At 73.5% G+C, this 55428-nt stretch carries 55 protein-coding genes (2 of these 55 running past the window's edge); 31 read left to right on the top strand and 24 right to left on the bottom strand.

Features of this window, described 5'->3' with window-relative positions:
• Both AB0O07_RS05695 and AB0O07_RS05690 read left to right on the top strand, forming a co-directional pair.
• Window positions 1-17, top strand: the final stretch of a protein-coding gene (locus AB0O07_RS05695; protein WP_365627283.1) for an aromatic ring-hydroxylating dioxygenase subunit alpha. 1126 nt of this gene lie to the left of the window's left edge; only the last 17 of its 1143 coding nucleotides appear in the window; its start codon lies off the left edge, out of view; its stop codon occupies window positions 15-17.
• Window positions 14-313, top strand: a complete 300-nt coding sequence (locus AB0O07_RS05690) for a ferredoxin (protein ID WP_365627280.1) — start codon at window positions 14-16, stop codon at window positions 311-313. The genes AB0O07_RS05695 and AB0O07_RS05690 overlap by 4 nt, the downstream gene beginning before the upstream one ends.
• A gap of 52 nt (window positions 314-365) precedes the next feature.
• Here AB0O07_RS05690 and AB0O07_RS05685 read toward each other — a convergent pair whose 3' ends face one another.
• Window positions 366-1502, bottom strand: a complete 1137-nt coding sequence (locus AB0O07_RS05685) for an acyl-CoA dehydrogenase family protein (protein ID WP_365627277.1) — start codon at window positions 1500-1502, stop codon at window positions 366-368.
• A gap of 134 nt (window positions 1503-1636) precedes the next feature.
• On the opposite strand from AB0O07_RS05685, the gene AB0O07_RS05680 reads away from it, so the two are divergent.
• From AB0O07_RS05680 to AB0O07_RS05630, 11 genes are all read left to right on the top strand, one after another.
• Window positions 1637-2842 (top strand): CoA transferase, encoded by a 1206-nt coding sequence (locus AB0O07_RS05680; RefSeq protein ID WP_365627274.1) that lies wholly within the window; start codon window positions 1637-1639, stop codon window positions 2840-2842.
• Complete coding sequence (locus AB0O07_RS05675) at window positions 2839-4671, top strand: AMP-binding protein (protein ID WP_365627271.1); 1833 nt, start codon at window positions 2839-2841, stop codon at window positions 4669-4671. The genes AB0O07_RS05680 and AB0O07_RS05675 overlap by 4 nt, the downstream gene beginning before the upstream one ends.
• Entirely contained in the window at window positions 4668-6065 is a 1398-nt protein-coding gene (locus tag AB0O07_RS05670) for an FAD-dependent oxidoreductase (protein ID WP_365627268.1), read from the top strand. The genes AB0O07_RS05675 and AB0O07_RS05670 overlap by 4 nt, the downstream gene beginning before the upstream one ends.
• The gene (locus AB0O07_RS05665; RefSeq protein WP_365627265.1) at window positions 6062-6481 is read left to right on the top strand and encodes a nuclear transport factor 2 family protein; all 420 of its coding nucleotides are present in this window, start codon (window positions 6062-6064) and stop codon (window positions 6479-6481) included. Before AB0O07_RS05670 ends, AB0O07_RS05665 begins: the two co-directional genes overlap by 4 nt.
• 51 nt (window positions 6482-6532) lie before the next feature.
• Window positions 6533-7288, top strand: coding sequence for an enoyl-CoA hydratase/isomerase family protein (locus tag AB0O07_RS05660; RefSeq protein ID WP_365627262.1), 756 nt, complete (start codon window positions 6533-6535; stop codon window positions 7286-7288).
• Window positions 7285-7788 (top strand): MaoC/PaaZ C-terminal domain-containing protein, encoded by a 504-nt coding sequence (locus AB0O07_RS05655; protein WP_365627259.1) that lies wholly within the window; start codon window positions 7285-7287, stop codon window positions 7786-7788. Before AB0O07_RS05660 ends, AB0O07_RS05655 begins: the two co-directional genes overlap by 4 nt.
• A gap of 80 nt (window positions 7789-7868) precedes the next feature.
• Window positions 7869-9113, top strand: a complete 1245-nt coding sequence (locus tag AB0O07_RS05650; RefSeq protein ID WP_365627256.1) for a thiolase family protein — start codon at window positions 7869-7871, stop codon at window positions 9111-9113.
• Window positions 9110-9535 carry an OB-fold domain-containing protein gene (locus AB0O07_RS05645; protein ID WP_365627253.1) on the top strand — a complete coding sequence of 142 codons (426 nt, stop codon included), beginning with the start codon at window positions 9110-9112 and terminating at the stop codon, window positions 9533-9535. The genes AB0O07_RS05650 and AB0O07_RS05645 overlap by 4 nt, the downstream gene beginning before the upstream one ends.
• Window positions 9536-9567: 32 nt before the next feature.
• Window positions 9568-10755, top strand: a complete 1188-nt coding sequence (locus AB0O07_RS05640; protein ID WP_365627250.1) for a thiolase family protein — start codon at window positions 9568-9570, stop codon at window positions 10753-10755.
• Between the two features lie 4 nt (window positions 10756-10759).
• A complete protein-coding gene (locus AB0O07_RS05635) occupies window positions 10760-11632 on the top strand; it encodes an enoyl-CoA hydratase-related protein (protein WP_365627248.1) in 873 nt (290 codons plus the stop codon).
• Window positions 11633-11717: 85 nt separating this feature from the next.
• Window positions 11718-12344, top strand: a complete 627-nt coding sequence (locus AB0O07_RS05630; protein ID WP_365627245.1) for a TetR/AcrR family transcriptional regulator — start codon at window positions 11718-11720, stop codon at window positions 12342-12344.
• Window positions 12345-12376: 32 nt separating this feature from the next.
• Here the strand turns inward: AB0O07_RS05630 and AB0O07_RS05625 are convergent, their stop codons facing one another.
• From AB0O07_RS05625 to AB0O07_RS05610, 4 genes are all read right to left on the bottom strand, one after another.
• Window positions 12377-12739 carry a hypothetical protein gene (locus AB0O07_RS05625; RefSeq protein WP_365627242.1) on the bottom strand — a complete coding sequence of 121 codons (363 nt, stop codon included), beginning with the start codon at window positions 12737-12739 and terminating at the stop codon, window positions 12377-12379.
• 50 nt (window positions 12740-12789) lie between these two features.
• Window positions 12790-13788, bottom strand: a complete 999-nt coding sequence (locus tag AB0O07_RS05620; RefSeq protein WP_365627239.1) for an aldo/keto reductase family protein — start codon at window positions 13786-13788, stop codon at window positions 12790-12792.
• Window positions 13789-13933: 145 nt separating this feature from the next.
• Window positions 13934-15205 (bottom strand): glucarate dehydratase family protein, encoded by a 1272-nt coding sequence (locus AB0O07_RS05615; protein WP_365627237.1) that lies wholly within the window; start codon window positions 15203-15205, stop codon window positions 13934-13936.
• A 2-nt stretch (window positions 15206-15207) separates the two neighbouring features.
• A complete protein-coding gene (locus AB0O07_RS05610) occupies window positions 15208-16122 on the bottom strand; it encodes a 5-dehydro-4-deoxyglucarate dehydratase (RefSeq protein ID WP_365627234.1) in 915 nt (304 codons plus the stop codon).
• 412 nt (window positions 16123-16534) lie between these two features.
• On the opposite strand from AB0O07_RS05610, the gene AB0O07_RS05605 reads away from it, so the two are divergent.
• A complete protein-coding gene (locus AB0O07_RS05605; protein WP_365627231.1) occupies window positions 16535-17899 on the top strand; it encodes an MFS transporter in 1365 nt (454 codons plus the stop codon).
• A gap of 93 nt (window positions 17900-17992) precedes the next feature.
• Here AB0O07_RS05605 and AB0O07_RS05600 read toward each other — a convergent pair whose 3' ends face one another.
• Window positions 17993-18928 (bottom strand): zinc-binding dehydrogenase, encoded by a 936-nt coding sequence (locus AB0O07_RS05600; protein WP_365627228.1) that lies wholly within the window; start codon window positions 18926-18928, stop codon window positions 17993-17995.
• Between the two features lie 88 nt (window positions 18929-19016).
• A complete protein-coding gene (locus AB0O07_RS05595; RefSeq protein ID WP_365627225.1) occupies window positions 19017-19793 on the bottom strand; it encodes an SDR family NAD(P)-dependent oxidoreductase in 777 nt (258 codons plus the stop codon).
• Window positions 19794-19988: 195 nt separating this feature from the next.
• On the opposite strand from AB0O07_RS05595, the gene AB0O07_RS05590 reads away from it, so the two are divergent.
• Window positions 19989-20624, top strand: coding sequence for a TetR family transcriptional regulator (locus AB0O07_RS05590; protein WP_365627222.1), 636 nt, complete (start codon window positions 19989-19991; stop codon window positions 20622-20624).
• A gap of 30 nt (window positions 20625-20654) precedes the next feature.
• Here the strand turns inward: AB0O07_RS05590 and AB0O07_RS05585 are convergent, their stop codons facing one another.
• On the bottom strand, window positions 20655-21368 hold the full coding sequence (locus AB0O07_RS05585; protein ID WP_365627219.1) for a GntR family transcriptional regulator: 714 nt from the start codon (window positions 21366-21368) through the stop codon (window positions 20655-20657).
• A 273-nt stretch (window positions 21369-21641) separates the two neighbouring features.
• Here AB0O07_RS05585 and AB0O07_RS05580 point away from each other — a divergent pair, with 273 nt between their 5' ends.
• The 3 genes from AB0O07_RS05580 (at window position 21642) to AB0O07_RS05570 (ending at window position 24696) form a co-directional block, all read left to right on the top strand.
• The gene (locus AB0O07_RS05580; RefSeq protein WP_365627217.1) at window positions 21642-23090 is read left to right on the top strand and encodes an MFS transporter; all 1449 of its coding nucleotides are present in this window, start codon (window positions 21642-21644) and stop codon (window positions 23088-23090) included.
• Window positions 23087-24112: an L-idonate 5-dehydrogenase gene (locus AB0O07_RS05575; RefSeq protein WP_365627215.1), complete on the top strand. Its 1026-nt coding sequence runs from the start codon at window positions 23087-23089 to the stop codon at window positions 24110-24112. The genes AB0O07_RS05580 and AB0O07_RS05575 overlap by 4 nt, the downstream gene beginning before the upstream one ends.
• 233 nt (window positions 24113-24345) lie before the next feature.
• On the top strand, window positions 24346-24696 hold the full coding sequence (locus tag AB0O07_RS05570; RefSeq protein ID WP_365628038.1) for a DUF779 domain-containing protein: 351 nt from the start codon (window positions 24346-24348) through the stop codon (window positions 24694-24696).
• A 22-nt stretch (window positions 24697-24718) separates the two neighbouring features.
• On the opposite strand, the gene AB0O07_RS05565 is transcribed toward AB0O07_RS05570, so the two are convergent.
• The 8 genes from AB0O07_RS05565 to AB0O07_RS05530 form a co-directional block, all read right to left on the bottom strand.
• Complete coding sequence (locus AB0O07_RS05565; protein WP_365627213.1) at window positions 24719-24913, bottom strand: hypothetical protein; 195 nt, start codon at window positions 24911-24913, stop codon at window positions 24719-24721.
• 150 nt (window positions 24914-25063) lie between these two features.
• Complete coding sequence (locus AB0O07_RS05560; RefSeq protein WP_365627212.1) at window positions 25064-25930, bottom strand: phosphatidylinositol-specific phospholipase C/glycerophosphodiester phosphodiesterase family protein; 867 nt, start codon at window positions 25928-25930, stop codon at window positions 25064-25066.
• A 159-nt stretch (window positions 25931-26089) separates the two neighbouring features.
• Complete coding sequence (locus AB0O07_RS05555; protein ID WP_365627209.1) at window positions 26090-27259, bottom strand: acyl-CoA dehydrogenase family protein; 1170 nt, start codon at window positions 27257-27259, stop codon at window positions 26090-26092.
• Window positions 27256-28464, bottom strand: coding sequence for an acyl-CoA dehydrogenase family protein (locus AB0O07_RS05550; RefSeq protein ID WP_365627206.1), 1209 nt, complete (start codon window positions 28462-28464; stop codon window positions 27256-27258). The genes AB0O07_RS05555 and AB0O07_RS05550 overlap by 4 nt, the downstream gene beginning before the upstream one ends.
• Window positions 28461-29429, bottom strand: a complete 969-nt coding sequence (locus AB0O07_RS05545; RefSeq protein WP_365627203.1) for an NADPH:quinone oxidoreductase family protein — start codon at window positions 29427-29429, stop codon at window positions 28461-28463. Before AB0O07_RS05545 ends, AB0O07_RS05550 begins: the two co-directional genes overlap by 4 nt.
• Before the next feature lie 78 nt (window positions 29430-29507).
• Entirely contained in the window at window positions 29508-30098 is a 591-nt protein-coding gene (locus AB0O07_RS05540) for an XRE family transcriptional regulator (RefSeq protein ID WP_365627200.1), read from the bottom strand.
• 154 nt (window positions 30099-30252) lie between these two features.
• The gene (locus tag AB0O07_RS05535) at window positions 30253-30534 is read right to left on the bottom strand and encodes a DUF5133 domain-containing protein (protein ID WP_365627197.1); all 282 of its coding nucleotides are present in this window, start codon (window positions 30532-30534) and stop codon (window positions 30253-30255) included.
• 151 nt (window positions 30535-30685) lie between these two features.
• Window positions 30686-31984: an alpha/beta fold hydrolase gene (locus tag AB0O07_RS05530; RefSeq protein WP_365627194.1), complete on the bottom strand. Its 1299-nt coding sequence runs from the start codon at window positions 31982-31984 to the stop codon at window positions 30686-30688.
• Between the two features lie 242 nt (window positions 31985-32226).
• On the opposite strand from AB0O07_RS05530, the gene AB0O07_RS05525 reads away from it, so the two are divergent.
• Window positions 32227-33378 carry an ATP-binding cassette domain-containing protein gene (locus tag AB0O07_RS05525; RefSeq protein ID WP_365627191.1) on the top strand — a complete coding sequence of 384 codons (1152 nt, stop codon included), beginning with the start codon at window positions 32227-32229 and terminating at the stop codon, window positions 33376-33378.
• Between the two features lie 179 nt (window positions 33379-33557).
• Window positions 33558-34529: an acetylxylan esterase gene (locus AB0O07_RS05520; RefSeq protein ID WP_365627189.1), complete on the top strand. Its 972-nt coding sequence runs from the start codon at window positions 33558-33560 to the stop codon at window positions 34527-34529.
• 39 nt (window positions 34530-34568) lie between these two features.
• Here AB0O07_RS05520 and AB0O07_RS05515 read toward each other — a convergent pair whose 3' ends face one another.
• Genes AB0O07_RS05515 through AB0O07_RS05505 form a run of 3 tightly spaced genes read right to left on the bottom strand, consistent with a single transcriptional unit; the run spans window position 34569 to window position 36894 of the window.
• Entirely contained in the window at window positions 34569-35540 is a 972-nt protein-coding gene (locus AB0O07_RS05515; RefSeq protein ID WP_365627187.1) for an ABC transporter substrate-binding protein, read from the bottom strand.
• Entirely contained in the window at window positions 35537-36217 is a 681-nt protein-coding gene (locus tag AB0O07_RS05510) for an ABC transporter permease subunit (protein ID WP_365627184.1), read from the bottom strand. The genes AB0O07_RS05515 and AB0O07_RS05510 overlap by 4 nt, the downstream gene beginning before the upstream one ends.
• Window positions 36214-36894 carry an ABC transporter permease gene (locus AB0O07_RS05505; RefSeq protein ID WP_365627181.1) on the bottom strand — a complete coding sequence of 227 codons (681 nt, stop codon included), beginning with the start codon at window positions 36892-36894 and terminating at the stop codon, window positions 36214-36216. Before AB0O07_RS05505 ends, AB0O07_RS05510 begins: the two co-directional genes overlap by 4 nt.
• Before the next feature lie 279 nt (window positions 36895-37173).
• Between AB0O07_RS05505 and AB0O07_RS05500 the strand changes: the two genes are divergently transcribed.
• Both AB0O07_RS05500 and AB0O07_RS05495 read left to right on the top strand, forming a co-directional pair.
• Window positions 37174-38382: a cytochrome P450 gene (locus AB0O07_RS05500; protein WP_365627178.1), complete on the top strand. Its 1209-nt coding sequence runs from the start codon at window positions 37174-37176 to the stop codon at window positions 38380-38382.
• A 9-nt stretch (window positions 38383-38391) separates the two neighbouring features.
• Window positions 38392-39504 carry a type III polyketide synthase gene (locus AB0O07_RS05495; protein ID WP_365627175.1) on the top strand — a complete coding sequence of 371 codons (1113 nt, stop codon included), beginning with the start codon at window positions 38392-38394 and terminating at the stop codon, window positions 39502-39504.
• Window positions 39505-39694: 190 nt separating this feature from the next.
• Here the strand turns inward: AB0O07_RS05495 and AB0O07_RS05490 are convergent, their stop codons facing one another.
• The 3 genes from AB0O07_RS05490 to AB0O07_RS05480 all read right to left on the bottom strand — a co-directional run bounded on the left by AB0O07_RS05490 (window position 39695) and on the right by AB0O07_RS05480 (window position 42452).
• Window positions 39695-40096: a DUF6221 family protein gene (locus tag AB0O07_RS05490; protein WP_365627173.1), complete on the bottom strand. Its 402-nt coding sequence runs from the start codon at window positions 40094-40096 to the stop codon at window positions 39695-39697.
• Window positions 40097-40245: 149 nt separating this feature from the next.
• Window positions 40246-40830, bottom strand: coding sequence for an isochorismatase family protein (locus tag AB0O07_RS05485; RefSeq protein ID WP_365627170.1), 585 nt, complete (start codon window positions 40828-40830; stop codon window positions 40246-40248).
• A 197-nt stretch (window positions 40831-41027) separates the two neighbouring features.
• Entirely contained in the window at window positions 41028-42452 is a 1425-nt protein-coding gene (locus tag AB0O07_RS05480) for an MFS transporter (protein ID WP_365627167.1), read from the bottom strand.
• Window positions 42453-42967: 515 nt separating this feature from the next.
• Here AB0O07_RS05480 and AB0O07_RS05475 point away from each other — a divergent pair.
• Window positions 42968-43963 carry an LAETG motif-containing sortase-dependent surface protein gene (locus tag AB0O07_RS05475; RefSeq protein ID WP_365627164.1) on the top strand — a complete coding sequence of 332 codons (996 nt, stop codon included), beginning with the start codon at window positions 42968-42970 and terminating at the stop codon, window positions 43961-43963.
• Between the two features lie 147 nt (window positions 43964-44110).
• On the opposite strand, the gene AB0O07_RS05470 is transcribed toward AB0O07_RS05475, so the two are convergent.
• Window positions 44111-45196 carry a LacI family DNA-binding transcriptional regulator gene (locus tag AB0O07_RS05470; protein WP_365627161.1) on the bottom strand — a complete coding sequence of 362 codons (1086 nt, stop codon included), beginning with the start codon at window positions 45194-45196 and terminating at the stop codon, window positions 44111-44113.
• 262 nt (window positions 45197-45458) lie between these two features.
• Between AB0O07_RS05470 and AB0O07_RS05465 the strand changes: the two genes are divergently transcribed.
• The 3 genes from AB0O07_RS05465 to AB0O07_RS05455 all read left to right on the top strand — a co-directional run bounded on the left by AB0O07_RS05465 (window position 45459) and on the right by AB0O07_RS05455 (window position 49213).
• Complete coding sequence (locus tag AB0O07_RS05465) at window positions 45459-46244, top strand: TIM barrel protein (RefSeq protein WP_365627159.1); 786 nt, start codon at window positions 45459-45461, stop codon at window positions 46242-46244.
• Between the two features lie 123 nt (window positions 46245-46367).
• Window positions 46368-47441 carry a Gfo/Idh/MocA family oxidoreductase gene (locus AB0O07_RS05460; RefSeq protein ID WP_365627156.1) on the top strand — a complete coding sequence of 358 codons (1074 nt, stop codon included), beginning with the start codon at window positions 46368-46370 and terminating at the stop codon, window positions 47439-47441.
• A 188-nt stretch (window positions 47442-47629) separates the two neighbouring features.
• Complete coding sequence (locus AB0O07_RS05455) at window positions 47630-49213, top strand: SDR family oxidoreductase (RefSeq protein ID WP_365628035.1); 1584 nt, start codon at window positions 47630-47632, stop codon at window positions 49211-49213.
• Between the two features lie 180 nt (window positions 49214-49393).
• Here AB0O07_RS05455 and AB0O07_RS05450 read toward each other — a convergent pair whose 3' ends face one another.
• Window positions 49394-49951, bottom strand: coding sequence for a TetR family transcriptional regulator (locus AB0O07_RS05450; RefSeq protein ID WP_365627154.1), 558 nt, complete (start codon window positions 49949-49951; stop codon window positions 49394-49396).
• Between the two features lie 113 nt (window positions 49952-50064).
• On the opposite strand from AB0O07_RS05450, the gene AB0O07_RS05445 reads away from it, so the two are divergent.
• The 5 genes from AB0O07_RS05445 to AB0O07_RS05425 form a co-directional block, all read left to right on the top strand.
• On the top strand, window positions 50065-50820 hold the full coding sequence (locus AB0O07_RS05445; protein ID WP_365627151.1) for a dienelactone hydrolase family protein: 756 nt from the start codon (window positions 50065-50067) through the stop codon (window positions 50818-50820).
• Between the two features lie 168 nt (window positions 50821-50988).
• Window positions 50989-52422 carry a deoxyribodipyrimidine photo-lyase gene (locus AB0O07_RS05440; protein ID WP_365627148.1) on the top strand — a complete coding sequence of 478 codons (1434 nt, stop codon included), beginning with the start codon at window positions 50989-50991 and terminating at the stop codon, window positions 52420-52422.
• Between the two features lie 269 nt (window positions 52423-52691).
• Window positions 52692-53165, top strand: a complete 474-nt coding sequence (locus AB0O07_RS05435) for a DUF5709 domain-containing protein (RefSeq protein ID WP_365628032.1) — start codon at window positions 52692-52694, stop codon at window positions 53163-53165.
• A gap of 148 nt (window positions 53166-53313) precedes the next feature.
• Window positions 53314-54282, top strand: coding sequence for a polysaccharide lyase family 1 protein (locus tag AB0O07_RS05430; protein ID WP_365627146.1), 969 nt, complete (start codon window positions 53314-53316; stop codon window positions 54280-54282).
• Window positions 54283-54438: 156 nt separating this feature from the next.
• Window positions 54439-55428 carry the beginning of a substrate-binding domain-containing protein gene (locus tag AB0O07_RS05425; protein WP_365627143.1) on the top strand. Its footprint extends 2730 nt past the window's final position, so the window shows 990 of its 3720 coding nt (coding positions 1-990); the start codon lies at window positions 54439-54441; its stop codon lies beyond the right edge, outside the window.

The following is a 55428-nucleotide window of genomic DNA, read 5'->3' as shown; positions in this document are numbered from 1 at the left end:
AGGGGGAGCCCGCGTGATCAGGATCAGCGTCGACCGCGAGCGGTGCCAGGGGTACGGCAACTGTGTGCTGGCGCTGGCCGGCGCATTCGACCTGGACGCCGAGGGGCTGGTGGTGCTCACCCGCCGTACGGTGGACGAGGGCGACCTGGGCGCGGTGCGGCGGGCCGCGTACGACTGCCCCACCGAGGCCATCGCGTTCACCACCGACACCGCGCCCGCCGACACCGCGCCCACCGACGCCGCACCCGACGCCACCGGGCCCGACGTCCCGGACGGCGCGCCTCACCCCTCCGGGCGGGGGCCGGCCACGTAGTCGCGCCGGACGACCCGCCCGGCCGGCACCTGCCGCCCCGGCTCCGGCGGGGTCACAGGCCCATCTCCTTGGCGATGATGGAGCGCTGGATCTCGCTGGTGCCGCCGCCGACCATGGCGTGTTTGGCCTCGCGGAAGTAGCGCTCCATGTCGTACTCGGGGAGCTGCGCGTAGCCGCCGAGCGCCTGCATGCCGTTGAACGAGGTCCTGAAGGCCACGTCGGCGGCGAACACCTTGGCCATGGAGACCTCCTTGACCGCCCGTTCGCGGCGCGCCATCTTCGCCGCCGCGCTGTAGACGAGCAGCCGGGCCGCCTCGACCTCGCACGCGTTCTCGGCCATCCGGTGCTTGAGCACCTGGAACGAGGAGAGAGGCCGGCCGAACTGGGTCCGGCCCGTCGTATAGGCGACGGTGTCGTCGAGGGCGGTGCGCGCGTTGCCCACGTAACTGGCGGCGAGGCCGAGGCGTTCGTACTCCAGGTGCTCCCCGATGAACCGCCAGCCGTCACCGGCCTCGCCGAGCAGGTTCCCACGCGGCACCCGCACGTCGGTGAGGAAGATCTCGGTGGTGCCCAGGCTCCTGCGGACGGCGGTGTTGAGCTTGCGGACATCCACTCCGGGATGGTCGTTGGGGACGAGGACCAGGCTCAGCCCGCCGTGCCGGTCGGGGCCGCTGCGGGCCAGTACGGTGATCACGGTGCCGGGGAGGTGGGCGCCGGAGCAGAACACCTTGTTGCCGTTGAGGACGTAGTCGTCGCCGTCGGCCACCATGCTGGTGCGCAGTCCCGCCGCGTCCGAGCCCGCGCCGGGTTCGGTGATGGAGACGCTGAACTTGACGTCCCCGCGCAGGAATCCGGGGAGATAGCGCTCGCGCTGTGCGGCGGTGCCGTGGTGGGCGATGTTGGTCGCGGTGAACATGGAGGTCATCACGGCGGCGGCGAAGTCGAGGCTGTGCTTGGCGATCGCCTCGCAGAAGATCGCGTACATCACCGGGTCCGCCTCAAGGCCGCCGTGCTCCTCGGGGACGAGCAGCCCCAGCCACCCCCGGTCCGCGATCTTCCGGTAGGCCTCCTCGGGGAACTCGCGCGACTCGTCGTGCTGACGGATGTACGCGCGGCCGACCTCGCGCTCCATGAAGGTGTGGAGCGTCTCGCTCCACAGCCGCTGCTCGTCGGTGAACCGGAAATCCATGTCAGACCTCTCGCCGTCGGATCATCAGCCTGTCGCGGCAGGGTTGTTGACCACGGTAGTGCTCGCTGCTAGTACTAACAAGTGTTTGTTTCCTGCCCATGCCGATGCGGCCGAGTGCGGAGGAAGCGAGTTCATTGAGTCTCGAACGCACCTATCACGGCGTGCGCGTGGTGGACCTGAGCGAGAACATCGCGGGACCGCTCGCCTGTCTGATCCTCGCCGACCTCGGCGCCGACGTGGTGAAGGTCGAACCCCCGGGGACCGGTGAGGCCACCCGCCGGCTGCCGCCGCGCTGGGGCGACGACAGCACCGTCTTCCTGGCCCTCAACCGCAACAAGCGCAGCGCCGCCGTCGATCTGCGCACCCCGGCGGGGCGGGCCGCCGTGGCCCGGATCGCCCGGGGCGCCGATGTCGTCGTCCAGTCCTTCCGGCCGGGTGTCGCGGAGCGGCTGGGGGTCGGCTTCGAGCGGATCGCGGAGGTCTCCCCGCAGGTCGTCTACTGCTCGGTCAGCGCCTTCGGCGAGGGCGCGCTCGGGCGCCGGCTCTCCGGCTACGACGCCCTGATCCAGGCGTTCACCGGCATCATGGAGATGACCGGCGACCCCGAGGGGCGTCCGGCGCGGGCCGCGCCCTCGGCGGTGGACCTCTCCACCGGCCTGTGGGCGGCCGTCGGCATCATGGCGGCGCTGGCGGGACGCCCGTACGCACCCGGCGCGCAGCGGGTGGAGGCCGCCCTGGTCGACAGCGGCTTCTTCCTGCTGGCCCACCAGATCATGGGGTACCTGGGCACCGGGAGCCACCCGCACCGCCTCGGCTCGGCGGCGCCCAGCACGGCCCCGTACGAGGAGTTCAGGACCGCCGACGGCGCCGTCATGGTCGCGGCGGCCACGGACCGGCTCTTCGGCCGGCTCTGTACGGTCCTGGAGCTGCCCGGGCTGGCCGGGGACCCCCGGTTCCGGCGGGTGGCCGACCGGGTGGCGCACCGGGCCGAGCTGGCCGCGCTGATCGAACAGCGGCTGCGCGGCGCCCCGTCCGCGTGGTGGCTGGAGCGGATCGCGGCGGCGGGCGTGCCGGTGGCCCCGGTGCAGAGCCTCGCGGCGGCGCTGGCCCATCCGGTGACGGCGGAGCGGGGCATCGTACGGGACGCGGCCGAGGGGCGGATCCCGGGGCTGCGCCAGCTCCGGCTGCCCTTCGACACCGGCGCCGCCTGCGCGGTGCGCCAGCCGCCCGCGCTGGGCGAGCACACCGAGGAGATCCTCACCGAGGCCGGGCTCTCCCCACGGGAGATCGACCGGCTTCGTCCGTCAACGGCGAGGGAAGGGACGGCACGACCGCGATGAAGACTCTCCCCCCTTTCATGGCACGGCGGGCCGCCCTGGAGGCGCGCCACCCGGTCTGGACACCGCGCACCACCGCCCAGCAACTCGACGTGGCGGTGGCGGAGTTCGCCGACCGGCCGCTGATCCTGGACGACGAGAACACCTTCACGTACGCGGAGGTACGGCGGCGCTCGCTCCGGCTGGCGGCCGGGCTGATGGCGCTGGGGGTGCGGGCGGGCGAGCATGTCGCCGTCGACCTGGCGAACTTTCCGGACATCATCGCCCTCAAGTACGCGGTCGCCCGGATCGGCGCGGTCTCCGTCTCCGTCAACTTCCAGCTCAGACACGAGGAACTGCGGTATGTACTGCGCCGGTCCGACGCCGTCGCCCTCATCACCATGGACACCTTCCGGGGGCTCGACTACCTCGACGCCCTCGACCGGATCGCGCCCGGCTGGGAGGGACACGCGGGCGGTTCCGCGCTCCCCCGGTTACGCGGGATCTTCGTACGGGGCACGGAGGGGCCGCCGGAGCGGGGGCGCCCGCTCGACGACCTCGTGCGGCTCGGCGCGGGGATCGGCGACGCGGAGGTGCTGGCCCGCACCGCCGCCGTCGACCCGCGCTCCCCCTCCGACCTGCTCTACACCTCCGGCACCACGGGCCGCGCCAAAGGGGCGCTGCTCCACCACGACGCGGTGGTGCGGACGGCGTACGCGAGCGCCTACACCCGCGCGTTCCAGGACGGGCGGCGCATCCTGTTCGCGCTGCCGATCCACCATGTCTTCGGGTACGTGGAGGCCGTGCTCCCCGTCCTCTTCGTCGGCGGGGCCGTCTGCCCGCAGACGGCCTTCGACGCGGCGCGGACGCTGCGGGCGGTCGGCGCGCACCGGATCGACGAGCTCATCTGCGTACCGGCGATGACCGCGCTGGTGCTCGCCGAGGCGCGCCGGGAGCGGTACGACCTGTCGTCGCTGACCACGATGTTCTCCTCGGGCGCGGCCCATCCCCCCGCCCTGTGGGCGCAGATGAGGAATGTGCTCCAGGTGGCGGAGATCTTCACCGCGTACGGGCAGACGGAGACCACCGCCTCCACGCTCTGCACCCGGCCCGGCGACCCGGTCGAGCGGCTCAGGACGACGAACGGCTGTCCGAAGCCGGCCGGGGCCGCCGGGGACCCCGCGCTGGGCGGGGTGCTGGCGGTGTACCGGGCCGTCGATCCGGTCACCCGCCGGGAGGTGGCCGCCGGGGAGACCGGCGAGCTGGAGGTACGGGGACCGGCGGTGACCTCCGGGTACTACGCCCAGCCGGAGGAGACCGCCGCCGTCCTGGGCGCGGACGGCTGGCTGCGCACCGGGGACCTGGGGCGCTTCGACGAGCAGGGCTATCTGACGCTCACCGGGCGGCGCAAGGAGTCGTACCGGTGCGGCTCGGAGCTGGTGGTGCCGGGGGAGGTCGAGGAGGTGCTGCGGGGGCATCCGGGGGTGCGGGCGGCGTATGTGGTGGGGGTGCCGCACGAGCGGATGGGCGAGGTGGGGTGTGCCTGGGTGGTACCGGAGGAGGGCGGGGCGCCGCCGGATCCGGAGGCGCTGACCGGCTACTGCGCGGAGCGGCTGGCCCGGTTCAAGGTCCCCGCCGAGGTGCGGTTCATCGAGGAGGCGGAGGTGCCGGTCACGGCGACGGGGCGGGTACGGAAGTTCCGGCTCGCGGAGTGGGCGGCGCTCTCCCCGGCTCCCCCCGGCGCGCCGCCCCGGTCGTCGGCCGGTGCGTCGGCCGGTGCGACGGCGGGTGCGTCGGCCGCCACGGGCGCCACGGGTGCCACGGCCGACGACGGTGCGGCGGCCCCGGCATGAGCGGCGGGGGGCGCGGTGTGGTGATCGCCGGGGCGGGTCCGGCCGGGGTGCGCACCGCGCAGACGCTGCGCGATCTGGGGTACGGGGGCCGGCTGCGGCTCTTCTCCGAGGAGGACGAACTCCCCTACGACCGGCCGCCGTTGTCCAAGGAGTATCTGACGGGGAGGCGCGGGGACGGGGCGATCCGGCTCCAGGAGGCGGCGGAGTACGCGGAGCGGGGGATCGAGCTGGTGCTCGGGCGGCGGGTCGTCGCGGCGGATCTCGCCGCGCGGACCGTGGGGCTCTCGGACGGTTCGGAGGCCGGGTTCGACCGGCTGGTGGTGGCCACGGGCGCCCGGCCCCGGGTGCTGCCGGTCCTGCCGCCCGCACCCGCCGTGCACCACCTGCGGACGGCCGCCGACGCCCGGAGGCTGGCGGCGGCGCTCCGCCCCGGGCGCCGGGTGGTGCTGGTCGGGGGCGGGTTCATCGGGCTCGAAGTGGCGTGCGCGGCACGGGCAGCGGGGTGCGCGGTCACCGTCGTGGAGGCCGCCGCGCTGCCGCTGGCCTCGGCCGTCGGTCCAGAGCCGGCCCGGGCACTGCTGGCCTGGCACACCGCGCGCGGCGTCGCGTTCCGCCTCGGTGTGACGGTGGCGGCGGCCCCGCTCGCGGACGCCGAGGCCCCGGAGGGCGCGCGGGCGCTGCGGCTCGACGACGGGTCGCGGCTCACCGCCGATGTGGTGGTCGTGGGGGTCGGCGTGGTCCGCGAGACCGGCTGGCTCCGCGCGGCCGGGCTCACCGTCCACCACGGCCTGGTCTGCGACGACGAGGGGCGCACCGGCCACCCGGCGGTATTCGGCGCGGGCGACGTGGTCTGCCGCCACGATCCTGGGTACGCCCCGGGCCCCGATGGCGGCCCGGGAACCGGCGGCAGCCCGGGACCCGGAGGCGGCCCGGGAACCGGAGGCGGCCCGGGAGTCGGCGGGGGCCGTGGACACCATGGCGGCCCGGGAGTCGGCGGGGGCCGTGGACACCATGGCGGCCCGGGACCCGATGGCGTGGGCGTGGAGTGCCTGCCCGGTGGGCACTGGACGGGTGCTGTCGATGGGGGTGCCCGGGTGGCCGGGGTGATCGTCGGGGGTGTTCGGGAGCCGGTGGCGGATGACGGGTTCTTCTGGTCGGACCAGGGCGGTCTGCGGCTCCAGTTCGCCGGGCGCCACCGGCCGGGCGCCCAGCTCACGGTGGTCTCGGGCTCGCTCGATACGGACGCCTTCGTCGTGGAGTACACCGAGCTCGGCCGGCTGACCGGGGTCTTCGCCGCGAACAGCCCGCGCGCCTTCCTCCGGAGCCGCCGCGCGCTCCGTACCGCAGCCGCCGGCCCGGAACCGGCCCGCACGGCGGGAGGGAGCCGAACATGACCGGCCCGGAGCGCAGTTGGGGCGAGGACGACCGTCAGGAGGTCACCGCTCTGTACGCGCGCTACACCTACGCGTACGACGAGGGCCGCCCCGAGGAGCTGGCGGCGCTCTTCACCGAGGACGGCGCCTTCGAAGCGGCCGGGGCCGACCCGGTCCGGGGCACGGACGCGCTGGCCCGGATGGTCCGGGCCGCGGCGCTCCGCCCGTACGGCACCCGGCATCTCGTCTCCGGCGTGCTGGTGAGCGGCGCCGGGGACGCGGCGAGCGGCACCGCCTATGTCGTCGCCCTGCGGATCGGGCCCGGGGCCGTGACGCCCCTGGCGCTCGGCCGGTACGACGACACGTTCGCCCGCACCGCCCGGGGGTGGCGGATCCGACGGCGCCGGTTCGCCCCGTTCCTCCCCCCGGCACCGTAACCCGGCTCACCCAACTGCCCGTTCAGAAGCCTCTGTCCAGGAGGGCGACCCATGACCATCGGCCCGGTGCTCGACGACTACGCACAGCGTTACGAACACATCCGCCTCGACCGCGACGACGACGGGGTGCTGCTGGTCACCGTGCACACCGGCGGCGACAGCCTCGTCTGGACCGCGCGGGCGCACGACGAACTCGCCTACTGCTTCGCCGACATCGCCTGCGACCCGGCCAACAAGGCCGTCGTCCTGACCGGCGCGGGCGACGCGTTCTGCGCCGACATCGACTTCACCAGCTTCTCGCTGGGGACGCCCGCCGAGTGGTCCCACATCATGTTCGAGGGCAAGCGGCTGCTCACCAATCTGATGTCCATCGAGGTGCCGGTGATCGCGGCGGTCAACGGCCCCGCACTGATCCACCCGGAGATCGCGGTGCTCAGCGATCTCGTCCTCGCCGCCGAGACCACCGTCTTCCAGGACGGTCCGCACTTCCCCGCCGGCATCGTGCCGGGCGACGGCGCCCATGTGGTGTGGACCCATGTGCTCGGCCCGGCGCGGGGCCGCTACTTCCTCCTCACCGGGCAGCGGCTCGACGCCCGCCAGGCCCTGGAGTTCGGTGTCGTCAACGAGGTCCTGCCGCCCGGGAAGGTGCTGCCCCGGGCCAGGGAACTGGCCGCCGGGATCGCCGCCAAACCGGCGCTCGCCCGCAGGTTCTCCCGGGTGGTGCTCACCCACGAGATCCGGCGCCTCCTCCACGAGCAGCTCGGACTCGGCCTGGCCCATGAGGCGCTGGCCGCCCTCGACCGGTGAACGGCCGGGACGGAAGCGGCGAGCGTGCCGGGAGCGGTGTGTTCGACCGGCGGCGCCGGCACTTCGAGGACTTCGCCGTCGGGGACACGGTGCTCTCCCCCGGGCGGACGGTCGACATCGGGGACATCTCCGCGTTCGCCGGGCTCACCGGGGACCACTATCCGCTCCATGTGAACGAGGAGTACGGCCGGTCCACCCGGTTCGGCGGCCGGATCGCCCACGCTCCGCTGACCTTCGCGCTCGCCGTCGGGGAGATCGCCCTGACCGGCTTCCTCGGCGACGCGGTCATCGCGTTCCTGGAATGCCAGGGGCTGCGCGCACTGGCCCCGGTGCGCCCTGGCGACACCGTCCGGGTACGGGCCGAGGTGGCCGCCGCCGAACCGGGCGGGAGGCCCACGCACGGGACGGTGCGCCTCGACTACACCGTCCTCAACCAGAAGGACGAGGAGGTCATGACGTTCCGCATGGTGCTGCTCGCCCGCCGCCGCCCGGAGCGATGACCGTTCCGTACCCGCCGTTCCATACCCGCCGTTCCGTACCCCCGATCCGTACCCCCGACCTCCGAGGAGGAGAACACCCGGTGCCCATCCCCGTATCCGTGCCCGGGCCGGCCGCCCCGGCCCCGGCCCCCGCGCCCCAACCATCCCTGGACGAGGCCGCGTTCGTCGGTGTCGGTGAGCTGCCGTCCGGGCGCTACCCCGAACGGTCGTTCATGGGCGGCCTCGTCGAGGTCGCCGTCGCCGCCGTGCGCGACGCCGCCCTCGACCTCTCCGACGTCGACACCCTGCTGCTCATCCCCTGTCTGCACTCCCCCGCCGACCAGGCCGATCTGGTCTTCTCGCGGGTGGTCGAGGAGCTGGGGCTCAACGGGCGGGTCAAGAGCAGTGCGATGCTCCACTCCGGCGGCTCGACCAGCGACAACGCCATACGGACCGCCGCCTCGCTGATCGCCGCCGGGCACGCCCGCACCGTCCTGGTCCTCCAGGCCGAGAAGTGGGGCTCGGCGCCGGTCGGCGAGATGATCGACATGCTGACCGCCAACGGCATCCCGCGCGAGTGGGAGAAGGCGAGCGGGCTCTCCTTCAACGCGGTGGGCGCGCTCATCGCCCGCCGGTACATGGCGGTCAGCGGTTCCACGGCGCGGGACATGGCGTCGGTGTGTGTCGCGCTCCGGGCGTGGGCGCGGCTCAATCCGCACGCCATGTACCGGGACCGGGATCTCACCGTCGAGCAGGTGCTCGGCTCCCGGATGGTCGCCGACCCGCTGCACGCCTTCGAGTGCCCGATGATGGCCGACGGCGCGGTCGGCCTGGTCCTCACCGGCGCCGCGCGGGCCCGCGCCGGCGGGCGGCCGTGGGTACGGGTCGCCGGATCCGGCGGGTGCGTCTCGCACTACAGCATCGGCCAGGAGGAGGACCTCGCGGTGCTCGGCTGGCCGGTCGCCGCCGGGCAGGCGTACGAGCAGGCCGGGTGGGGCCCCGAGGACGCCGATCTCGCCGAGGTCTACGACTCGTACGCGGCGGTGCTCACCGTGGCCCTGGAGGGTCTGGGGCTCGCCCCGGCCGGCGAGGCGGGCCGGCTCTTCGCCGCCGGGGCGTTCTCGCCCGGGGGCCGGCTGCCGGTCAACACCAACGGCGGGCTGCTGTCGGCCGGGCACACCGGGGTGGGCGGCGGAACGGCGCTGCTCGCCGAGGCCGTACGGCAGTTGCTCGGCCGGGCCGGGTCCGGCCGGCAGGTGACCGGGGCGCGGCGGGCGGTCTGCGGGGGTTCCGGCGGCACGTACATGGACAGTCAGGTCCTTCTCCTGGAGCGGGTGACCCGATGAGCGGAGCGACGGCGGACCCGGGCATGGCCGCACTCACCGGCCCCTACTACGCGGCCCTGGCACGCGGCGAGTTGCCGCTCCAGCACTGCGCGGCCTGCGACCGGGCGGTGCTCTATCCCCGCCACCGCTGCCCGTACTGCCGGGCGGACTCCCTCGGCTGGACGGCCGCCTCCGGCCGGGGGGTGCTGCACAGCTTCACCGTCCAACGCCTCGGTGAGCCCAGCGGGTTCGGGCGGGAGGTGCCGTACGCGCTCGGGGTGGTGAAGCTGGTGGAGGGGGTGCAACTGCTGGGCCGGCTCTGGCCGGAGGCGGACGGCGGCTGGGACGGGTACGTCTGCGACGGCGAGGTGGTCTTCCGCCCGGCGGACGCCGAGGAGAGTACGCGGCGCCCGGTGGCCTGGTTCGCACGGGCCGGGCGATGACGGGAAGCGGGACGGGAAGGGTGCGTGGTGTGATGGACGAGGTGCGGATCGCCGGGGTCGGGATGACCCGGTTCGGCAGGGAGTTGCGGCGTGGCGAGCGGGCCATGGCGGCGGCCGTCACCGGCCGGGCGCTCGCCGACGCGGGGGTGCCGGCCTCCGCCGTCCAGCGGGTCTTCGCGGCCAACGCGGCGGCCGGGCTGGTGTCGGGGCAGGAGATGATACGGGGCCAGGTGGCGCTGCGGGGCACTCCGCTGGCGGGCGTACCGCTGGTCAATGTGGAGAACGCCTGCGCTTCGGGGAGTTCGGCGGTGCTCCTGGCGTACGAGGCGATCCTGGCCGGGCGGTGCGAGGTGGCGGTGGCCGTGGGCGTCGAGAAGATGTCGCACGAGGACAAGGCACGCACCTTCGACGCGCTGCGCGGCGCCACCGATGTGGCGGCGGACGCGCGAGGCACCGACACCGGGCCCGCGAAGAACTCGGTCTTCGTGGAGGTGTACGCCCGGGAGGCCAGGCGGTACCTGGACACGTACGGCGGCACATTCGGCGCCACGGTGGAGGACTTCGCGGCGGTGGCGGTGAAGAACCGGTTCCACGCCTCGCTCAACCCGCTGGCGCAGTACCGGAAGCCGCAGACGGTGGCGGAGGTGCTGGCGGGGCGGACGGTGGTGGATCCGCTGACCCTGCCGATGTGTTCGCCCACCACGGACGGCGCGGCGGCCGTGGTGCTCTGCTCGGCCGCGTACGCCCGGCGGCACTCCACGGGCCGGTGCGGGATCCGGGCGGCGCGGCTCGCGGCGGGCGGTGGTCAGGAGGCCCGGCCGGTCGCGGCGGCGGCGGGCGCGGCCTTCGAGGACGCCGGGCTCGGCCCCGGCGATCTGGATCTGGTGGAGGTGCACGACGCGGCGGCGCCCGCCGAGGTGGCGCAGTACGCGGAGATCGGCCTCTGCCCGCCCGGCGAGGGCCATCTGCTGGTCAGGGAGGGGGTCACGGCGCTGGGCGGCAGGACCCCGGTCAACACCGACGGGGGGCTGATGAGCCGGGGGCATCCGATCGGTGCCACGGGGTGCGCGCAACTCGTTGAGCTGTACGACCAGTTGCTCGGCCGGGCCGGGGAGCGCCAGGTGGCGCGGGCCCGGGTCGGCCTGGCGGTCAACGCGGGCGGCTGGCTGGCGGGTTCCTACGCGGCCGCCGTGGCCACGATCCTGGTGAAGGCCGGGTGAGCGGATGTCCTCCCTGGTCACCCCCACCGGTCTGGTCGAGCGCGAGACGCTCTTCCACGCGCGGGTCGGGGACGGTGTCGTGCTGCTCACCCTCAACCGGCCCGACCGGGGCAACGGGGTGGTCCCTGAGCTGGCGCGCGATCTGCTCGCGGCCCTCACCGAGCTGGAGGCCGACCGTTCGGTGCGGTGTCTGGTGCTCACCGGCGCCGGGCGGCACTTCTCGGCGGGCGCGGACCTCAAGGCGATGCGCCGCTACCTGGACGAGGAACTCGCCGTCGAGGGGGAGCCGTACAACGCCCGGGTGCTCTTCCCGGTCACCCAGCGGATCGCCGCATCCCGGCTGCCGGTGGTGGCGGCGGTCAACGGCGGGGCGACGGCCGGCGGGCTCGATCTGGCGCTCGCCTGCGATCTGCGGATCTGCTCGACGGCGGCCCGGCTCGGCGAGACGTACATCAATCTGGGGCTGCCGCCGGGCAACGGCGGCTCCTGGTTCCTGCCCCGGCTGGTGGGCTCCGGCCTGGCGGCCGAGCTGGCGCTCACCGGTGATCTCGTGGACGCGGAGCGGGCGTTGGCGATCGGGCTGGTCAACCGGGTCGTGGCACCGGACGAGTTGATCCCGGCGGCGGTGGAACTGGCGGGCCGTATCGCGGCGAAGGCGTGGCGGGCGGTGGAGGCGACGAAGCAGGCGCTGCGCTCGGGGTGGCAGGTGGATCTGGCGACCGCGATGAACTCCGGGTACTGGGCGGTGGCCGCGCTGCATCACACCGGCGACCTCTCCGAGGGCGTCGACGCCTTCCTGGAGCGGCGGCCCCCGGTCTTCAACCGTACGGCGGCCCGGGACGGCGGCGCGGCGCAGGACGCTCCCCCGCCCCCGTGAGGCGGTCCCCGAGGCGGTCTCCGAGGCGACTGATCACCTTCCCTGTACAATCACTTGTTAGGAGACTCACGGGGAGGTCGATCTCTTGGCAGCGCCGTCCGCATCGCGTCGTAAGGCAGGACCCCGGCAGCAGCCGGTCTCGGTGGAGCGTATCGAGGCCGCCGCCATCGAACTGTTCGGCGAGAAGACCTATCCCGTCGTCGGCATGCGGGACATCAGCGACGCGGTGGGGATCCTTCCCGGCAGCCTGTATGTGCACATCCGCAAGAAGGAGGACATACTGCTGCGGATCGTCGAGCGCGGCATCGAGAACTATCTGGAGGCCATCGAGGCCGCGGTCAAGCCGGGCACGAGCGGCCCGGACCGGATGCGGCGGGCGATCGTCGCGCACATGTGCGTCCTCGCCGGCACCTTGCAGCAGACGCGGGTGACGTTCCACCAGTGGACGTATCTCAGCCCGCCGCAGCAGGAGCGGGTGGTGGAGCTGCGCGGCCGGTACGAGGAGATCTTCACCCGCATCCTGCGCACGGGCATCCGCAAGAAGGAGTTCCGCCGGGTGAAGCACCCCCGGATCGCGGTGCTGGCCATCATCGGCATGCTCAACTCCGCGACGGAGTGGTACTCCCCGGACGGCGAACTCTCCCCCGAGGCGGTCGGCCATCTGCTGGCGGACAGCGCGCTGGGCGGGCTCGTCAGACAGCCGGCCGCCTGACGAGCAGCAGGCCGCCTGACGAGCGCCCGCCCTCAGCAGAACGTGGAGCGGATGGAGTAGATGATGGCGTCGGCCTGGGCGCCGTCCACCGCGAAGCGCGTGATCGTGCCGCCCCGTACCGTCTCCTCGGGCTCCTCGCTCCGGATATCGAGACAGACGTACCGGGCGTTCTTGATGGCCTCGGTGTCGTCCATCTCCAGCAGGGGCGCGATGCGCCGGAGGTCTTCGAGGAAGAGGTCCCCCTGACCGGCCTCCGGCGACGGCACGGCCTCCGGCTGCGGGGCCTCCACGAGCCGGGACCTCCGCTCCCCGGTGTCCTCCCCGTCCTCCCCGCACCCTGCCAGCAGGGCGATGCCCAGCACCGCCGCTATGAGCGCGGCCGCTCTTCGCCCCATGTCGGCTCCCCCTCTGTTCATGTCAACCCCCCTCGGCTCCCCTCCGCCGGTCAGTCGTTGGCCGGGTTGCCGGCGGTGAGGGCGGGGTCGCCGACCGCCACCGGGGCCAGGATCTCGTCCATGGCGGTGAGCAGGGCGGCGTCGAGTCGTACGCCCGCCGCCTTGACGTTCTCGGTGACCTGGTCGGGGCGGGAGGCGCCGATGATCGCGGCCGAGACGTTCTGGTTCCGGAGGACCCAGGCGACGGCGAGCTGGGCCAGGGAGAGGCCGGCCTCGTCGGCGAGCGGCCGCAACCGCTGGACGCGTTCGAGTACGTCGTCGCGGAGCCAGCGGGCCACGAAACCGGCGCCGCCCTTGGTGTCGGTGGCGCGGGAGCCCTCCGGGAGCGGGGAGCCCGGCGCGTACTTGCCGGTGAGCACGCCCTGGGCGATCGGGGACCAGACGATCTGGCCGATGCCCAGTTCCTCGGAGGCGGGGACGACCTCGCCCTCGATGACCCGCCACAGCGCCGAGTACTGCGGCTGGTTGGAGATGAACGGCACATGGAGTTCGCGGGCGAGCGCGTGGCCGGCCCGGAGCTGGTCGGCCGTCCACTCCGAGACGCCGATGTAGCGGGCCTTCCCGGAGCGGACCACGTCGGCGAAGGCCTCCATGGTCTCCTCCAGCGGTACGGAGTGGTCGTACCGGTGGGCCTGGTAGAGGTCGACGTACTCGGTGCCCAGTCTGCGCAGGGAGTTGTCGATGGCCTCCAGGATGTGCTTGCGGCCGAGGCCCCGGTCGTTGCGGCCGGGGCCGACCGGGAAGAAGACCTTGGTGAAGAGTTCGATGCCCTCGCGGCGCTCCCCCTTCAACGCCCGGCCCAGAACGGATTCCGCCCGGCCCTCCGCGTAGACGTCGGCGGTGTCGAAGGTGGTGATGCCGGCGTCGAGGGCGGCGCGGATGCAGGCGGCGGCCTGCTCCTCCGCGACCTGCGAGCCGTGGGTGAGCCAGTTGCCGTAGGCGATCTCGCTGATGGTCAGGCCGCTGCGGCCCAGTCGACGGAATTCCACAGTGGGGCTTCCCTCACTCCGGTCGGGACCGCCTCGTCGCCGGGACGGCCCCCGCGCCGACGGTCGCTTCACTGTTGTCCGTGGACACGATAAGGGGCCGGTCGGCGGTACGGTGGTCAGGCGCCGCCGTACCGCCGTACCGCTGTCACCAGCGCGGAATGGTGGAGCGGTAGGTCGGGTGGATGGTGCGCATGTAGCCGGTGTCGTCCCGGTTGCGCAGACCGCACTTCAGATACTGCTCGTGCAGGGTGCCGAGGGCGTCGCGGTCGAGGGTGACCCCGAGGCCGGGCGTGGTGGGCACCGCCACCGAGCCGTTCTCGAAGGCCAGTACACCGGGTTCGATGACATCCTCGGTCTTCCACGGCCAGTGGGTGTCACACGCGTAGGTGAGGTTCGGGGTGGCCGCGGCGAGGTGGGTCATGGCCGCGAGGCTGATGCCCAGATGCGAGTTGGAGTGCATGGACAGGCCCATGCCGAAGGTGTCGCAGATGCCGGAGAGCAGCTTGGAGCGGCGGAGTCCGCCCCAGTAGTGGTGGTCGGAGAGGATGACCTGGACGGCGTCGACCGCCACCGAGGGGTGGAGTTCGTCGAAGGCCACCACACACATGTTGGTGGCGAGCGGCATCGACACCTGGCGGGCGACGGCGGCCATGGACTCGATGCCCGGGGTGGGGTCCTCCAGGTACTCCAGCACCCCGTCGAGTTCCCGGCCGACTTTCACCGAGGTCTCCACCGTCCAGGCGGCGTTCGGGTCGAGCCGCAGCGGGTGGCCGGGGAAGGCGGCGCGCAGCGCCCGGATCGCCTCGATCTCCTCCTCGGGGGGCAGGACGCCGCCCTTGAGCTTGATCGCGCTGAAGCCGTACGTGTCGATCATGCGCCGGGCCTGGGCCACCACCCCGTCGGGGTCGAGCGCCGCGCCCCACTCGTCGGGCTCGGCGTCGGGGTGGGCGGCCCACTTGTAGAAGAGGTACGCGCTGTAGGGGACCTCGCTCCGTACGGCGCCGCCGAGGAGGTCGCTGACGGGCCGGCCGCACGCCTGGCCCTGGATGTCGAGGAGGGCGACCTCGAACGGGGAGTAGACCCGGTCGACGGTGCTGCTGGTGGTGACCATCCCGGTCAGTCCCGTGCCGCCGACGGAGCCCACCTGGTCGATGATCCCGGCGACCCGGCGGTGGAGTTCCTCGGTGGCGTAGACGTCGAGTCCGACGATCCGGTCGGCCACCGCTTGCAGCCGCTCCAGGTGGCGGGCGTCGGCGTAGGTCTCGCCGAGTCCGGTGAGGCCGCCGTCGGTGTGCACCTCGACGACCGCGCGCAGTGCGTACGGTTCGTGGACGCCGACCGAGTTGAGCAGTGGCGGGTCGCGGAAGGCGACGGGGGTGAGGGTGACGGCGGAGATCCGCAGCTTCTCGGCGGTCATGGTCAGGCGCTCCTCACCAGGTCGAGTCCGCGCTCCAGGAGTGCGGAGAGTGCGTCGAGGTCCTCGGGGGTGGGGTCGCTGAGGGGTGCGCGGACCGGCCCCGCGTCCAGGCCCCGGAGCCGTACCCCGGCCTTGACCAGGGCGACCGCGTACCCGGGTACCTTGTCGCGGAGGGCGACCAGCGGGTGGAAGAAGCCGGTGAGGAGGGCGTCGACGGTCTTCTCGTCGCCCTCGGTGACCGCGCGGTGGAAGGCGAGGGAGATCTCGGGGGCGAAGCAGAAGACGGCGGAGGAGTAGAGGGGGACGCCGATGGCCCGGTAGGCGGGGACGGTGGCCTCCGCGGTGGGCAGCCCGTTGAAGAACTGGAAGGGCTTGCCGCTCCCGGCGAGGGCGGTACGGATGGCGGCGACGGTACGGGCCAGGGTCTCCAGGTCGCCGACGCCGTCCTTGAAGCCGACGACGTTCTCGATCAGGGCCGCCTCGGCGGCTGCGGCCGGGCCGAAGCGGGCGTTGGCCCGGTTGTAGACGATCAGGGGGAGCCCGGCGGCCTCGGCGACCAGTCGTACGTACCGGACCAGGCCGGCCTGGTCCGCGTTGACCAGGTACGGGGGGAGCAGGAGCAGCCCGTCGGCGCCGCTCTCGCGGGCCTCGTGGGCGAGGGCGACGGCGGTGGGGAGGGCGCCGCCGACGCCCGCGTAGACGGGGACGGCCCCGTCGGCGGCGGCGACCGCGGTCCGGATGACCTCGGTGTGTTCGGCGGGCGAGAGGGCGTGGAACTCGCCGGTGCCGCAGGCGGCGAAGACCGCGCCCGCGCCGGCGGTCACCCCGGCCCGTACATGCGCTGCGAGGGCCTCTGGGTCGAGAGTGCCATCGGGCGCGAAGGGCGTGACCGGAAAGAACAGCACTCCGTCAAGCATAAGTCTCCCGTTCCTACAGACTGTTCATGTATCTGACTCATATCCACGTTCATGTACGTGCTCCACGCAACCTAGGTCGCCGCGCGGGAACCGTCAAGGGAGCACGGGACCGGCGCGCCCGCCCTGACGTGGCACGACGCTCCCCCGCCGAGCCGACCGGGCCCCCGGGGCGCCCCGCGGAGTTTCCCCGCCGAAGTCATTGACCCGATGGGCACCCGTACGTAACGTGTCCACACGCATGACAGAGGTTCACATACATATACGGCTGAGCCGACTGTCACCCCGCTCGGGATCCGGTGCGACCCCCGTACACACGAGCGGGATCCGGCCGTGCGGTCACCAGCCGCGGCCACCGACCCCGCCCCCGGGCACCTCTGTCATGCCGTCACGCCAATCGAAGTGGGAGACAACGATGGTCCCGCAGCCCCTTGCGAAGAGTCCGGACGGCGAAGCCGACGCGGAGAGCCGTGCGGTCGGCAAATTCCTCCGCCGCGTGCTTCCCCTTCTGGTGCTGATGCTGCTGATCAACCAGATGGACCGGACGAACGTGGGCTTCGTCCAGGATGAGCTGAGGGCCGATGTCGGGGTGAGCGCCACCGCGTACGGGCTCGGCGCCGGCCTGTTCTTCATCGGGTACGCGCTCTTCGAGGTCCCCAGCAACATGCTGATGGAGCGCTTCGGCGCCCGGGTCTGGCTGACCCGCATCATGATCACCTGGGGGGCGGTGATCCTGGCGATGTGTCTCATCCACAACGTGACCACCTTCTATGTGCTGCGGTTCCTGCTCGGCGTGACGGAGGCCGGGTTCTTCCCCGGTGTGCTCCTCTACTTCACGCAGTGGCTGCCGGACTCCAGCCGGGGCCGGGCCAGCGCCATCTTCCTGGGCGGCTCGGCCACCGCGTACATCGTGACAGGGCCGATCACCGGCGCGCTGCTGGAACTCCACGGCCTGGCCGGTTTCGCGGGGTGGCGCTGGATGTTCGCGCTCGAAGGCATCTTCTCGATCGTGGTGGGCATCATCGCCGGGTTCTTCCTCGTCTCCCGGATCCAGGACGCGAAGTGGCTGACGGACGAGGAGAAGCAAGCGCTCAGCTCGGCGGTCGCCCGTGACCAGGAGTCGCGGAGCAGGGCGCCCAAGGTCTCGCGGCTGAAGCTGCTGGTCCACCCGCAGGTCGCGCTCCTGACGGCGGTCTTCTTCGCGATGGCGCTGACCGGGTACGCGATCACGTTCTGGCTGCCGAGCCTGGTGGCGGAGATCGGCGGGCTCTCGCCCTTCCAGATCGGGCTGCTGTCGGCGATCCCGTGGATCTGCGCGGTCATCGCGATGTACACGATGAGCCACTTCACCGACCGGGCCCCCGACCGCCGCCCGTATCTCGCGATCGCCCTGCTCGTCTCGGCGGCGGGCTCCTTCCTCGCCACCCAGGGCACCCCGTGGTTCGGTCTCGCCGCGATCACCCTGGCGGCGGTCGGCGGCAAGTGCGCGGCCACGCTCTTCTGGCCGATGGCGCAGTCCGGGCTCGATCTGAAGATCGCGGCGGCCGGGCTCGCGGTGGTCAACTCGCTGGGCAACCTGGGCGGTTTCGTCTCCCCCACGCTCTTCGGCTACCTCAAGGACACCACGGGCAGCACCAACGGGGGCCTCTACTCGCTCGCGGTGGCCTCTGTCCTGGCGGCCCTGGGCGTCGCCTTCGTACGCCGACAGAACCGCCCGGAGGCCGGGGAGGACGGGGCGGTGACGGCGGAGCCCCCGGTGGTGACCGGCGAGGCCCGCTGAGTACGGCGCGAGCCGCGGAACACACCGTTCCGCGGCTCGCCGCACCGGCCGGGCGGGCGGGACCGCGCCGGCAGCCCCTGGCGGGGACAGGCCCTAGAACAGGGCGACGGCGCGCCCCGCGACGGTGCCGTCGGCGAGCCGGCCGAGGTACTCGGGGATCTCGTCGAACGAGATCGGGACGGTGTTCGAGCGGAGCGCGCCGGTGGCGATGAGCCCGAGGACGGCCTCCGCCTCGGACTTCTCCCCGTTGGACGCCCCGACGAGGGTGATCTCCTTCATCGTGATCTTCTGCATGGAGAGGGTGGCCGTCTCGCGGGCGAGGCCGATCTGCACCACCCGGCCGCCGTGCCGGACGGCGTCGACGGCGGAGGCGGTGGTCGTACCGAACCCGGCGAAGTCGACGATGACATCGAGTCCGGCGGACTCGAAGTCGCGGATGTCGGCGGAGACCCCGCCGACGCCCATCTCCCTGGCCAGCGCCTGGACGCTCTCGTTGACCTCCGCGACATACACGGTGGCCCCGGCGGCGCGGGCGATCTGCGCGCCGAGCGAGCCGAGTCCGCCGAAGCCGATGACACCGACGTTCATCCCGGCCCCGACCTGGCCGACCGTGCGGACGGCGCGGTAGGCGGTACGGGCCGCGTCCATGGCCGGGGCGGCCTGTTCGAACGCGACACCGTCCGGCACCCGGACGGCGAGCCGGGCCTCGACGGCGGTGTACTCCGCGAACCCGCCGTCGACGGCGGTACCGGGCCCGTCGGTGGTGGCCGGGATGCCGACCCGGTCGCCGACGGCGAAGCCGGTGACGCCCGCGCCGACGGCGGTGACCACCCCGGCGGTCTCATGGCCGAGCACGATGGGGACATGGCCGAGCAGCGAGGTGATCGTGCCGTCGGCGAAGCTGACGTCGCTGTGGCAGATCCCCGCCGCCTTGACGGCGAGCACGATCTCCCCGGCGGCCGGCACCGGCTCGGGCAGCTCGGCACGGCGCAGGGGCTGGTTCACACCGGTGAACTGCCAGGCCTTCATGGGTGTTCCTCTTTCTCTGGTGGTACGGGTTGCTCCGGTGGTACGGAAGGACCGGCCGCCGGTACGGCGGTGAGCCCGGCCGGGGGTGTCAGCGGACGCTGGTGAGACCGCCGTCGACGGGCAGGAGCTGCCCGGTGATGAAGTGCGAGGCGTCGCTCGCGAGGAAGACCAGGACGGGCGCGAGGTCGGTGTCGGCGTTGCCGAACTTTCCGCCGAGCGGGATCGACTTGGCGATCTCGGCGTCGTAGGCGGCCAGTTCCGCCGGGGTGAGCGAGCTCCGGTACGTGTCGAACATCGGTGTGTTGACGTACGGGAGCACCGCGTTCACCCGTATCCCGTCGGGTCCCCACTCGCGGGCGACGGTACGGGTCCAGGTGTGGACGGCGGCCTTGGACGCGCCGTAGGTGGCGTTGGTGAGTTCCCCGGTGAACCCGGACATGGAGCCGAAGTTGACGATCGCGCCGGTGCGTGCGGGCCGCATGGCGCGGTAGGCCGCCTGGTTGGTGTGGATGGTCCCCAGGACGTTGACGCGGAAGACCGTCTCCCACACGTCGTCGGTGATCTCCGCCGCGAGCGCGCTGCGCTGGAGGCCGGCGACGTTGACCAGCACGTCGAGGCCGCCGAGGGCGCCGACCGCCTCGTCGAAGGCGGTGTCGACCGCATCCTTGTCGGCGATGTCGACCCGGCGGAAGGCCGCCGTGCCGGGGCCCTGCGCGGTGGCCTCGGCCGCGACCCGTTCGCCCGCGTCCTGGGTGAGGTCGAAGGACCACACCCGCGCGCCCTCGCGGGTGAAGGCGCGGACGGTGGACTCGCCGATGCCCTGGGCGCCGCCGGTGACGATGACGCGTTTGCTGTCGAGTTGCATGGTCGCGGCTCTCTCTGTTCGTTGCGCGGGGCGCGGGAGCCCGTGCGTCCGGGCCGGCGGCCGGCGACGTGGCGAGGCGGGATCTCCGTTGAGTACGGTCCCCTCAGCCCTCCGCAGCGGGTGGGCCCCTTTTGATTAAGGTACTGGGTATCACAATGTACTCGCCCCTGTCCCGGGGCGGGGGACAGGACTTTCATGCATCCGACTCCACCGCCCGCGCGGCGGTCGCCCGGCCGCCCCTCGGTGTCGTCCCGGGCGGATATCGAGCGGGTCGCGATCCGGCTCTTCCTCGATCTCGGATACACGGCGACCACGATCCCGATGATCGCCGAGGCGAGCGGGGTGAGCCGGACGAGTGTGTTCCGCTACTGGGGGTCGAAGTCCGAGATCGTCTGGGGCACCTTCGACCTGCACACCCGGCGGCTCGGCACACTGCTCGACGCCCCGGAGGCCCTGGAGAGCCCGGAGCCGACGATGCGGGTGCTCCGGGAGCGGGTCGTCCGGAATCTCGCGCTCTCCATGGAGGACTCCGGCCAGTGGATGGAGCGGTTCACGCTCCTCGACTCCTCCCCCGAGCTACGGGCCGAGGAGGCCGCGCACTGGCTGAGCTGGGCGGGGGTGGTGAGCACCTTCGTGGCCCGCCGGCACGGAGTACCGCCGGACGGGGTGACGGCCCAGAGCGCCGGCGGCGCCGTCCAGGCCGCGTTCCTCGCCGTACTGCGGAGCTGGCTCACGGAACCCGCCCCGTCGGCCGCCCTCCTCCCGGACCTCGACCGGGCGCTCACCCCGCTCTGCGACGTCCTCCAGCGGTGGCTCGACACCCCCGGGTGACACCCCGGGTGACACCGCCGGGCGCCGCGGCTACTCCCAGACGGCGATGTTGCGCCGTACCGGAGCCGTGCCCGGGTCGGTGGCGAACAGCTCCGGGGAGCGGGCGCGGATCCGTTCGATGTCGTCGAAGACCGCCCGCAGGTGGGCGCGCATGGCGGTACGGGCGGCGGTGACATCGCCCGTCAGGACCGCCTCGAAGATCTCGACATGCTGGGCGGCGAAGCCGGCCGGGGAGGCGGTGTCGTAGAGGCCGAGCCGGCGGGCGCGGTCGAGGTGCCCCTTGGCCGAGACCACCGTCGCCCACGCGCTGCCATGGCCGCTCAGCAGCAGAAGGGCCTGGTGGAACGCCTCGTCCAGCTCGAAGAACTCCTCCAGGGCGAGCCCGGGCCGGCGCTGCTCGGCCAGATTGGCGCGGAGTTCGTCGACGAGGCCCGGGTCCAGCTCGGCCGGGAGGTCCTCCAGGGAGGCCAGCTCCACGGCCTCGCGGAGGAACTGGGCGTCGGCCACCCTGGCCGGGTCGACCCGCGAGACGAACGAGCCCACCTGCGGGAAGACCTGGACCAGCCCCTCGTGCGAGAGAAGGATCAGGCTCTCCCTGACCGGGGTGCGGCTGACCCCGAGGGACGCCGCCAGCTCGTTCTCGGAGAGGGCCGCGCCCGGGGGGAGTTCAAGGGTCAGCACCTTGTGTCGCAGCGTCTCGTAGACAGCGCGGCGGCTGGTCCGCTGACGGTTCGATCGGGCCATGGGCTCATCGTATCGGGCGGCCGACACGGCCCGTGCTCGGACGATGGCGCTGTGCCGCGCCCGCCGCGCCCCCTGCCGCGCCGCGCCGTCACCGGGTCCGCTCCGCGCCGTACCGGCGCCTTCTTCCGCCACGTCCCGAGTATTGCATCACTGGCCGACCAGTGCTTGTATACCAGCCATGTCGATCAGTTGTCCGGGATGTGAACCGGCCGGCCGGTCGCCTCTGTTCCGCCCACTCTCCCCGGCGGCGTTTCCCCGAACAACGGAGTTCCCATGACGGACACCACGCGCACGGAGCCCACCGGGCCCGTGACCAGAACCACGCGTGATCTCACCAAGGCGGCCGTCTCCGGCTGGCTGGGCACGGCGATGGAGTTCATGGACTTCCAGCTCTACTCGCTGGCGGCGGCCATCGTCTTCAACAAGATCTTCTTCCCGGACGTCAGCCCGGCGATCGGCCTGATCGCCGCCATGGCGACCTACGGGGTCGGATACGTCGCCCGGCTCGCCGGGGCCGTCTACTTCGGGCGGATGGGCGACCGCATCGGCCGCAAGCGGGTGCTCTTCCTGACCATTCTGCTGATGGGCGCCTCGACCACCCTGATCGGCGCGCTGCCGACGTACGCGACGATCGGCATCCTCGCGCCGATCCTGCTGGTCGCCCTCCGGCTCGTCCAGGGCTTCGGCGCGGGCGCCGAGATCGCCGGGGCCACCGTCATGCTCGCCGAGTACGCCCCCGCCAAGCGGCGCGGCCTGGTCTCCTCGCTGGTGTCGCTCGGCACCAACTCCGGCACCCTCGCCGCCTCGGGGCTCTGGGCGATCCTGCTCGCCGTGCTCAGCGAGGAGCAGTTGCTGTCGTGGGGCTGGCGGCTGCCGTTCCTGCTGAGCTTCCTGCTGATGATCTTCGCGGTCTGGCTGCGCGGCAGCCTCAAGGAGAGCCCGGTCTTCGAGGAGCGCCCGGACGTGGTGGACGGCGTCGCGATGACCCGCGACGAGGTCGAGTCCGTCGTGGCCGGGGCCGACGGCACGGACGGCGCGTCCCGCGAGGCCGGGGCCGGGGCGGACACCGGAGCCGGGAGGCCGGCGAGCGTCGGTGTCCTGGAGTCGGGGATCCGGCAGCGCAAGGGCCGGGCGTTCTTCCTCGCCCTCGGCCTCCGGTTCGGCCAGGCCGGCAACTCCGGGCTGATCCAGACCTTCCTGGTCGGCTACATCGCCACCACCCTCCACGCGGAGCGCTCGGTGCCGACCGACGCCATCGTGTACGGCTCGCTGCTCGGCTTCGTCACCGTGCCGCTGGTCGGATTGCTCGGCGACCGCTTCGGACGCCGCCCGATGTATCTCGCCCTCACCGTGCTGACCATGGTCCTCGCCTTCCCGGTGATGCTGCTCGTGACCTCGGGCAGCACGGCCGCGCTGATGCTCGGCATGGTGGTCGGGCTCAATGTCGGGGTGCTCGGCCTGTTCTCGCTGGAGAGCGTGACGATGGCCGAACTCTTCGGCTCCCGGACCCGGTTCACCCAGCTCGCCCTCGCCAAGGAGATCGGCGGCATCCTCGCCACCGCGATCGGCCCGGTCGTCGCCGCCACCCTCACCGCCGTCACCGGCAGTTGGTGGCCGATCGCCGCGATGCTCGTCGTCTACTCGCTGATCACCCTGGTCTCCGCGTATCTCGCCCCCGAGACCCGCGGGCGCGACCTGGTCCGGATGGAGGACGCCGTATGAGGGCCGTCGTCGTCCATGGCGCGGGCGACCTCCGGATCGACGAACGCCCGGACCCGGTACCGGGCGAGGGAGAGGTGCTGCTCGCCCTGGAGTGGGGCGGGATCTGCGGCTCCGACGTCGCGTACTGGAAGCACGGCGCCTCCGGCACCGCCTCGCTCGCCCATCCGCTGGTCCTCGGCCACGAGGTCGCGGGCCGGATCGCCGCCACCGGTCCCGGGGTCACGGAATGGGCGGCCGGTCTGCCGGTCACCGTCCACCCGGCGGAACCGGTCGGAGACGAACCGCTGCCGGAGCGGATCGCCGGACGCACCAACCTCCACCCGCGCGTCCGTTACTTCGGTTCGGCGGCCTTCGACCCGCACACCGACGGCGGGTTCAGCGAGTACCGGGTGGTGCGCGCGGACCGGATACGGCCGCTGCCCGAGGGGGTGAGCACCGAACACGGGGCGCTCGCCGAGCCGCTCGCCGTGGCGCTCCACGCGGTGCACAGGGCCGGGGACATCCGGGGAAGGACCGTGCTGGTCAACGGGTGCGGCCCGATCGGCGCGCTGGTCGTGGCGGCGGCGATCCACCGGGGCGCCGGGGCGGTGCTCGCCGCGGACCTCTCCGCCGCCTCGCTCGCCGTGGCCCGTGCCATGGGCGCGGACGGGACCCACGACCTGGCCGCCGGTGAATCCCTTCCCTCCGATGCCGAGGTGGTCTTCGAGGCGTCCGGCGCCCCGGCGGCGCTCGGCCCGGTGCTGCGGGCGACGGCGCGCGGCGGCACCCTGGTCCAGGTCGGCAATCTGCCGGGCGCCCCCGCCCCGGCGGCCCTCGGTGATCTGGTGACCAGGGAGATCAGCTGGATCGGCTCGTACCGCTTTGTCGAGGAGATCGACGACGCGCTGCTGGCGATGCGGGACGGCCTCGACGTCTCCCCGGTGATCACCCACCGTTTCGGCCTGGAGCGCGCCGGGGAGGCGCTGGCCGTCGCCGCCGACCGGTCGACCGGCAGCGGCAAGGTGATGCTCAGGCTCGGCTGACGCCCGGTGCCCGGCGGACGGGCGGGGTGGTCTCCGTCCGTTCGCCGGGCACCGGCCCGTCCGGACGCGCAGAATGGGGGGCGTGGCGCGGCGCAACCCCGGTGCAACGTCGCGGCGCGTTGACTGGGCGGATCCCCGAGGCGATGGCGGCGCAGATGACGGACGACGAGACTTCCCCCGAGGCCCTTGAGGCCCCTGAGACCCCGGGGACTCACGAGGTCCCCGGGGCTCCCCTGCCCCCGGTGGTCCAGGTGACCGAGGCGGCGGCCGAGCTGATCCGGCGGCTGCGGGCGGACCACGGTCCGCTGATGTTCCATCAGTCCGGCGGCTGTTGCGACGGCAGCGCGCCGATGTGCTATCCGGCCGGCGAGTTCCGTACCGGCGGCTCCGATGTGCTGCTCCACTCCCTGGAGATCGAGGGGGTCGCGGAACCGGTGCCGTTCTGGATGTCGGTGAGCCAGTACGAGGTGTGGCGCCACACCCGGCTGATCGTCGATGTGGTGGCGGGGCGCGGCAGCGGCTTCTCGCTGGAGGCCCCCGAGGGGGTGCGCTTCCTCATCCGCTCACGACTGGTCGGAACGTGATCCGAACGTCATACCGGGTGCGTCACGGGTTGAAGCTGCTGACCACCCCGGCCGTGGTGGAGATTCCGTTGGCGATGGTCGGCGCCATGCTGGTGCCCGCGAGGAGGAATCCGAGCAGGGCGCAGACGAGCGCGTGCGAGAACTTGAGCCCGCCGTTGCGCAGGAAGACCACCGCAAGAATCGTCAGAAGCAGCACCACGGAAATCGAAATGGCCATCGCCGAACCTCCTCCGCCGCACCGGATCGCGGCATTCGGCCGCCAGTGTGGCGGAGGAGGCGAGCGTGACGGCCGACTGGCGTGTCCGCCGTACGGGTGGTTCGTCGCGCGGAGGGTTACGGGCGCGGGCGGGGCCCCGGGGAGGCGGTGTTACGAGCGGGTGGCGCGCAGGAAGGCTTCGAGCCCCGCGAGGTCGTCGGTGTTGAGGTGGTCGACCCCGGCGGCGAGCAGTTCGCCCCAGAGCGCGTCCCGCTCGGGCCCCGGGGTGTCGGGGGTGGCCCAGAAGCGCACCCGCTGCCCGTTGGCGTGCGCGGTGTCGACGATACGGAGCAGTTCGGCGCGCTCGGCGGCGGGGAACTCGCCGGTGCCCTGCCAGGTGAAGTTCTGCGTCCAGTTGTCGCTGATCAGCGGTACGAACGAGGCGGGCGCCGCCGTCCCGAGGTCGGCGAGCCGGCCGTCGTAGAAGGCGTACCGCACGCGCTGCGCCTCCATCGGGGCGCGGGCCGCCCGGTCGCCGGAGACGACCGGGGTGATCGCGCCGGGGCGTACCGAGCCGTGCGCGTAGGTGGTCAGCATGGCGCGGTAGCGGGTGAGTTGGCGGTGGAGTTCGCGGTAGGTGGCGGCGCCGTCCGTCTTGATGTCGATGAGGAGCTGGACGGGGCGCCGGTAACCCCGGTACACGGAGCCGTGGTTGGCGTGTACCAGCTCGCTGAGCGGGTCGAGGTAGAGGGAGGCGAGGGTGCGGGCGGGGTCGAGGTCGGTGGCCTCGTGGGCGACGAGCAGTTCGCCGTCGACGAGGAAGATGTCCGCCTCGACGCTGGTGAAGCCGTGTGCGAGGGCGTCGAAGAGAGGGCGCTGGTGCAGATAGTCGTTGTGGGCGTGGGCCTGGCGGAGCGGCCGGGAGGCCGGGCCGCCCCCGGTGCGGGAGGCGGCCCGGGCGTATGCGGGCGCCGCGACGACGCCCGCGAGCGCGGCGGTGATCGTGGTGAGGGCTCGGCGGCGGGTGGTGAGGGCCATGGATGCCTCCGGGTTGGGCACGTGGGGACGCGAAGGGCACGGTCGTGCCGAGTATTGCCCGCTCCCGCCCGGGGTCACGCCGGTTCCGGAGAGTGTTCGTCCGCCCGCCACCCGCGATTCAGCCGCCTCCGTACGGTGCGTGCCGGGCCGCCGCCGGGGTCATCCGGGGGCGGGCAGGCCGGCGAGGACGGCCAGCCGGTCCCGGTGGGCGCCCGGTGAACCGAGCGCGCTCTCGGCGGACTTGGCGCGTTTGAGGTAGAGGTGCGCGGGGTGCTCCCAGGTCATCCCGATGCCGCCGTGGAGCTGGACGCACTCCTCGGCGGCGTGGACGGCGACGCGGGCGCAGTAGGCCTGGGCGACGGCCACGGCGAGGGGGGCGCCGGGGTCGCCGGTGGCGAGGGCGTCGGCGGCGTTGCGGGCGGCGGCGCGGGCCGAGACGGTCTCCAGCCAGAGCTGGGCCATCCGGTGCTTGAGCGCCTGGAAGGAGCCGACGGGCCGGTTGAACTGGTGGCGTTCCCGGGTGTGCTGGACGGTCAGCTCCAGACACCGTTCGGCGAGGCCGAGTTGTTCGGAGGCGAGCAGCCCGGCCCCGGCGAGCAGTCCGCGCCGTACCGCCGCGTCCCCGGTCGCCGCGTCGGCGATCAGGACGCCGCTGCCGGCCGCGACGGTGACGGTGGCGAGCGGGCGGGTGAGGTCGAGCGGGGTCAGCGGGGTGACGGTGACCCCGGGGTCGGTGGTGTCGACCGCGTAGAGCCCGTCGGCCCGGGGGACGAGGAGCGCGTCGGCCCGTACCGCGTCGGCGACCGCCCGTACGGTGACCTCCCCGGCGCCCTCCGGGTTCTCCGGGCCCGCCGCGCCGCCGAACGGCAGCCGGGCGTCGGGGGCGGTGGTGAACGGCAGGGCGAGGACGGCGGTACGGTGGCCGCTCGCCAGCGCGGTGAGCAGCCCCGCGACATCGGTGGACTCGGTGGAGCGGCCGTCGCAGCCGAGCAGGGTCTCGGTCGCCAGCACCGCACTGGTCAGATACGGCGCGGCGGTGACGGCCCGCCCCAGCTCCTCCAGGACGACGGCGGCCTCGCGGTGGCTCGCGCCCTGGCCGCCGAGCGTCTCGGGGACGAGCAGCCCGGCGGCGCCGATCCCGGTGGTGAGGGCGGTCCAGAGCGCGGGGTCGTACGGGTCACCGGACTCGGCGCGGTCGAGGGCGGCCGGCCGGGCGGCGGCGTCGGCCCGGCCGGTGAGCAGCGACCGTACGGCGGCGCGCAGATCGTCCTCGGCCTCCGAGTAGAGCAGGTCGGGGGTGGTCTCGGGCGGTACGGGGCGGGTGGTCACCGGGTCAGGTCCTTCCAGGGGACGTCCTTGTCGTCGCGCGGCTCCGGGGGCAGGCCCAGCACGCGTTCGGCGATGATGTTGAGGAGGATCTCGCTGGTGCCGCCCTCGATGGAGTTGCCCTTGGCGCGCAGATAGCGGTATCCGGCGTCGCGTCCGGTGAAGTCGACGAGGTCGGGCCTGCGGAGCGTCCAGTCGGAGTACAACAGGCCGTCCTCGCCGAGGAGTTCCACCTCCAGGCCGCTGATCTCCTGGTTGAGCCGGGCGAAGGTGAGCTTCATCGCGCTGCCCTCGGGTCCTGGCTGGCCCGCCGCGAGGGTCTGGCGCAGCCGTTCGCCGGTGACCCTGGCCACCTCGGCCTCGGTCCAGAGGGCGAGCAGCCGCTGGTGGAGGCCGTGGGTGCGGAGTTCGGGGCGGTCCCGCCAGGCGGCGGCGACCTGGCCGATCATGCCGCCCTCGCGGGCCACCCGGGCGCCGCCGATGGAGACCCGCTCGTTCATCAGCGTGGTCCTGGCGACCTGCCAGCCCTCCCCGACGGCGCCGAGCCGGTGGCTGTCGGGGATGCGTACGTCGGTGAGGAAGACCTCGTTGAACTCGGCCTCGCCGGTGAGCTGGCGCAGTGGCCGCACCTCGACGCCCGGTGCGGTCATGTCGCAGAGGAAGTAGGTGAGGCCCTGGTGTTTGGGGAGTTCGGGGTCGGTACGGGCGAGGAGGATGGCCCAGCGGGCGAGATGGGCGCTGGAGGTCCACACCTTCTGCCCGTTGACGGTCCACTCCCCGGCCCCGGCGGTGGAGCCGGGGGCGTCCGCGCGGACCGCGCGGGTGGCGAGCGCCGCGAGGTCGGAGCCGGCGCCGGGTTCGCTGAAGAGCTGGCACCACACCTCCTCGCCGAGCCAGAGGGGGCGCAGGAAGCGCTCCCGCTGCTCGGGGGTGCCGTACCGCAGGATGGTCGGCGCGGCCATGCCGAGGCCGATGCCGATCCGCCTCGGGTCGTTGTCGGGGGCGTGGGCGGCGGCGAGTTCGGCGTCCACGACGGCCTGGAGGGCGCGGGGTGCTTCGAGTCCGCCGAGTCCGGCGGGGTAGTGCACCCAGGCGAGTCCCGCGTCGAAGCGGGCCCGGAGGAAGTCGGCGGGCGCGGTGGTGGCCGGCGGGTGGCCGGCCAGCAAGGTCCTGGTACGGGCGCGGAGTCCGGCGGCGTCGAGGGTCATCGGTCCGCCCCGTGCGGGAGGACCACGACCCGTCCCGTGGTGGCGCCGTCGGCCACCCGCTGGACGGCTTCGGCGCCGTCGCGGAGCGGGACCCGCTCGCTGACCAGCGGTTTGATCACGCCCCGGGCGGCGAGGGCGGTCAGTTCCTCGTGGCAACGCGCCACCGCCGCCGGGTCCTTGGTGCGGTAGAGCCCCCAATGGAGCCCGAGGAGGGTGTAGTTCTTCACCAGGGCGTGGCTGAGCGCGGGGCTGGGGATCACACCGCTCGCGAAGCCCACGACGACGATCCGGCCCTCGAAGGCGACGCTCCGGGCGGAGGCGGTGTACGCGTCGCCGCCCACCGGGTCGTAGACGACATCGGCGCCCCGGCCGCCGGTGGCCTCCTTGACGGCGGTGACGATGTCGTCCGTATGCCGGTCGATCACCACGTCGCATCCCGACGCGCGGGCCACGGAGGCCTTTTCGGCTCCGCCGACGACGCCGATGACGGTGGCTCCGGCCGCCTTGCCGAGCTGGACGGCGGCGCTGCCGACCCCGCCCGCCGCCGCGTGCACGAGCAGGGTCTCGCCGGGCTGGATCGCGGCCCGCCGGTGCAGGGCGAACCACCCGGTCTGGTAGCCGACATGGAAGGCGGCGGCCTCCGCGTCGTCGAGGGTGTCGGGGGCGGGGAGCAGCGCCGCCTCCTCGGCCACCACATACTCGGCGAGGCCCCCGTGCGGCAGGACGGGGGCGGCGATCACCCGCCGCCCGTCCTCGGTCTCGCCGCAGATCTCCACGCCCGGGGTGAACGGCAGCGGCGGCCGTACCTGGTACTGGCCCCGGCAGAGCAGCGCGTCCGGGAAGTTGATGTTGGCGGCCCTCACCTTGAGCAGGAGCTGACCGGCGGCGGGCACCGGGGTCTCGGTCTCCGCCAGCCGCATCACCTCCGCGGGCTCGCCGTTCCTGTGCACGCGCCATGCCAGCATTCGGGCCTCCACCCAGGGGGTCGGTACCACGTCCTGGGGCATACTAAGCGGTCGCTTGCCCGCCGGGGAACCGGCCGCTCAGGAGCTCTTCGGCCGGGCCCGTACATGCATCCGCTCCCCCTGGGGCCCGAAGAGGCTCAGGAACTCGACCGGCTGGTCGTTCGCCGGGCCGAACCAGTGCGGGACCCGGGTGTCGAACTCGGCCGCCTCCCCCGGGCCCATCACCACATCGTGCTCGGCGAGCCGGAGCCGCAGCCGCCCGGAGAGGACGTAGAACCACTCGTACCCCTCGTGGGTGCGCTGTTCCTGCTCGCACTGGTCCGGCGTGGGCCGCACCACGATCTTGTACGCCATGAGCCCGCCCGGCCGGCTGGTGAGCGGCAGCAGGGTCCGTCCTTCGCGGACGATCGGCTTGGCACGGATCCGCGGGTCTCCCACGGGTGGCGCGCCGACCAGCTCGTCCAGGGGCACCTGGTGGGCCCTGGCGAGCGGCAGCAGCAGTTCGAGGCTGGGTCTGCGGTGGCCCGACTCCAGCCGGGAGAGGGTGCTCACCGAGATGCCGGTGGCCTTGGAGAGCGCGCTCAGGGTGGCCCCCCGGTCGCGCCGGATCCGGCGCAGCCGGGCGCCCACCTGGTTCAGTACGTCGTCGAGCCCGGGTCCTTCGTCCATCCGTCCATTGCAGAAACGGCACGGCCATTTGTCAATCCGGCACGCGCGATCCGCATGCTCGACCCGGCACACCAGATCGGGCGAGCGTGACGGGCACGCTCGATCCGGCGCGCGTGATGCGCACGCTGGATCCGGCGCGCGCCCTTCCGCGCGCTCAGTTCGGCTGCTCCCTCCTCGGGCCGCCCTCCGGCCGCGCGCCGTCCGAGCGCGTGCCGTCCGGGAGGACCGGTACCGGCCTGGGCCGGCGCAGCAGCGCCTCCGCCTGCCAGATCGCCTCGCGGGCGGTGCGCTCTCCCATGAGCACACAGAGCGTGTACGCCACGTCCTCGAACCGGCCGCGGGTGGTCTCGTCCAGCGGATCGGCGAGCACCAGCCGCTCCCAGGCCCGGTAGCGGGCGAGGAGCTCGGCGACGAGATGTCGGTCCGGCAGCAGCATGTCCACCACCTCCGCTTTCCGCGGGGCGGGCCGCGCGTACGGCGCCCTGCGCGCACAGCGTGACCCAGGCCCCTGCCGACCATTCTCCCTCCGGCGGGGCGGGTCCGCGCGGCGAGCCGCCGCGCGGGCCCCGGGGGCCCGGCGCGCGGGGTCAGAGCTCGCCGCGCGCCAGCGCCAGCAGCCGGTCCAGGACCCGGGGCCCGCCGGCCCGTACCCCGTCGTGCTCGAACTCGTCGGTGACCCAGGTGCGCAGCCCCCGGATGGCGCGGGCGGTGCGCAGCGCGTGCTCGGTGTCGACATACATGTCGTCGTGGTAGACGGCCGCCGCCACGGGGACCTCGTTGGCGGCGAGCCGCGCCGGGTCGTACAGGGCGGGCCAGTCGGTACGGGCCGCGAGCAGGTCGGCGGTCTCGCGCAGCGGGCGGAGCGCCGGGTCGTTCTCGAAGTGCCAGGGGTGGATGGTCTCGCCGGTGAAGAAGAGCGGGCCCTGCCCGGCCAGGGTGGTGGCGGCGTCGAACCGGGCGAACTCGCCCCGTACCCGCTCCGCCGCCCAGTCGGTGGGCTGCCCGCCCTGGGCGTAGATCGCCTCGTGGACCAGGGCGTACAGCGGATGTCCGGCGAAGGAGAGGGCGGCGGCCACGTTCTCCTGGAAGGCGTCGGAGAGGGCCGGTCCCGTGGCGGTGCGGACGAAGGCGTTCTCCAGCAGGTAGTGGAGCTGGTGGCTGCCGTCCCCGGAGCCGAGGAGGATGCCGAGCGACTGGAACGCCTCGGGGGTGAGGGTGTAGCCGCTGGGCAGGGTGGTGGGGTGGTCGGCGAGATGGCGGGCGATGGCGCGGGCGCGTTCGATGTCCTGCGGGTAGCGCGCGTAGTGCGCCTCCACCTTGCGGGCGATGCGGGGGTACGCGGCGCGGTAGACCTCGTCGGCGGTGGCGTCCAGGGAGGGCAGCCCGCCGGTGATCAGTACGGTGCTCAGCCCTTCGGGGGCGGCGCTCAGGTAGTGGGTGGCGCAGAAGCCGCCGAAGCTCTGGCCGAGGACGGTCCAGGGGGCGCCGCCGGTGAGCAGCGGGCGGATGGTCTCGCAGTCGCGGACGATGGAATCGGCCCGGAAGTGGGTGAGATGGTCGGCCTGCTGCCGGGGGCCGCCGTGGAGCGGCAGGGTCTGCCGGTTGACGGGGGTGGAGAGCCCGGTGCCGCGCTGGTCGAGGAGGAGGACCCGGTACTCCTGGAGGGCGCGGCCGAGCCAGGCCTGACGTCCGGTGAAGCGGCGCGCGCCGAAGCCGGGGCCGCCCTCCAGATAGAGCAGCCAGGGCAGGTCGGCGCCGGCGCGGTCGCTCGCCACGGCCTCGCGGGCGAAGATCTCGATCCGTTCGCCGCGCGGGTCCGTGTGGTCCAGCGGGACCGTGAAGCGGTGGTCGGCGAGGACGACGCCGGGCTGGCGGTAGCTGGTCAAGAAAGGCTCCTGTTCTGGACCGCCCCGGTGGCGGTCACGCACCGCCGGGGCGGCCACGCCGGACATTTCAGCACACGGTCCTGAGGCCCGGACGGGCGCGTCCGGGCCGCCGGTTGATACGGAACGGACACGGGGCGTGTTCACTCCGGAACGCCTTCTGTCCGGACCCGGCCGATCCACGGCCGGCCCCGGACAGTCCTGGCCCGTGTGCGGTCGGAAGCGGTCGCTCCTACCGTGGGGCCATGATCCGGTTCGAGCAGGTCGGCAAGGTCTTCCCGGACGGTACGACCGCCGTGCACGACCTCTCCTTCGAGGTGCGCGAGGGCGAACTGGTGACGCTGGTGGGGCCGTCGGGGTGCGGCAAGACGACCACCATGATGATGGTGAACCGGCTGATCGAGCCGACCTCGGGGCGGATTCTGCTGGCGGGCCGGGACATCTCCGGGGAGGACCCGGTGGCGCTGCGCCGCCGGATCGGGTACGTGATCCAGCAGGTGGGGCTCTTTCCGCACCGTACGGTCCTGGACAACACGGCGACCGTGCCCGCGCTGCTCGGCTGGCGGCGGGCGCGGGCCAGGGCCCGGGCGGCGGAGCTGCTCGACCTGGTGGGGCTCGACCCGGCGACGTACGGTCCGCGCTACCCCGCGCAGCTCTCGGGCGGGCAGCGGCAGCGGGTGGGGGTGGCGCGGGCGCTGGCCGCCGATCCGCCGGTGCTGCTGATGGACGAGCCGTTCGGCGCGGTGGACCCGGTGGTGCGGGAGAAGTTGCAGAACGAGTTCCTGCGGCTCCAGGCGTCGGTGCGGAAGACGGTGCTGCTGGTGACCCATGACATCGAGGAGGCGGTGCGGATGGGCGACCGGATCGCGGTGTACGGGCAGGGGCGCGTCGAGCAGTTCGACACCCCGGGCGCGGTGCTCGGCACCCCGGCGACGCCGTATGTGGCCGGGTTCGTCGGCGCCGACCGGGGGCTGAAGCGGCTCTCGGTGACGGCGGTCGAGCCGGCCGATCTGGAGCAGCCGCCGGTGGCCAGGGCCGACGAGCCGGCCGGGGACGCGGTGGCGCGGATGCGGGCGGAGGGGGCGCGTTGGGCGGTGGTGCTGGGCGACGCGGGCGCACTGCGCGGCTGGATCGCGGCGGACGGCGCGGAGTCCGGCTCGGTGGGGGATCACACGCGGCGGATGGAGGCGTGGGTGCCGCTCGGCTCGCCGCTGAAGCAGGCGTTCAGCGAGATGCTCCAGCATGACGCGGGGTGGGTGGCGGTGCTGGAGGGGACGCGCTTCGTGGGGGTGCTGACCCCGGCCAAACTCCATGAGGCGCTGCGGCGTTCGGTGGACGCGGAGGCGCAGGGCATCGGCCGGGGCGAGGTCGACTTCGACTCGGTGGCGGACGCGTAGCCCCGGTACGGCCCCGCACCGGACCGGGGTCGTACACGGACGGCGTGGTGGGGCGCCACGGGTCCGGCCCACGGCGGGATCGCGCTCTTCTGCGGCGCCTTTCCCGGTCGTACGGTGTGATCATCCGTAGCCCGTGCCGGTGTCCGACGCACCCGTGCACCCGACCGAGGTGGTCCCGCATGCCCCAGTCCGATCTCCCCCTCGACCAGCTCCGCACCTACCGGAGCGCGGCCGAGGAGCCCGAGGACTTCGACCAGTTCTGGGCGAAGACCCTCGCCGAGACCCGTGGCCACGCCCTCGGCGCCCGGTTCACCCCGGTCCCGACCGCGCTGTCCACGCTGGAGGTCTTCGATGTGACCTTCGCGGGGTTCGGCGGCCATCCGGTCAAGGGGTGGCTCGTCCTGCCCGCCGGGACGGCGGAGCCGCTGCCGGTGGTGGTGGAGTATCTGGGGTACGGCGGCGGGCGGGGGCTGCCGCACGCGCATCTGCTCTGGGGCTCCGCCGGGTTCGCGCACTTCGTGATGGACACCCGGGGCCAGGGCGCCGCCTGGAACGGGGGTGACACCCCCGACCCCGTGGGCAGCGCCTCCGCTTTCCCCGGCTTCATGACCCGGGGCATCGAGGACCCCTACGCGTACTACTACCGGCGGCTGTTCGGCGACGCGGTGCGCGCCGTGGAGGCCGCCAGGGCGCATCCGCTGGTCGACGCGGCGCGTACGGCGGTGGCCGGCGCCAGCCAGGGCGGCGGGATCGCCCTGGCGGTGGCGGGGCTCGTCCCCGACCTGGTGGCGGTGGCGCCGGATGTGCCGTTCCTCTGCGACTTCCCCCGGGCGACGGTGATCACCGCGCGCCAGCCGTACCGGGAGATCGGCCTGTACCTGCGGACGTACCGGGACCGTGCGGAGGATGTACGGCGGACGCTCGGCTACTTCGACGGGGTGCACTTCGCGGCCCGCGCCAGCGCGCCCGCGCTCTTCTCGGTGGCGCTGGAGGACGAGACCTGCCCGCCGTCGACGGTGTTCGCCGCGTTCAACGCGTACGCGCCCGAGGAGAAGGCCATCGAGGTCTACGACTTCAACGACCATGAGGGCGGCGGGGATTACCAGAAAGCCGCCCAGCTCTCCTGGCTGCCGGGGAAGTTGACGGCCTAGCCGGCCGGGCGGGTACGGGCCGGCGCCTCCTCGGGCCGGTCAGTCCCCGTCGGACGGCAGGAGGTTCTTCGAGCGCAGGTAGTCGCGGGCGACATCCTCGGGGAGCCGCCGCCAGACGTCCACACGCTGGTTGAGGCCGGTCAGGTCGGCGGTGGTCAGGACGGTGTTGAGGCGGTCCAGGGCCTCGGTGACGCGGTGGGCGCCGGCCCGGGAGCGGTTGACGACGGGCACGATGTTGTCGGCGTTCTGGAGGTGCCGGTCGTCGGCGAGGACCACCAGGCCGAAGCGGGCGAGGGTGGCGTCGGTGGTCGTGGTGAGCACCATCTGGTCCTGGCCGCGCCGTACCGCCTCCTTGGCGGGGGTGGTGCCGACGCCCTTGGGATCGATCCCGGTGAGGTGGATCCCGTACACCCGGCGGAGCCCGGGCGCGCAGTACGGGCGCCGTACGCACTCGTCGCCCGCCGCGAGCCGGACCGGGAGGCGCGAGCGGCCCAGGTCGCTCAGGGTGGTGAGGCGGTGCTTCCTGGCGTACGCGGCGGAGGCGGCGAAGGCGTTGCTGTCGGCGGCGCGGCCGGGGGCGAGGACGAGGAGGCCGCGCGGGGCGGCGAGGGCCCGGAGCGCCGTCATGGTGGTGGCCAGGTCGGGGGAGCCGACGGAGCGGGCGCCGGGGCCGTGGGTCCGGGCGTTCAGCCAGTCGGCGAAGGTCGCCGCGTACTCGGGTACGACATCGATCCGGCCGCTCTCCAGGGCCGGTTCGTACAGTTCCCGGTTGGTGACGGAGAGGATCCGGGTGTGGTATCCGGCCCGGTCCAGGAGGAGCGCGTACATCTGGGCCAGCAGGTCGCTCTCGGTGAATCCGGCGGTACCGATGGTGAGATGGCGGCTGTCGCCGGGCGGGGCGGTGACCGCGCCCCGGTGTTCCAGGGAGGGCCCCGTGGCGCAGGCGGCGGCCACCACCAGCAGCGCCCCGCCGACGGCGACCGCGGCGGTGGCGGTACGCGGCCGCCTCATCCGCCCCGGCCCGCGCGCCGGGCGCGGAGCGCACCGAGCCGCAGCGCCGTCTCGAAGGCGCCCTCGACGAGCAGGGCGAGGGCGGCGACGAGGACGGCGCCGGCGACCACCTGCGGGGTGTCGGCGAGGTTGAATCCGGCGGTGATGATCCGGCCGAGTCCGCCGCCGCCGATCAGGGCGGCCAGGGTCGCGGTGGCGACCAGTTGGACGGCGGCGATCCGTACCCCGGTGAGGACCAGCGGCAGCGCGAGCGGGAGCTCGACCCGGCGCACCGTCTGCCGGGCGGTCATCCCCATGCCGCGCGCGGCCCGTACGACATCGCGGTCGACGCCCCGCATGCCGACATAGGCGTTGGTGAGCAGCGGCGGGACGGCGAAGAGGACCAGGGCGACGATGGTGGGCCACTGCCCGTATCCGCCCAGCGGGGTGAGGAGCAGCAGGACGAGGACGGCGAAGGTGGGGACGGCGCGGCCGGCGTTGGCGAGGTTGACGGCGAGCGCGCCGCCCCGGCCGAGGTGGCCGAGGACCAGGGCGACCGGGAGGGCGAGCGCGCAGCTCAGGGCGAGGCAGACGACGGTGAGGAAGAGGTGTTCGGCGAGCCGGTTCGGGATGCCGTCGGCACCGGTCCAGTGGGCGGGGGCGGTGAGCCAGGCCCAGGCGGCGGCGAGGGTGGTCACGCGGGGGCCTCCCGGGTCCAGGGGGTGAGGCGGTGCTGGACCAGCAGGAGCAGGAGGTCGGCGGCGACGGCGATCAGGACACAGAGCACGGAGGCGGTGAGGACCTGGGCCTTGAAGTAGGTGTTCATCCCGGCGTAGATGAGGTTGCCGAGGCCGCCGTAGCCGACGATGGCGCCGATGGTGACGAGGGAGACCGCGGAGACGGTGGCGATACGGAGCCCGGCGAGGGCGGCGGGCAGCGCGAGCGGCAGCTCGACGGTGAGGAGGAGCCGGAGCGGCCCGTATCCGAGCCCGCGGGCGGCCTGCCGGGTCTCCTCGGGGACGCCGCGCAGCCCGGCGAGGAGGTTGCGGACGAGCAGGGTCAGCGAGTAGAGCACGAGCCCGGCGACGACGAGCGAGGCGGAGAGCCCGTAGTAGGGCAGGAGCAGCGAGAACATGGCGAGCGACGGGATGGTGTAGAGGACCGTCGTGACGCCGAGCACGGGGGCAGCGGCTCCCCGCCAGCGGCGTGCGGCGAGGGCGAGGGGTACGGCGATCACCAGGCCGGTCAGGACGGCGGTGAAGGTCAGCCCGAGGTGCTGGAGCACCGCGTCCCACAGGATCGTGCGGCGGCTGGAGAGGTAGGCGCCGCAGATCCACTCGTTGCGCGTGAGGCAGTCGTCCGGGGGCGCGGTCATCTGTTCATTGCAGCGCCGGGGCGCACCGGGCGCGCGCCGGGCTGGACCGTACGGGGGACGCTTCGCGCCGGGGTACGGAGGGGGCGCGGAGGCGTGGGGCGGGGTGTGCGGGGCGCGCCAATTCGGCGGAAAGGTATCCGTGTTGCACGAGATAACAGGTAAATAGCTCTTACGGGTGAACTGAACGGAATTATTTAGGTGCGCCACGGATCGTCATGGCATGCTCCGAACAATCAGGAGTGCTCAGCATCTGTCCCAGCACCTGAGGAAGTGCCCACCATGACTCCACCCGATGCCGTACGGACCTGCCCGGTCCGGCACGACAACGCCCTGGAACCGGATCCGTTCCTCTCCCGGATGCGGACCGAGGCCCCGGTCACCCGGGTCCGTATGCCCTATGGGGAGGGCGACTGCTGGCTGGTGACCCGGTACGCGGATGTCCAGACCGTCACCTCGGACCGGCGGTTCAGCCGGGCCGCGCTGATCGGCACCGACTTCCCCCGGATCACCCCGGCCCCCATCGCCCAGTCCGAGGCGATCAACCTCATGGACCCGCCCACCCTCAACCGGGTCCGCAAACTGATCCTCAAGGCGTTCACCACCCGCAAGGTCGAGGAGGTGCGCCCCTGGACCCGGCGGACGGTGGACGGGCTTCTCGACGCGATGGCCGAGCGCGGGCGCCCCGGCGACATCGTCGCCGACCTCGCCGACCGGCTGCCGCTGATGTCCATCTGCGAACTGCTCGCCATACCCGGCGACGACCGGCTCCGGCTCCGCGGCTGGGCCATGACGATGATGTCCATGAACGCCGCCGACCGCGCATCCGCCGTCGCGGCGAAGGCCTCGCTGCGGGCGTACTTCACCGAGCTGACGGCCGAGCGCCGGCGCGCCCCGGGGGACGACCTCATCAGCGCGCTGGCCACCGCCCGGGTCGGCGACGAGATGCTGGAAGAGGCCGAACTCGCCGTGCTGGCGATGCTGTTGCTCGTCACCGGCCACGACACCACCACGTACGAGATCAGCAACATCGTCTTCACGCTGCTCACCCGCCCGGCGCATCTGGAGCGGTTGCGCGCCGACCCCGCGCTGCTCCCCCGGGCCGTCGAGGAGCTGCTGCGGCACATCCCCTTCCGCCAGGGCGTCGGTATCCCCCGGGTGGCGCTGGAGGACGTCGACTTCGACGGCGTGACCATCAGGGCGGGCGATGTCGTCCATGTCTCGTATCTGACCGCCAACCGGGACGACGAGGTCTTCGACCGCCCCGACGAGCTGGACTTCGGACGGGAGGACCCGGCGGGACATATGACCTTCGGGTACGGCAGCCACCACTGCCTCGGCTCCCATCTCGCCCGGATGACGCTCCAGGTCGCCGTGGGCACCCTGATCGCCCGCTTCCCCGGGCTGCGGCTGGCCGTGCCCGAGCACGAGGTGCGGTGGAACACCGAATCCATCTGGCGCTACCCGCGGGCGCTCCCGGTCACCTGGTGAGGAACTGACATGGCCACTCTGTGCAGACCCGCGGTCGCCGTGCCCGAGCACGTGATCACCCGGGAACAGACCCTGGAGCTGGCGCGCACCCTGCACGCCGGACACCCGCAACTCCCCCTGGCCCTGCGGCTGATCGGCAATACGGGGGTGCGCACCCGGCATCTCGTCCAGCCGATCGAGGAGACGCTCGCCCACCCCGGCTTCACCCGGCGCAACGCGCGCTACGAGTCCGAGGCCAAGGCGCGGCTCCCCGAGGTCATCCACCGGGCGCTGGGATACGCGGAGTTGACGCCCGCCGACATCGACATGATCGTGTACGTCTCGTGCACGGGGTTCATGATGCCGTCGATGACCGCGTGGCTCATCAACACCATGGGGTTCAGAACCGCCACCCGCCAACTGCCCATCGCCCAGCTCGGCTGCGCGGCCGGCGGCACCGCGATCAACCGCGCGCACGACTTCTGTCTCGCCTATCCGCAGGGGAACGTCCTCATCGTCTCCTGCGAGTTCTGCTCCCTCTGCTACCAGCCGGACGACCTGGGCGTCGGCAACCTGCTCTCCAACGGGCTCTTCGGGGACGCGGTCGCCTCGGCCGTGGTACGCGGGGAGGGCGGGGCGGGGGTACGGCTGGAACGGAACGGCTCGCATCTGGTGCCCGGCACCGAGGAGTGGATCTCGTACGACGTACGGGACACCGGCTTCCACTTCATGCTCGACAAGCGGGTCCCCGGCACCATGTCCATGCTCGCCCCCGCCATGCGGGACATGGCGGAGCCGTTCGGCTGGGACGTCTCCGACCTGGACTTCTACATCGTCCACGCGGGCGGGCCGAGGATCCTGGACGATCTCAGCAAATATCTGATGCTGCCGTCGGAGACCTTCCGCCACAGCAGGGCCACCCTCGCCGAGCGCGGGAACATCGCCAGCGCGGTCATCTTCGACGCGCTGGACCGGCTCTTCGAGGACGGCGGCGCCGCGCGCGGCGCGCGCGGGGTGATCGCGGGGTTCGGGCCCGGGATCACGGCGGAGATCTCCCTGGGCCACTGGACCGGCCCGACCCGGTCCCACGCCCCGCTCCCGCACCACTGCAACGGCGTCTCCAGGGCCGCGACGGTGCTGTAGGCGCGGACGAGGGCGCCACGGTGCTCGTGGGCGCCACGGTGCCTGTGGGCGCCACGGTGCCTGCGGGCGCCACGGTGCCTGTGGGGCTTCACGGTTCCTGTGGGCGCGACCGTACGGCGGCAAGGTGTCCCGCAGTCCAGGTCTCCCGCCCCGCCGGCGGGAGACCTGGGCGCGGGTCAACCGCCCCTGGTCAGTGGGAGAACCGGGGCAGCCACTTCACCTGGTACTCGGCGTGATGGGCGTGTTCCGCGGCCATCTGACGGACGACGAAACCCAGCCCCACCGCCCGCCCGGAGGCGAAGCCGTCCCCGGGGCGGTCCACGTCCAGGGCCGCGACCTCCGCGTACTCGTCGAGGAGCACCCGGCTGGTCTCGATCCGGCGCAGGGTGTACGCCGGGTCCTGCCGGGCGATATGGCGGTCGTAACCCCGGGTGCGCAGGGCGAACGCGATGCTGCCGCCCCGGTCGTGGATCTCCCCGGGCTGCTCCGGCGGGCACCGCCAGGTGTCACCACCGGCCTCGCGCGCGAGCGCCTCCTCCTCGTCGAGGCGGGCCCGCACGAAGGCCATCAGCGCGGCATTGTGGTCTGTCATCTGCTTCCGGTCCTTCTGGCCATGACGGATCCACGCGGGCACCGCCCGCGCCGGATCCGTTCCGTCTACCCGCACGAGCATGCCGCACGCGGCACACCGGCCGCCGCACCGACCAGGCACCGGACACCGGGCAGGGACCGGGCGGTCCGTCAGGGGCGGGTCCTCGCCAGCAGTTCGATGATCTCGGCGGCGGTGCCGCGCTCGCCGAGGCGGGGGAAGATCCGCTCGACGCTGTTGCGGTGGGCCTCCGCGTCGAGGTCCGTCATGGCGTCGGTGGCCAGGGTGACGTGGTAGTCGTGCTCGTGGGCGGCGCGGGCGGTGGACTCCACACCGATGCTGGTGGCGACCCCGGTCACCACGATCTGGGTGATGCCCCGGCGGCGCAGGAGGAGATCGAGGTCAGTGCCGTGGAAGGCGCCCCAGGTGCGCTTGGTGACGGTGATGTCCTCGGGGTGGCCGGCCAGTTCGGGGACGACCTGGTCCCACCCCTCCGGACGGGCGCGGGAGGCCGACGGGGTCTCGTTACGGCCCGGGGTGGCGTCCCAGCCGTCGGGCGCGCCGGTCACCCGGACCAGAAAGACCGGGGCGCCGTGGGCGCGGAAGGCGTCGGCCAGTTCCGCCGTACGGGTGATCACCTCGGGGACGGGGTACGGGGCGGTCGGCGCGTGGCGGAGGCCGTTCTGGAGGTCGATGACGACGAGGGCGGTACCCGCGTCCAGGGTGGTGAGTGCCATGGTCGAGTCCTGTTCTGTGCTTCTGCTCTGCGCTTCTGCTCTGGGCTTCTGCTCTGGGCTTCTGTACTGGGCTGAGGCGCTGGGCCGGGTTGTCGGGCTGGACTGGGTTGTCGGGCTGGACTGGGTTGTCGGGCTGGACTGGGTTGCTGGGCTTCGTGCTCTTCTGTGGGGCGGCGGTCGGGTCCGTGGGGTGCCGGTCAGGCGGGCGGCTCCGGGGCGGCGACGCGACGGAGCGAACGGTCCGGCGGGATGGTCATCAGGAGGAGCAGGGCGACCACCAGCATGCCCACGGCCAGGTGGTGCAGGCCCGCCGTGTCGGCGCGGTGCGGGAAGACCGCGGCGCCGGCGGCCGCGGCGACGATCGCGCCGAGGTAGGTGAAGGTGCGCAGCAGCCCCGCCGAGGAGCCGATGCGGGCGGGTTCCGCCTGGTGGTAGACGGCGTTCTGGAGGGCGAGACTGGTGAGCCCCTGAGGGACGCCGACGAGCAGGGAGACCGCGACCAGCAGCCAGACCGGGCTCCCCGCGCCGAGCGTGAACAGCAGCGCGCAGGCGACGGCCTGCACGGCGGCGCCGACGAGGAGTTTGCCCCGTATCCCGGGGCGCCGCCCGGTGGCCGCCGAGACCCCGATCGCCGTGAGGAAGAGCGGCAGCAGGATCAGCCCGGCCTGGGATGCGGAGAGCCCCCGGCCCTGCTCCAGCCACTGGGTGTAGCCGTACAGGAAGCAGTAGCTGATGGTCGTCGCCAGCACGGTACGGCCGTACGTGGCGAGCAGCGGCAGATTGCCCCCGAGCACCCTGAGGTCGAGGAAGGGCTCCGGGGTACGCAGCTCCCTCGCCGTCAGCGCGGTCGCGGCGACGGCCGCGAGGAGGGGCAGGTACCAGTGGGCGGCCCTGAGGTCCATCAGGAAGAGCAGCAGGGTGACGAGGGCCGCGGCGAAGAGCGCCATCCCGGCGGGGTCGAGCCGCCGCGCCCCGGAGGCGGGCCCGGACGAGGACGGGGGCCCGGACATGCGGGGCGCCTTCGGGAGGCGGAGGGCCCCGAGGACCAGGCAGGCGGCGGCCAGCGGAATGTTGACGGCGAAGGTGGTACGCCAGCCGCCGAGGCCGATCAGGAGCCCGCCCAGCGTGGGGCCGACGGCCGCGGTGGTCTGGCCGGCGACGGCGAGGACGGTCAGCACCCCGGCCGGACGGTCCTGCCCGGTCCGGATGGCCTCGCCGCGCAGCAGATGCATCGCGGCGGGGTACCCGGCGCAGGTCCCGAAGCCGAGCAGGACCCGCGCGGCGATCAGCACGCCCAGATCCGGGGCGAGCGTACCGAGAACGCCCGCGACCCCCGCGAGGCCGGTTCCGGCGAGGTAGAGCCTGCGCGGGCCGTACAGGTCGACCAGGCGCCCGACGACCGGCTGGCCGACCGCCGTGGCGAGGTAGAGCGCGGAGACCAGCCAGGCGGTACGGGCGGGCGGCGCCCCGAACGCCACCCCGATCGGCACCAGCGACACCGCGATGATCGACGAGTTGACGGGATTGAGCACGGCGCCCAGGACCATCGGGGCGATCAGCCGCCGGTCGAAGCCTCCGTCCGGGGCGGGGCGCGGCCGGACGTGCCGGGTTGTCTCCGTCATGCTCCCCACGGTAATTCCATCAGTCCAAACTGTCCAGTTTGATCTGATGATCTGGCCACGCCACCCCGGCCGGATCGTTGGCCGGACTTCACCGCAACCATCACGCCGGCATCACGCCACCGCCCCCGTACCGCACCCTCCGCCCCCACCGCCACACCGCACCCCGTCACCTCCCCCACCTCGCCACACCGCCGCTGACCAGGCACGATGACGGAATAGTGGGTTCCGTTCCGGTCGGGGGTACGGCGGTGGCACGGCGCCCGGATGCTCCGGCCGCGACCCTGACGGAAGGTCATATTCCGGCCGTTGCCGCAGGTTGACAGGGGTGTGGCCGTCCCAGCAGCATGCGTGGTGCCACCGAGGCGGCACTGCCCGGTGTGCGACCCACCACTTCAGTCCGGCCCTGTTTCGGGCTGCCCGCTCCCCCGCGCGGCGGCCCCCTCCGTGTGGTGCGCGACGTGCGCGCGGCACGACGGGCGAGGCCGGATCACGCGCGGCACAAGATGGAGAAACGTATGGCCAAATCGAGACGTGTCACCGCGCTGCGCCTGCTCGGCACCGGCGCCGCCGCTCTGGCCCTCACCACGATGGCGGCGGGCTCCGCGTGGGCGACCGACTGCCCGGGCGGCAAGGGCTGGGACAGGGGCAACCACGGCGGTTACAAGCCGGGCAAGGGCGCGGGCACGCCGGTCACCGTCCCCACCACCGACAAGTGCGAGTTCTCGCTCGACGGCCGCGACTGGGTCTCCCAGATCAAGGTCGACGACATCAGCCTCAAGCCGGCCGACGACGGCAAGGTCCACGTCAAGGTGCGCCCCGCCTCGGACGCCACGAACTGCACGGTCTCGCTGGCGTCGTACCGTACCCACGGCCCCACCTGGGAGACCTCCGGTGAGCAGGTCTTCCACGACTTCGACACCGTCGACGTCAAGCGCGGCGGCGAGGACACCCTGGACGTGGCCTTCCCCGACGCGGGGTGCTTCGCGCAGGTGGACCTCTACCGGGGCAAGGCCAAGTACGACGGCCTCAAGGACGCGAAGGACGGCTTCGAACACGGCGACCTGCCGATCGGGCCCAGCCGCGCGGTCATCAAGGACAAGCTGATCGCGGCCTGGAACGGCGGCACGAAGAACTGCACCGCGCAGGAGATCCCGCCGGCGCCGGAGCCGTCCACCGAGGAGTCCACCCCGGCGGAGCCGCCGGCCTCCACGCCCGGTACGGAGACCCCGGAGGAGCCGTCCACGCCCGGCTCGGACACCCCGACGCCCGGGGCGAGCGAGCCCGGCACGGACGAGCCGGCGACGCCCACGCCGAGCGCCTCCGAGCCCACCTCGGACGCCTCCACCCCGTCCAGCGCGCCGAGCGCGGCGACCACCGGGGGCGGCGGCGACCTGGCCGAGACCGGTGGCGGCAATGTCGTCCCGCTCGCCGCGGGCGCGGCCCTGCTGCTCGCCGCGGGCGGCGCGGTCGTGATCGTGACCCGTCGCCGTAAGGGTGTCACGGCCAACTGACCTTGCCCCACGGCTGGTTCACCGGCCCTGGTGTCCTCCGCCACCCCGGTCCACCGGGGCGGCGGAGGACACTGTCGTGTACGGCCCCGGGCGGCCGGGGGCGGTGTCACGTACGGGCCGGGGTCGCGGAGGGCGGGCAGCGATGTGTCACGTACGGTCCCGGGGCGCGGCCGTGGTCGAACGGACGACCAGGCGCGGGGCCACCACGGTCTCCCGGCCGTCCGGAACCGACGCACCGCCCGGAGCCTCCGCACCGCCCGGCGCCTCCGGGCCCCCCGCCTCGGCCTCCAGTCGCCGTACGGCGCGGGCCACCGCCTCCCGGGCCAGGCTCGGCACATCCTGGCCGACGGTGGTGAGGTCGACATGGGCCAGCCGGGCGAGCCGGCTGTCGTCGAAGCCGACGACGGAGACCTCCCCGGGAACCGGCACCCCGGAGCGCAGCAGGGTGTCCAGGACACCGGTGGCGCACTGGTCGTTGAAGGCGAGTACGGCGGTGGGGCGCGCCCCGCCGTCGAGCAGCGCCCGGGTGGCCGCCGCGCCCGCCTCCTCGTTCGGGCCGCCCGGCACCACCCGGGTATGGCCGGCGAGGCCGTGCCGCTTCATGGCGGTGCGGTACCCCCGGCGCCGGTCGGCCGCGCCGGGCGCCCGGCCCCCGTCGACATGGACGATGGCGCGGTGGCCCAGCCCGGCCAGGTGGTCGACGGCCTGCCGGGCGCCCTCGTCGTCGGCGGTCCTGACCACCTCGACGGCCCCGGCGGGCCCCCGGAGCCCCCGGGCCACCGAGACGACCGGCACCTGCTCGGCGAGCTCCGTCAGCCGGGCCGCCGGGAGTTCGGGGCCGAGCAGGATCAACGCCTCGCAGCGGTCGGCCAACAGGGCTTCCAGGGCCTGCTGTTCACTCCGGCTGGGCGCCACGCCGCTCAGCGCGACCTGGTACCCGGCGGACTCGGCGGCACCGTAGACGGCCTCCACCAGATCGGCGTGGAAGGGGTGGCGGAGCCCGAACTGCACCCCGAGCAGCCGGCTGCGGCTGCTGCGCAGCAGCCGCGCCCGGGTGTCGGGCCGGTAGCCGATCTCGCGCGCCGCCGCGAGCACCCGCTCGCGCGTGGCGGCGCCGGCCCCCTTCGCGCCGCGCATCACGACGGAGACCAGCGCCGTGGAGACCCCCGCGCGTGCCGCGACATCGGCGAGGGTGGGCCGCTTGCGCTCCTGGGGCACGGGGTTCGACGGCACGGCCGGCCTCCTCGGTAGACGCGTCCGGGCGGCTCTCCGCCCGGCGGACGATCGTAGACCAGCCGGTACCGGTCGGTACCGGCCCGCCCCGCTCGCTCGCTCACTTGCTTGTTTGCTTGCTTGCTTGCTGACTTGCTTGCTGACACTCGCCCGACTGCAACGTTCTAGTTCTTTCCCGCCCCCCACCCTTGACAGCCGGGGTGGCGGGCTGGCGTACTGCAACCCGCTGGAGAACTAGAACGTTATAGAAGCGAGGCGGCGGATGTACACACTGGCGGTCTGCGCGGAGATGGTCTTCCGGGACCTTCCGGTCGAGGAACGGGTCCTGCGCATCCACGACGCCGGGTTCGAGGCGGAGATCTGGGACTGGAGCCGGCACGACCTGGCCGCGCTGGCCCGTACCCCGGCCGTCATCTCCTCGATGACCGGCTACCTCCGGGGCACCCTGACCGACCCGGAGGGCGCGGCCGAACTCCTGCGTACGGCCGAGGAGTCGGTCCGCGCGGCCGAGCGGATCGGCTGCCGCCGGCTCAATCTGCACGGCACCGGGCTGGACGCCGAGGGGCTGCCGGTCGCGCCGGTCACCGGTGAGGCGCCGGGGCCGCTCTGGCCGGCCGCCGTGCGCACGCTCGACCGGATCGCCGCGCTGGGCGAGAGCGCCGGGGTGGTCTTCACCCTGGAGAACCTCAACACGGCGGTCGACCACCCGGGCGTGCCGTTCGCCCGGGCCGCGGACACGCTGGCCCTGGTCGCCGCGGTGGGCCGGCCGGGGCTGCGGATGAATCTGGACCTGTACCACGCGCAGATCGGCGAGGGGAACCTCATCGAGCTGGTACGGCGCGCGCACGGCCTCGGGCTGATCGGCGAGATCCAGGTCGCGGACGTCCCGGGCCGCCGCGAGCCGGGCACCGGCGAGATCAACTACCCGGCCGTGGCCCGTGCGCTGACGGAGCTCGGGTACGAGGGCACCGTGGCGATGGAGGCGTGGGCCTCCGCCGACAGTGAACTCGCCCTGGAGCGCTTCCGTACGGCGTTCACCCCGGCCTGAGCGCACGACGGCCCGGAACACGACTGGGCACCACGGCCCGGAACACGACCTGGGCACCGCGGCCACGGCCCGGAAACGCCCCCCTTCCGACTCTGTCCCTTCCGACTCCGCACGGAGACCCCCATGACCTCATCGTCCTCGCCCTCCTCCCCCGCGCTCGGCGTCGGCCTGATCGGCGCCGGCCGGATGGGCTCCTTCCATGCCGCGACGCTCGCCCATCGCCTCCCGGGCGTCCGGCTCGCCGCGGTGGCCGACCCGGTGCCCGGCGCGGCGCGGGGCCTCGTGGACCGGCTGGGCGCCCCGGCCGCCGCGTACACCGACATCGCCGCGTTCCTCGCCGACCCGGAGGTCGAGGCCGTGGTCATCGCCACCCCGGCCCGTACCCATGCCGAGCTCGTGGTGGCGGCGGCGGGCGCGGGCAAGGCCGTCTACTGCGAGAAGCCGATGGCCGTCACCCTCGCCGAGGCCGACCGGGCGATCGGCGCCGCCCGCGCGGCGGGGGTGGTCCTCCAGGTGGGCTTCAACCGCCGTTACGACGCCGGGTTCCGCGCCGCCCACGAGAAGATCGTCCGGGGCGACATCGGCACCCCGCATCTGCTGCGCTCGCTCACCCGGGACCCGAAGCTCGCCGACCCCGCGCCGATCCCGCCGTGGACGGTCTTCCTGGAGACCCTGATCCACGACTTCGACACCCTGCGCCATCTCAATCCGGGCGCCACGGTGGTGGAGGTCTTCGCCCTGGCCGACGCCCTGGTCCGGCCGGACTTCAAGGAGCGCGGGCTGCTCGACACCGCGCTGGTCACCCTCCGCTTCGACAACGGCGCCCTCGCCACGGCCGAGGCCAGCTTCCAGGCGGTGTACGGGTACGACGTACGCGGGGAGGTCTTCGGGTCGGCCGGCATGCTCACCATGGGCGAGGTGCGCCGCACGCATCTCACCTCGTACGGCCCCGAGGGCGTCGGCGCGGAGTGTGTCGGCTACGACCAGGACCTGTTCCGGGACGCGTATGTCGCGGAGCTCGCGGACTTCGCCGACAGCGTCCGCACCGGCCGGGCCCCCTCGGTCACCGGGGAGGACGCCCGCGCGGCGCTCGCCATCGCGCTGGCCGCGATCGAGTCCGTACGGACCGGTGGCCCGGTCCGACCGGCCCCGGCGGCGGAGACAGCGGCGGAGACGGCGGCGGGCGGGCACGGGTAACCGCCCCGGAGGCGCGCGGGGCCGGGCGGGACCAGGCTGGGAGGAACCCGCCCGGGGCCGACCGGCCCGAGCCGGTCCCGAGCCGATACGGAGGCGCCATGGACCCCACGGACCCCACAGACCCCAAGGACTCCGAGGACTCCACGGACACGCCGGATCCCGCACACACCACGGATTCCACAGGCCCCATGGATCCCGGAGCGGCCGGGGGCGGGACCAGGGGCGGCGCCGAGGCCGGGGACGGGCTGCGCTGTCTGGTGACGGGGGCGACCGGGTACATCGGGGGCCGGCTCGTTCCTGAGCTGCTGGCGGCGGGGCACACGGTGCGCTGTCTGGTCCGTACCCCCGCGAAGGTGCGGGACCATCCGTGGGCGGGGCGGGTGGAGACCGTCCAGGGGGATGTCACCGACCCGGAGTCGGTCGGCGCGGCCCTGACGGGGATCGACGTCGCCTACTACCTGGTCCACGGGCTGGCGGGCGGCCCGGACTTCGAGGAGACGGACCGGGCGGCGGCCCGGACCTTCGCCGAGCGGGCCCGGGCGGCGGGGGTACGGCGCATCGTCTACCTGGGCGGTCTGACCCCGTACGGCGTACCCGTAAGGGAGCTCTCCCCGCATCTGCGCTCCCGCGCCGAGGTGGGCGGGATCCTCCTCGGCTCCGGTGTGCCGACGACGGCGCTCCGCGCGGCGGTCATCATCGGGTCGGGGTCGGCCTCCTTCGAGATGCTGCGCCATCTCACCGAGCGGCTGCCGGTGATGGTCACACCGAAGTGGGTGTCGACGCGGATCCAGCCCATCGCCGTCCGGGATGTGCTGCGCCTCCTGGTGGGCAGTGCGCGGATGCCCCGGGAGGTGAACCGGGCCTTCGACATCGGCGGCCCGGACGTCGTCACGTACCGCGAGATGATGCGGCGGTACGCGCGGGTCGCCGGGCTGCCGCGACGGCTGATCCTGCCGGTGCCGGTACTGACGCCGGGGCTGTCGAGTCACTGGATCGGCCTCGTCACCCCCGTACCGGCGTCGATCGCCCGGCCGCTCACGGAGTCGCTGCGGTACGAGGTGGTGTGCCGGGAGCACGACATCACGCGGTATGTGCCCGATCCGGCGGGCGGGCCCATCGGCCTCGACGCGGCGCTCGCGCTGGCGCTGCGGAGGGTGCGGGAGGCGCGGGTCGCCACCCGGTGGTCGTCGGCTTCGGTGCCAGGCGCGCCGAGCGATCCGCTGCCGACCGACCCCGACTGGGCCGGCGGCACCCTCTACACGGATGTACGGGAGCGGAACGTGGACGCCCCGGCGCGGGAGCTGTGGCGGGTGGTGGAGGGGATCGGCGGCGAGCACGGCTGGTACTCGTTCCCCGTCGCCTGGGCCGTACGGGGCGGGCTGGACCGGCTGATCGGCGGGGTGGGCCTGCGCCGGGGCCGCCGGGACGCCGCGCGGCTCCGCGTCGGCGACTCGCTGGACTTCTGGCGGGTCGAGGAGATCGAACCGGGCCGGCTGCTGAGACTCCGCGCCGAGATGCGGCTGCCGGGCCCCGCGTGGCTGGAGATGTCCACGGAGCCGAGGCGGGACGGCGGTTCCCGCTACCGCCAGCGGGCGGTGTTCCACCCGCGCGGGCTGCTCGGGCACGCGTACTGGTGGGCGCTCTCCCCGTGCCACGCGGTGGTCTTCGGCGGAATGGCCCGCAACATCGCCCGCGCGGCAGAACGGAAGGCCCCCCGGGAGCCCACCCGCGAGCCCCACCCCACCAGGCCCGGGCCGCCCCCCTCGGAGTGACCGCGGAACCCGTTCGGGCCCCGCACCTGGCCCGGCCTGGCCGGCGTCTTCGGGGTGACCGCGAGATCGGCCCGCCGTGCCACCCCACCGGCCCCACGCCCGCGCCCTCGCGGTGACCGCCGGCCCGGGCCGGCCCGCCCGGAGCCGGATCCGTGCCCCCGGATGGGCGGCGCGCCGGGGTCAGTGCGGGGTGAGCAGGCGTCGTACCGCCTCCTCCGCGACCTGGGCGCAGTGGTCCTCGGAGCGGGGGTCGGGGCCGGAGGCCCGGGCCCAGTAGGTGGCGGTGGCGAGGATCAACTGGAGGAGTTCGCCGGGGTCCCAGGCGGGGTCGACCGTGCCGGCCGCCTGGGCCCGGCGTACGGCCGCGAGCTTCCGCTCGGCGTTCGCGCGGACGCTGCCCGTCCGCAGGGCCCGTTCGCACTCCTCCTCCAGCCGCATCCAGGCCATCATCCGCAGGTCGTCCGGGTGGTGGAAGAAGTGCCGGGTGAGCCGGCCCGCGTAGGCCACGAGGTCGTCGTCCTCGATCCCCACCGCCGTCTGGCTGCGCGCCACCGCGCCCCGGACGGCCTCGTCGAAGAGGCCCCGCTTGTCGCCGAAGTACGCGTAGAGGCGCTCCTTGCTCGCGCCCGCGTTCCGCGCGATCCGGTCGATACGGGCTCCGCCCACGCCGTGGCCGATGAACTCGTCGATGGCCGCCTCAAGGATCCGCTGTCTGGCTTCCGCGCCTGTTCTCCGCATCGGCGAAGCGTACAAGGTACATACAAACAAGTTTGTTTGACTCGGCCCTGCGGGCGGGCGCAGACTGCCTCCTGCCGCTGCTCCCCCGCTCGGCCGACCCCTGAGAGGCCCCCATGACCGGCACCCACGGCTCCTCCGTCGACATCACCACCCCGGACGGAACCGCCGACGCCTATCTCACCCACCCCGACGACGGCGCCCCGCACCCCGCCGTCCTCTTCTACATGGACGGCTTCGGGCTCCGCCCGCATCTGCGCTCCATGGCCGACCGGCTCGCCACCGCCGGATACACCGTCCTGGTGCCCAATGTCTTCTACCGGTACGGCCGTGCGCCCGTGGTGGAGCTCCCCGATTTCATCGACCCCGCCGAACGTCCGGAGATCTTCCAGCGCATCGGCCCCGCCGCGCGCACCCTCACGCCCGAGGGGGCCGTGCGGGACGCGGGCGTCTACCTCGACTGGCTGGCCGCGCACCCGCTGACCACGGGCGGCGCGGCGGGTGTCACGGGGTACTGCATGGGTGCGGGGCTGGCCATGCGCACCGCCGGGGGCCACCCGGAGCGGGTCGCGGCGGCGGCCGGCTTCCACGGGGCGTATCTCGCCACCGACGCCCCGGACAGCCCCCACCTGGTGGCCGGCCGGATCACCGCCGAGCTCTGCTTCGGCCACGCCGACCAGGATCACACCAACCCGGCGGAGCAGATCGACCGGCTCGGCGCGGCGCTCGACGCGGCCGGCGTCCGCTACCGCTCCGAGGTCTACCCGGGGGCCCACCACGGCTTCACCCAGGCCGATACGTCGATGTACAGCGCGGAGGCGACCGAACGTCACTGGGCCGCGCTGCTCGACCTGTTCGGCCGCGCTCTCTGACACCACCTGGGCCCCCGGGACGCCACCCGGTCTCCGGGCGGCTGTCCTTCGGGCGGCCGTACGATCCTCTGCGGGCCCGTGTCCGGGAGGCGCCGGCGGGCGTTGAGCCCCGGGGCCGTGCGGGACCGTACGGGTCCGGCGTCCGAGTCCGAGAGCGGGAGCAGTGCCATGAGCAACGCCATGAGCGGCGCCGGAAGCGTCGCCGTCGTCCTCTTCACCTCCGATCTGCGGCTGCACGACCAGCCGGTGCTGCGCGCCGGGCTCGACGCGGCGGACGCGGTGGTGCCGCTCTTCGTACAGGACAAGGGGGTGGCGGACGCCGGGTTCGCGACGCCCAACCGGCGGGCGTTCCTCGCCGACTGCCTGCGGGACCTGGACGCGGGGCTCCGGGAGCGCGGCGGCCGGCTGGTGGTCAGGTCGGGCGAGGTCGTCGAGGAGGTCTGCCGGGTCGCCGCCGGGGCGGGGGCCCGGGAGGTCTTCGTGGCCGGGGGCGTCAGCGGATACGCGGTGCGCAGGGAGGCGCGGCTCCGTACCGCGCTGGCGGCCCAGGGGTGCGCGCTGCGGGTGTACGACGGGGTGGTGACCGCCGTGGCGCCGGGCGCGGTGGTCCCGGCGGGGCCGGGCAGGGACCACTTCGCGGTCTTCACTCCGTACTTCCGGCGCTGGTCGGCGCTGTCGCTCAGGGAGCCGCTGCGCGCGCCGCGCACCGTATCCGTACCACCGGGGACCGGGTCGGAGCCGCTGCCGTCCCGCGCCGGGATCGGCGGGGTCTCGGCGGGGCTCGCCGAGGGCGGGGAGCGGGCGGCGCGGAGCCGTCTCACGGCGTGGCGGCGTACCGGACTCGCCGGGTACACGGAGGGGCACGACGATCTGGCGGGCGACGCCACCTCGCGGCTCTCGCCCCATCTCCACTTCGGCACCCTCTCCGCCGCCGAAGTGGTGCACCGGGCCAGGGCGGCGGGCGGCCCCGGCGCGGACGCCTTCGTACGGCAGGTGTGCTGGCGGGACTTCCACCACCAGGTCCTGGCGGCGCGCCCGGCGGCGGCGCACGCCGACTACCGGACGCGGCACGACCGGTGGCGTACCGAGGAGACGGCGGCCGAGGAGATCGCGGCGTGGCGGGCCGGGCGTACCGGCTATCCGGTGGTCGACGCGGCGATGCGGCAACTGCGCCACGAGGGGTGGCTGCACAACCGGGGGCGGCTGCTCGCCGCGAGTTTTCTCGCCAAGACCCTGTACGTGGACTGGCGGATCGGGGCGCGGCACTTCCTGGCGCTGCTGGTGGACGGCGATATGGCGGACAATCAGCTCAACTGGCAGTGGGTGGCGGGCACCGGGACGGACAGCCGGCCCAACCGGGTGCTCAACCCGGTGGTCCAGGGGAAGCGGTACGACCCGGAGGGCGTGTATGTGCGCCGCTGGGTGCCGGAGCTGCGGGGCATCGAGGGCGGGGCGGTCCATGAACCGTGGCGGGTACGGGGGCGGAGCCGGGGGCCGGGGCAGGGAGCGGGGCCGGGGGGCGTACGGCTCGACTATCCGGAGCCGCTGGTGGGGCTGCCGGAGGCGCTGGCCCGGTTCCGGGAGGGCCGGGGGCTGGGGTGAGCGGACGGTCCCGGCGGGTCGCCTCCGGGGGCGCCGGGCGGGCGGTTCACGTGGACGGCGGGGAGGCGTGGCCGGAGGCGGCGGGCGGGGCCGTCAGGAGGTGTCCGACGGCCTGCGGAGAGGGGCGGGGCGGCGGAGGTCCCGACCGTTTGACACGGTCGGGAGAGGTGGGAGGGTGGAAGAGCGGAGGCGGGAGAACGGAGCGTGACGTGAGCGGCGACGGTGACGGCGACGCGACCGTGGACGGCCCGGCCGCGGAGGACACCGCCATGGGCGACGAGGTCTACCAGCCGGACGGCTCCGAGGTCGGCGACGACCAGGGCATTCTCGACGCCGAGGACACCCTTCTCGACCGGGGCTCCGACCCGTTCGACGAGGGCTGGTCACCGCCGGAGCGCCCGCTGGGCGTGGAGCGCGACGGGACGACCGCGGCCGAGCAGCGTACGGGCCCGACGCTCGACCAGCGGCTCGCCGAGGAACTCCCCGAGTTGACGCCGCAGGACGGGGACGGCATCGGGGACCTGCCGTACGGGGAGGGCGAACGGCTCGACGACGAGGTGGGCCTGGACCGGTCGGGGCGGCTGGTCGCCCCCGACGAGGGTGCCCACGAGGACGCCGAGAAGGACATGATCGCCAGCGATGTCGGCATCGACGGCGCGGCCTCCTCGGCCGAGGAGGCCGCCGTCCATCTGATCCCCGACCCGGACGCCCTGGAGGGGTGGGAGCTGCCGCCGGAGGGGTGAGTCCGGCCTGCGGGGAGGGTTCGCGGAATAGTCCACACGGGTCGCGTCATCGTCCACAGGATCCGGCCTAGCCTCGGAACCGTGCCAGCCGCGCGGCACCGGCGCATCCGTACAGGCTCTCCAGAAACCCCACGGACGGAGAAACCCCATGCGCAGGACGAGCGCACGGCACACCCTCGCCATCGCCGCCGCGACCACCGCGGTCGCGCTGGCGGTCACCGGAGCGACCGCCGCCAACGGCGCCCCGGCCCCCCAGGACGGAGCCCGGATCGCCGCCGCGGGCCCGGTGGGATTCGGCGCGGCCACCACCGGTGGCGCCGGCGGCAGCACGGTCACGGTGACGAACGCGAGCCAGTTCACCGAGGCGGTGCAGCGCAGCGGCTCCCTCATCGTGAGGGTGAACGGCACCATCGCGCTGAGCAGTATGACCAAGGTGACGGCGAACAAGACCGTCGTCGGAGTGGGCACGGCGGGCCGGATCACGGGCAGCGGACTCAATGTCAGCAAGGTCAACAACGTGATCATCCAGAATCTGACGTTCACCGGCTCCAACGACGACGCGATCAACGTCGAGTACTCCACCAATGTGTGGATCGACCACAACGACATCTCCAACGCCTACGACGGCGGTGTGGACATCAAGCGGGCGTCCACCAACGTCACCGTGTCGTGGAACCGCACGCACAACCAGGACAAGAACATGCTGCTGGGCCACTCCGACAGCAACTCGTCCGAGGACAGCGGCAAGTTGAAGGTGACATACGACCACAACTGGTTCGAGGGCACGACACAGCGCAACCCGCGGGTCCGCTTCGGCAACCCGGTGCACGTCCTGAACAACTACTTCAGCAACATCGGTTCGTACGGCGTCGCCTCCACCCAGAACGCGGGTGTCCTGGTCGAGGGCAACTACTTCGAGAACGTCAAGGACACCTACCACCTCGGTGAGGCGGCGTCCCCGGCGGGTGCGCTGGCCGCGCGGAACAACACGTTCGTGAACTCCACGGCCGGGCAGACCGGTGGCAGCGTGGCGTCCGTCCCGTACAGCTACTCGGCCGAGTCCTCCTCGTCCGTCAAGGCGTCGGTGACCTCGGGCGCGGGCGTCGGCAAGATCTGACCGTACGGCGCTCCCGGGCCACGGGCCGGGGCAGGACCCGCGGGAACCACGCCGCCGGTCTTGCCCCGGCCCGTACCCTCGTCTACGTTTCCCGGGGCCCGCGAGGCGCGGGGAGGCGGACGGCGGACGGCACGCGCCGGTGAGCGAGGCATCCCCATGGCTGACGACCCACCCGGTGACCGGCGTCCGACCATCGGGCTGGTCACCGCCAACATCCATCTGGGGGTCGGCGCCACACTCTGGTCGGGCGCGCTCGCCGCCGCCGAGCGGAGCGATGTGAACCTGATCTGCTTCCCCGGCGGGCCGCTGCGCCACGGTGACGTGCCGCGCAGCGCGCTCTACGAACTGGTGGGGCCCGCACGGCTGGACGGCGTCGTGTGCTGGAGCTCCACCCTCGGTCTGCCCGCCCCGGGCGAGCGCGCCGAGCGCCTGGTACGGCAGTTGGCTCGGCTGCCCGTGGTCAGCCTCAACCAGCCGCTCAGCGGCGAGGAGGACACCCTCTCGGTGGACTCGTACGCGGGGATGCGGGAGGCGGTCGGGCATCTGGTCGTCCACCACGGCCGGCGCCGGCCGGCCTGTATCCGGGGGCCGTTGGCCAACCCGGTCTCCCAGGAGCGGTACCGCGCCTATGTCGCCGCGCTCCGCCGCCACCGGATTCCGCACGAACGGGCCCTGTCCTGCGCGGCGGTGGGGTTCACCGCGGGGGCGGGCGCGGCGGCGATGCGGGTGCTGATCGAGGCGCGGGGCCTGGTGCCGGGCGTCGACTTCGACGCGGTGGTGGCGTGCAGCGACGTGCTGGCGGCGGACGCGCTGCGGTTCCTGCGGGCGCGCGGGGTGCGGGTGCCGCAGGAGGTGGCGGTCGTCGGCTTCAACGACTCGCCCGAGGCCCGGCTCTCCGACCCGCCGCTGACCTCGGTGGCGCTGCCCTTCGCCGAGCTGGGCGCGCTGGCGGTGGAGACACTGGTGGCCCGGGTGCGCGGGACGCCGCCGCCCGCGCGTACGGCGGTGCCGGGGACGCTGGTGGTACGCCGCTCCTGCGGCTGCCGGTCGCCGCTGGCCGTGCCGGGCCGGGACGGGCCGGGGGCCGGGGCGGCGGTGCCGTCGCGTCCGGCCGTCGGCGCCCGGTCGCTCGCGGGGCTGTTGGCG

This window comes from Streptomyces sp. NPDC093085 (assembly GCF_040683935.1).
Taxonomy (GTDB): domain Bacteria; phylum Actinomycetota; class Actinomycetes; order Streptomycetales; family Streptomycetaceae; genus Streptomyces.
Note: the sequence above shows the minus strand (reverse complement) of the source record. Positions and strands in the feature narration are given on the sequence as shown.

Coding starts and splice junctions, on each gene's coding strand:
- AB0O07_RS05685 (WP_365627277.1), bottom strand. CDS start 1,502: ATGGATTTCCGGTTCACCGACGAGCAGCGGCTGTGGAGCGAGACGCTC.
- AB0O07_RS05675 (WP_365627271.1), top strand. CDS start 2,839: ATGAAGACTCTCCCCCCTTTCATGGCACGGCGGGCCGCCCTGGAGGCG.
- AB0O07_RS05670 (WP_365627268.1), top strand. CDS start 4,668: ATGAGCGGCGGGGGGCGCGGTGTGGTGATCGCCGGGGCGGGTCCGGCC.
- AB0O07_RS05665 (WP_365627265.1), top strand. CDS start 6,062: ATGACCGGCCCGGAGCGCAGTTGGGGCGAGGACGACCGTCAGGAGGTC.
- AB0O07_RS05660 (WP_365627262.1), top strand. CDS start 6,533: ATGACCATCGGCCCGGTGCTCGACGACTACGCACAGCGTTACGAACAC.
- AB0O07_RS05645 (WP_365627253.1), top strand. CDS start 9,110: ATGAGCGGAGCGACGGCGGACCCGGGCATGGCCGCACTCACCGGCCCC.
- AB0O07_RS05640 (WP_365627250.1), top strand. CDS start 9,568: ATGGACGAGGTGCGGATCGCCGGGGTCGGGATGACCCGGTTCGGCAGG.
- AB0O07_RS05635 (WP_365627248.1), top strand. CDS start 10,760: ATGTCCTCCCTGGTCACCCCCACCGGTCTGGTCGAGCGCGAGACGCTC.
- AB0O07_RS05625 (WP_365627242.1), bottom strand. CDS start 12,739: ATGGGGCGAAGAGCGGCCGCGCTCATAGCGGCGGTGCTGGGCATCGCC.
- AB0O07_RS05615 (WP_365627237.1), bottom strand. CDS start 15,205: ATGACCGCCGAGAAGCTGCGGATCTCCGCCGTCACCCTCACCCCCGTC.
- AB0O07_RS05610 (WP_365627234.1), bottom strand. CDS start 16,122: ATGCTTGACGGAGTGCTGTTCTTTCCGGTCACGCCCTTCGCGCCCGAT.
- AB0O07_RS05605 (WP_365627231.1), top strand. CDS start 16,535: ATGGTCCCGCAGCCCCTTGCGAAGAGTCCGGACGGCGAAGCCGACGCG.
- AB0O07_RS05600 (WP_365627228.1), bottom strand. CDS start 18,928: ATGAAGGCCTGGCAGTTCACCGGTGTGAACCAGCCCCTGCGCCGTGCC.
- AB0O07_RS05595 (WP_365627225.1), bottom strand. CDS start 19,793: ATGCAACTCGACAGCAAACGCGTCATCGTCACCGGCGGCGCCCAGGGC.
- AB0O07_RS05590 (WP_365627222.1), top strand. CDS start 19,989: ATGCATCCGACTCCACCGCCCGCGCGGCGGTCGCCCGGCCGCCCCTCG.
- AB0O07_RS05585 (WP_365627219.1), bottom strand. CDS start 21,368: ATGGCCCGATCGAACCGTCAGCGGACCAGCCGCCGCGCTGTCTACGAG.
- AB0O07_RS05580 (WP_365627217.1), top strand. CDS start 21,642: ATGACGGACACCACGCGCACGGAGCCCACCGGGCCCGTGACCAGAACC.
- AB0O07_RS05575 (WP_365627215.1), top strand. CDS start 23,087: ATGAGGGCCGTCGTCGTCCATGGCGCGGGCGACCTCCGGATCGACGAA.
- AB0O07_RS05565 (WP_365627213.1), bottom strand. CDS start 24,913: ATGGCCATTTCGATTTCCGTGGTGCTGCTTCTGACGATTCTTGCGGTG.
- AB0O07_RS05560 (WP_365627212.1), bottom strand. CDS start 25,930: ATGGCCCTCACCACCCGCCGCCGAGCCCTCACCACGATCACCGCCGCG.
- AB0O07_RS05550 (WP_365627206.1), bottom strand. CDS start 28,464: ATGACCCTCGACGCCGCCGGACTCCGCGCCCGTACCAGGACCTTGCTG.
- AB0O07_RS05545 (WP_365627203.1), bottom strand. CDS start 29,429: ATGCTGGCATGGCGCGTGCACAGGAACGGCGAGCCCGCGGAGGTGATG.
- AB0O07_RS05540 (WP_365627200.1), bottom strand. CDS start 30,098: ATGGACGAAGGACCCGGGCTCGACGACGTACTGAACCAGGTGGGCGCC.
- AB0O07_RS05535 (WP_365627197.1), bottom strand. CDS start 30,534: ATGCTGCTGCCGGACCGACATCTCGTCGCCGAGCTCCTCGCCCGCTAC.
- AB0O07_RS05525 (WP_365627191.1), top strand. CDS start 32,227: ATGATCCGGTTCGAGCAGGTCGGCAAGGTCTTCCCGGACGGTACGACC.
- AB0O07_RS05520 (WP_365627189.1), top strand. CDS start 33,558: ATGCCCCAGTCCGATCTCCCCCTCGACCAGCTCCGCACCTACCGGAGC.
- AB0O07_RS05515 (WP_365627187.1), bottom strand. CDS start 35,540: ATGAGGCGGCCGCGTACCGCCACCGCCGCGGTCGCCGTCGGCGGGGCG.
- AB0O07_RS05505 (WP_365627181.1), bottom strand. CDS start 36,894: ATGACCGCGCCCCCGGACGACTGCCTCACGCGCAACGAGTGGATCTGC.
- AB0O07_RS05500 (WP_365627178.1), top strand. CDS start 37,174: ATGACTCCACCCGATGCCGTACGGACCTGCCCGGTCCGGCACGACAAC.
- AB0O07_RS05495 (WP_365627175.1), top strand. CDS start 38,392: ATGGCCACTCTGTGCAGACCCGCGGTCGCCGTGCCCGAGCACGTGATC.
- AB0O07_RS05490 (WP_365627173.1), bottom strand. CDS start 40,096: ATGACAGACCACAATGCCGCGCTGATGGCCTTCGTGCGGGCCCGCCTC.
- AB0O07_RS05485 (WP_365627170.1), bottom strand. CDS start 40,830: ATGGCACTCACCACCCTGGACGCGGGTACCGCCCTCGTCGTCATCGAC.
- AB0O07_RS05480 (WP_365627167.1), bottom strand. CDS start 42,452: ATGACGGAGACAACCCGGCACGTCCGGCCGCGCCCCGCCCCGGACGGA.
- AB0O07_RS05475 (WP_365627164.1), top strand. CDS start 42,968: ATGGCCAAATCGAGACGTGTCACCGCGCTGCGCCTGCTCGGCACCGGC.
- AB0O07_RS05465 (WP_365627159.1), top strand. CDS start 45,459: ATGTACACACTGGCGGTCTGCGCGGAGATGGTCTTCCGGGACCTTCCG.
- AB0O07_RS05460 (WP_365627156.1), top strand. CDS start 46,368: ATGACCTCATCGTCCTCGCCCTCCTCCCCCGCGCTCGGCGTCGGCCTG.
- AB0O07_RS05455 (WP_365628035.1), top strand. CDS start 47,630: ATGGATCCCGGAGCGGCCGGGGGCGGGACCAGGGGCGGCGCCGAGGCC.
- AB0O07_RS05450 (WP_365627154.1), bottom strand. CDS start 49,951: ATGCGGAGAACAGGCGCGGAAGCCAGACAGCGGATCCTTGAGGCGGCC.
- AB0O07_RS05445 (WP_365627151.1), top strand. CDS start 50,065: ATGACCGGCACCCACGGCTCCTCCGTCGACATCACCACCCCGGACGGA.
- AB0O07_RS05440 (WP_365627148.1), top strand. CDS start 50,989: ATGAGCAACGCCATGAGCGGCGCCGGAAGCGTCGCCGTCGTCCTCTTC.
- AB0O07_RS05435 (WP_365628032.1), top strand. CDS start 52,692: ATGGGCGACGAGGTCTACCAGCCGGACGGCTCCGAGGTCGGCGACGAC.
- AB0O07_RS05430 (WP_365627146.1), top strand. CDS start 53,314: ATGCGCAGGACGAGCGCACGGCACACCCTCGCCATCGCCGCCGCGACC.